The organism is Rhodothermales bacterium (assembly GCA_034439735.1).
Classification (GTDB): Bacteria; Bacteroidota; Rhodothermia; order Rhodothermales; family JAHQVL01; genus JAWKNW01.
The window spans coordinates 1-56,554 of the sequence record JAWXAX010000076.1 but is presented as its reverse complement, the minus strand read 5'-3'; the positions used below and the strand labels follow the sequence as shown (position 1 = coordinate 56,554).

Here is a 56,554-nt window from a genome sequence, read left to right as displayed (position 1 = left end):
GTCTTTTTCCATCGGGCTGGCCACATAATACCGATGTTCGATGCTGTCTACGCCGATCTGTCCAGAACTCAACGAGAGGAAGCCGGGGTCGCGCAGAAAGTCCTGGGCCAGCGACCGCACTTTGGGCGGCATCGTCGCGCTGAACATGTACGAATTACGGCTGGCCGGCAGGTAGCGACGCAGTTGCTTCATCGCGGGGTAAAACCCCATCGAAAGCATTTCGTCCGCCTCATCGAGCACGAGCACCTTGAGATCGTCCAGCGTAAACGTGCGGCGCTCGAGGTGGTCGAGGATACGACCGGGCGTACCAATGACCACCTGGGCGCCGCCTTTAAGCGACGTGTTCTGGGATTTGTACTTGACGCCGCCGTAGACCAGGGCCGATTCGAGCCGGTATTCGTCATCGACGAAGGCGCGCTGCATGGCCTCGAACTCCTCATGGATCTGGCGGGCGAGCTCGCGCGTCGGGCAGAGGAGTAGGGCCTGCGTCGTGGCCGAGCGGGAATCGAGGCGCTCGAACAACGGAAGGAGGAAGGCGCCCGTCTTGCCGCTGCCTGTTCGGGATTGGACGATCATGTCGCGGCCGGCGACGAGGTACGGTATCGACAACTCCTGCACCGGCATCAGGCTGTTCCAGCCGGCGGAGATCACGGCGCGTCGGATCGTGTCGGACAGCGTATCGATGGTGGCACGAGGCAGTGCCGGGTCGGGTTCTTGCAGGGTGGCGACAGTGCGTTCCTCACGGGCGTTCTGCTGAGCCCTGGACGTCAGGTCGATTACCTGGGTAAACGCGGGTTTATCCGATTCTTCAGAAACCATATGTCATCAAACTATTCCCCTCAGGTCGCCGGAGGGTACACGATACAAGCGTCTTACTGTCGTTTCAGACGGGCGGTCGTTCGAAATACGCGAATGGAGAAGCCCGGTAGGCGTCGAACGCGCACCGACCAGACTCGGTAAGATAGTAGAAAATCAGGGGACAGTATAGGGCAGGACCGTTCACATCGCCAGCCCGCCATCGACGAGGAGGACCTGTCCGGTAATATAGTCGGCCTGAGGAGAAGCCAGAAAGAGAACGGCGTCTGCGATTTCTTCCGGGCGCGCGGTGCGCCCCAGGGGGATCTGGTTAGTGAGCTCCTCGCGTGCTTTTTCCGATAGTTCGGCCGTCATATCGGTATCCACATAGCCGGGGGCCACCACATTGACCGTGACGCCGCGTTTGCCGAGTTCCTTGGCCAGGCTTTTCGAGAACCCGATGATGCCGGCTTTTGAGGCCGCGTAGTTGGCCTGTCCGGCATTTCCTGTAACGCCGACCACCGAAGAAATGTTGATGATCTTACCGGAGCGCTGCTTCATCATGGGCCGGTAGGCCGCTTTGGCGTAATTAAACACGCTCTTCAGGTTCGTGTCGATCACGGCATCCCAGTCCGATTCGCTCATGCGGATCATCAACCCGTCGCGTGTGATGCCGGCGTTGTTGACGAGCACGTCGATGGATCCCCACGCCGAAACGACGGCATCGACCGTTTTCTGGGCGTCGTCGAAGGAGGCGGCGTCGACCTGGAAGGCAAGGGCCTGCCCGCCGTTTTGTTCGAGCTCGGCGCGGAAGGATTCAGCCTGTTCGGCGGAAGAGCGAAAAGTGAACGCGACCCGAGCGCCGGCGGCGGCGAAGGCTCCTGCCATCGCCCGGCCGATGCCGCGCGTACCGCCCGTAACGAGAATGTTCTTGCCCTTGAAGTCGAACGACATGATCGGATCGAGTTAAGCGTTGGCGCCCGCGGCGGCGCTGGCCTCGGCGCGAACGGTCGCCCCATCGTAGGCCCATCGAACGTACGCGGCGCCCCAGGTGAAGCCGCCCCCAAAGGCGGTCAGGATGATGTTGTCACCCTTCTTGAGGTCGGCCTCCCAGTCGTACAGGCACAGTGGAATCGTGGCGGCGGTCGTATTGCCGTACCGCTCGATGTTGAGCATCACCTTCTCATTGTCCACGCCCATACGCCGCGCCGTGGCGTCGATGATGCGCTGGTTGGCCTGGTGGGGGACCAGGAAGCGGACTTCGTCGCCGGTGAGTTCATTACGTTTCATGATCTCTTCGGCTACATCGGCCATCCCCGTCACGGCATATTTAAACACCGTCTTGCCATCCTGGTAGGCGTAGTGTTGCCGGGCGTCGACGGTCTGGTGGGAGGCGGGGTGGAGGCTACCGCCGGCAACCATACACAGGGCCGACGAGTTCGAGCCATCCATGTACTCGATCGTGTCCAGGACGCCATACCCCTCGGTATCGGCTTCGAGCAGTACCGCGCCGGCGCCGTCGCCGAACAGGACACAGGTGGTGCGGTCGGTATAATCGACGATGCTGGACATTTTGTCCGCGCCGATCACCAGCACCTTTTTATGCTTGCCGGACGTGATAAAGGATGCGCCGGCGGACAGGGCGAACAAAAATCCGCTGCACGCCGCTGAAAGGTCGAAACCCCAGGCCTTCGATGCTCCGATTTGCGCCTGGACGAGACAGGCCGTCGCCGGAAACACCATGTCCGGAGTGACGGTCGCGACGATGATGAGTTCGACTTCGTCGGCCGTGATCCCGCGTTTCCGCAGCGCCTCACGCGCCGCCTCCGAAGCCATAAACGCGGTGGCCTTACCTTCTTCCTTCAGGATGCGCCGTTCACGGATACCCGTCCGCGACACGATCCACTCGTCGGTAGTATCTACCATACGTTCCAGTTCGGCGTTGGTCAACCGATACGAGGGGAGGTAATGACCGACGGCGGTAATAGCAGCCTTAAACATGGACAACACGGCTAACGAAATAGGATAACAGAGATCGAGTCAGTCGCTGAAGTTCTCGGAGAGCCGATCGGACAGATGTTGATTGACGATACGAGAAGCGGTCACGATCAGCTGCTCGATGGCGCGTGGGGTAGAGCTGCCGTGTCCGATCAACACATTGCCGGCAATGCCCAACAGGGGCGCGCCGCCGTATTCCTCGTAGTTGAATCGCTTCTGGATACTGCCCAGTAGCGTCTTGACGAGTTGGCGCTGCTCCGGCGAAAATTGAAGACGTTCCATCTCTTCAGCGACCATGGTGGATAACACGGTCGTCATGCAGCTCTCACCAAACTTCAGCACGATGTTGCCGACAAAGCCATCGAATACAACGACGTCGGCCGCATAATTGAGCAGGTCCCGCCCCTCGATGTTGCCGATGAAATTGATCGACCCATCCACTTTGAGCAGCTCGTAGGCGGCTTTGGCCTGCTCGTTGCCTTTGCCCGGCTCCTCGCCGATGTTCATCAGGGCGACGGTGGGGCGGGGGCGTTGCAGTACCTGCTCGACAAAGATGGAACCCATCTGCGCGAACTGGACGAGGTGCTCGGGCTTGCAGTCGACGTTCGTCCCCATGTCGACGCTAATCGTGTGTTTCCCTTTGGTGGTAGGGATAAACCCGAGCAATGTGGGGCGCGCCACGTTGGGAAGCCGCCCCAGGATAAACAAGGATGCGGCCATGACCGCCCCCGTATTGCCGGCACTGATGAACGCATCCGCCAGCCCCTCTTTCTGGGCCTTGAGCCCGATATGGATCGACGACTTCGGCTTGTTCTTCACAGCCGATGCCGGCTGCTCGCCCATCCCGATTACCTCCGGTGCGTCTACGATCCTGATCGGCAGCCCCTCACAATTTCCGCAGCGTTGCATCTCCTCGGCTACGATGGCTTCCGGGCCAACCAGCAGAATCTCCAACTGGCCCTCGGCCCGTTGCAATGCTTGCACGACCCCTCGAACAACCACGGATGGGGCATGATCTCCCCCCATCGCATCCACTGCAACTCGAATAGCCATGTAATGTCCGATTATCTAGCTAAACCGCACAGGGCACCGATTCATGCCTGCACGCCGTGACGGGAAGGCCTTAAGAATACTGGTTCGCTGCAAAAAGCGCAAAAAGACCAGGACTCCAGGGACGGGAGGTCACGCCGCTTCGACGCCTTCGACGATCTTGCGGCCGCGGTAGTAACCACAGCTCGGGCACGCACGATGGCGTACCTTGGTATTGCCGCAGTTGGTGCATTCGGCCATCTGTGGCTTCACAAGACTGTTGTAATAGACCGCGCGGCGCGAACGCGAGCGGGCTTTCGAGTGTTTTCGTTTTGGATTGGCCATGGTAGGTATTCCTCATTTACCGGGATCAACAGGGTAAACATAGTACGACGGCCGCCAGATCGATCCGGCGAACCGCTTCACAAGGCGCCGTCATCGGTCCGAAGATTACGGAGCGCATCCCAGCGGGGATCCACCACCTCATCATCGGCCGGCGCGCCATATTGCAGCGGTAACTCCAACGCATCCGCACCTGGCGCCACACGGCGATGCGGCAACGCCAGCAGCAACGTATCCCGGACGGCTTCCGTAAGGTCGATCTCCTCCTCTTCAGGAGCGAGTTCGATCACGTCGTCCAACGATTCATCCCGCGGCTCGGTCCCGCTGCCCAAAACATAGAGCATCGCAAAATCACCCGCCACCGGTTCGTCATAGGGAACGAGGGTCCGGTCGCAGATCAGTGTCGCCACCCCGCTGGCCGTCAGACGCACAAACACGTTCTCGGGCTGCACATCAAGGCGCACATGGAGCCGAATGTCGCTAAAGACGGCAGGATCCAGCCCGAGCGATTCCGGCTCAGGCTCCCTGTCGAACTCGTGCGGGCCGCTTTTTAACGGCTTGAGATCAATTCGAACCATGACGCTGACCCCTTTCAGTACGTCGGGTTACAAGAGGCACTACCTGTATTGTACCCCTGTCACCGGCACGCTGTCACCGGCACCCTGTCACCGGCACGGTTGACGCCGTACAAACACACGGGACGCTGTGGCACTGATACAGCTTGGCTTTAATCCCTACCCCTACAGAAGGTTTCCATATTTCGCCCAAAAAGCCCGTGAACTTTCTAAAAATGCCATCTAGCGGTTTGCAACTTCGTTACCGCTTGAAGCCAAAAAACCAGGACCACTTGCTTGACGTTACCGGCCATTATGGTTACCATAAAATCCCAGGTAGGGGAATGCATCGACGTGCCTACGCACACGATTCTGTCACACGATTTTGTCACACGATTCCAGCTCCGTTACTAACCACGCTTTTAGTTACGGCACTATACCGAGGCCCTGCCTCACGACGCCACTCACAGGCCCCGCGCAGGCGATACCGAGCATACATCCGCAGCATGTATCGACGGTCAAGCGCGAACCTGTGCACGCCTGCATCGGGTACCCTAACCGGCGACACACTGCAGCACGCCCGGTTTTGACCCGATGCCCTACGACGTTAGGCCGCTCTGTGCACAACATGTGTACACCCGGATGAATGAGGGCGCGCCAACGCCATCACCATTATGGGCGGAGGGTAGCTTCGTGCCTGCGTGTGTATACTAAATGACACACCCGGCGAATGTATCTGTGATTTTTGCGCCTGGTGGCGCATGTGCCCTTGTTGATAACTTGTCAACAAGTACAGAATTTGGGCGAACCAGTCGTACCGTGGCGCAGGGTTGTGTCCGGGCCTGTGTGAATAAGTAGTGCATATCTATGCCGCACGTCCTTGCGGCGGACGCATTCCATCTGTTGTCCTTGTGTCGGCTTCGCCGTCTTGAGGTATCTGGCCTATCCGGGAAAAGCATCATCCACCCATGAAACCGGTCGTACGCGCTCGCTCGTGTATACGCCGGTACGCTTTGATACTGCCAGTCCACGCGTATGGAACTATCGGCCAATCAAGTCTGGCAAACGTGTCTCGATATCATACGAGACAACGTCAGCCGGCAGAGCTTCAAAACCTGGTTCGAGCCGCTCAAGGCACTGAGCCTCCTGGAGGAAGATGGCCAACGGAAGCTAACTATCCAGCTTCCGAGCCGATTTTATTATGAGTGGCTCGAAGAGCACTACTATGCGCTCCTTCGCAGAACGATAGTCAAGGTCGTAGGGCCGCAGGGCCGCCTGATCTACAATGTCGTGATCGAAAAGGAAGATGCCGAGACGGGGCACGAAGGCTCGTCGATGCAGGTAGCCGCGCGGCAGGCGGACGCCGAACCCGCGCCTGTGTCGCCGAACCGCCCCCCCAGCCGGTCCTCGCCCACCGCTCCGCATCCGTCGTTTGACACGGCCGGCGTCACGAACGGGCAAACGGCAGGCCCGCGGTTCAGCCCGCCCCCGCCCGCTAAACCTGGCCCGTTCTCCAACCCCTTTATCATCCCGGGCATCAAGCCGGCGCCGGTCGAGAGTAACCTCAACCCCTCGTACACCTTTGAGCGGTTCATCGAAGGCGACTGCAACCGCCTGGCCCGCAGCGCCTCGCTCGCGATCGGCCAGCAGCCGGGCGCCACGAGCTTCAACCCGTTCATGATCTACGGAGGCGTCGGGCTTGGAAAGACGCATCTGATCCAGGCCATCGGAAACTATGCCCTCGCGAACCACAACGCCCGCTCGGTCCTCTACATCTCCAGCGAACGGTTTACGAACGAATTCGTCCAGGCCATCCAGAACAACCGGGTGAGCGAGTTCTCCCTTTTTTACCGCCAGATCGACCTGCTCATCGTGGACGACGTGCAGTTCTTCGGCGGAAAAGAGAAAACGCAGGAAGAGTTCTTCCACATATTCAACACCCTGCACCAGTCCGGCAAGCAGATCATCCTGTCCGCCGATCGCCCACCCCGCGATATCCCGGGCATTGAGGAGCGCTTGCTCTCCCGCTTCCAGTGGGGCCTCACGGCGGACGTCCAGCCGCCCGAGTTCGAAACACGCATCGCCATCCTGCAACGACGCGCCGAAGACGACGGCATCCAGGTCGCCCGCGACGTGGTCGAGTTCGTCGCGCACCATGTTAAAAGCAACATACGCGAACTGGAAGGGGCGCTCATCCGCCTCCTGGCGCATGCCACCCTGCATAACCGTGAGATCGACCTGCCCCTCGCGCGCGAGATGCTGAAAGACCTCATCAAAGACACGCGCATCAACCTGACGATCGATGAAATCCAGCGTATCTGCTGCGAGTACTTCGAGATCACGGAAGACCTCGTGCGCGGCAAAACTCGGAAACGCGAAGTCGTCCAGGCCCGCCAGGTCGCCATGTACTTCAGCAAGGAATTGACCCAGCACTCCCTCAAGACCATCGGCCTGTATTTCGGTGGGCGAGATCATTCGACGGTGATTCATGCGAATCAGAGTGTCGAGAACCAGATCGATACCAACCCGAAGTTCGCCGGCATTATGAACGAAATCCGGCAACGGCTCGACGTGCGTAGCCGATAACCCACGCAACGATCCCGGCTCGAAACCTTCTCGATCCCGGATCGTTGCCGTGCACACCGCTATATCCCTGGCGCTATTTATATAGCCTTACCCCCGGTTCGCGATTCCCGGGGATGGACAAGCCCCTCTCCAGCGCGTAGATTTGACATCGAATTCCGTCCCTTCATTAGCTACCCGGATCATGAAGTTCACCGCATCGAGTGCCGACCTGTTGAAAGCGCTCACCACCGTGGGCGGCGCTGTCCCGACGAAGAGCACGCTGCCCGTGCTGGAATGTATCCTGTTTACACAGGAAGAAGGTCGGCTGAAGCTGACCGCAACAGACCTCGAGATCTCGATCGTCCAGTCGCTTCCGGTGCATTTCGACGCCGCGTTTCCCGGTCGTAGCCGCATCGCCGTGCCGGCCAAGCGCCTGCTCGATACGCTCCGCGCCCTCCCCTCGCTGCCCATTTCCTTTACCGCCGACGAGGAATTCCACATTACATTAAAGACGGATCAGGGCGTCTATAAAATGGTCGGATTCGATGGCGCCGATTACCCGGCCCTGCCGGAGATCTCCCACAAACACACCATCGAACTCGCCGGCGCGGTCCTTCGACGCGCCATCCAGATCGCCAGCTTCGCCGTCAGCAAGGACGCCCTGCGGCCGGCCATGATGGGCATCTACTTCCAGGTCAAACCGGAAAACAGCCGCATGGTGTCCACCGATGGCCACCGCCTCGTCCGCCTCACGATGGACGATGTCACCAGCGAGCAACCTAAAAACTTTATCGTCCCCGAAAAAGCCCTGGCCCTCGCCGCCCGCGTAGTCGGCGACGAAGCCTGCACGATTGCCGTGGACGACAGTTATGCCGCGTTCGACCTGGGCACCGGACAAGTGCTCACTCGGCTCGTCGACGAAAACTACCCGAACTACGAGGCGGTCATCCCGATAGAAAACGACCGCCGCCTCGTCATCAACCGCGATGCGATGCTCGCCGCCGTCAAACGCGTCGGCCTCTATTCGTCCAGCATGACGAACCAGATCCGGCTCTCACTCGATGCGAACCGCCTGGAGATCTCGGCCGAAGACATCGAACGCTCCAGCGAAGCGCGCGAAACGGTCTTATGCGAATATAGTGGCGATCCGATGGTGATCGGCTTTAATGCCATCTACCTGACCGACGTGCTCGGACACATCGCCGCGGACGACATCGTTTTTGAGTTGAGTACACCCAATCGCGCCGGCATCGTCACCCCCCTCGAACAACGCGAAGGCGAAGATCTGCTCATGCTGATCATGCCGGTGATGCTGAATACCTACGCCTGATCGTCATCGCCGGCGTCATTGCCGAACGATACGCGCAAACACGCTTCCTTCGGGTGCTTCGATCGCACAGAAGTACAGACCGGCCGGCATACGACGTCCCGCGCCATCCTGCCCATCCCACTGCCACCTCACCCCGTCCCCGGACGATCGACCCGGGCCCAACGAAACCACGCTTCGCCCCAGGCTATCCAGGATGTGCGCATGCATCGGCTGGAGGGTCCCTCGTGCATTCTTCCCCTCATAAACAATCTCTACCGTCGTATGGAAAGGCGTGGGATACACGTCAATTGCACCGGCTACCGGTTCTGACTCGGAAGTTACGCCGGTGGTCGACTCCGGCGCGAATGCACGCATCGACGCAAGCACTTCCCCGGCGAAGTTGAATAATGCAAGGTTTTCCATCACCGAGCCAAACGAGGGCCCACTTATGGCAAGCGGCTCCCACAGGAATACCCCTATCCCGCGGTTGGCCGGCGTCGCCTTCACCCGACGGTGCAGTTCGCGAAAAAAAGCCTCCTGACCGGCGACGGTGGCGGGGTAGCCGGGCAACAACTGAGTCGGGTCGCCCACCAGGTTGTTGACGGTATCGTTCCATGCCAGGGTCCACGGGTACCCCGTCTCGACGACGACGATATCCTTGCCGTAGCGGCCGGCGAGGTCGGTCAGGTTGCGAGAGAGATCATCGAGCGATCCATGCCACCAGGGGTAATAGGACAGACCGATGAGGTCAAACGCGATGTCCTCCGCCATCAGCTGATCGAAGAACCAGCGGCTGCCAGCGTTGTCCGCCCCTCGGTCTATGTGGATCATGATGCGCAACGAATCTCCAGCCGGCACGGCCTCCAACGCGCCCTCCCGAGCGGCGGATAACAGGCTGGCGAGTTGCTCCCACTGGGTGCCTGTATTAAACGCATTACACACGCGTCCGGCATCCCAGAGCATCCCGCAAATGATTTCGTTGCCCAGCTGGACGATGTCCGGCAGGGTATTCTGTCTGGCGAGGGCGTCAACGACGGAGAATGTGTAGGCTCGTACGCTGTCGCGGAGCGCATCGAAGGACTGCCCGGCCCAGGCGGTGGGGACGAACTGTTTGCCGGGGTCGGCCCATGTGTCCGAATAATGAAGATCGAGTAAGAGATCCAGGCCTGCCTCGCGGGCACGGGCGGCCGTCGCCAGCGTCTCTTCAAGCGTATTGCGGCCATCCGGCGGTGTGTGCCAGACGCGGAGGCGAATGGCGCCAAATCCGTTCGAAGCGAGGATGTCCAGCGGATCCGCCGGCAGGGCGTCTACGGTAAACACGCCGTCGCCGGCTTCCACCTCCTCCAAAAAACTCACATCCGCGCCCAGGATAAAGGACGCCGTTTGCCCGGCCACGGGCAGAGCAAGCGAACAAAGAAGCAGGGACCAGAGAGCCGTTCGCATCGATTTGGATAGTGTTGGTGGAGGATTGGCCTGCCGTGTCGAACACCCGTGCGAGCGTGTCACCGTCGGGCTGCGATGCGTGTAAGCAACTCACGTGCGGCGGCCGCGCGGTGACTCTCACCGGCCGCCACCTCGGCCAGTTCATCCCGTGCGGCATCACGATGGTCTCCGGCCAGATACACCCGCGCCAGCGTATAACGAGCCTCATGAGACAAGAATGAGGTCGCGGGCTCGACGGCGATCACCCGTTCGAGCTCCTTTTCCGCCCGGTCTAATAACGCCGCCTCATACCGCGGAAACAGGCCGAGGCCGGCCTTGCGGGCGTGTTTGAACGAGGAGAGCGCGTGGCGATACAAGACATCGGGAGACGCCGGTTCAGTCGGCGCCGCCGCGCCGCGTTGAATAGCATCAAATCCGGGCAGGTCGAGTTCCTCGGGTTCGATATAGGCCAGTCGATCGATAGCGCGAAGCCGCGCGGAGGGGATGGCGACCGCCAGCAGCGCGAGGGCCATGCAGCCGACCGCGAGTGTCAGGCGGCGCCATGCGAAAGGGCGCGTGCCGGCTTGTGCCGGGCGATCCATTCGGAGGGGGGCTTCCTCCTTCAGGCGATACCCCGAGAGCTGTTCAAAATGCGCGACGGGGTCCATGGCCGAAGATAACCGATCCAGCCGGCCCGCCAGGGCGTCGTACCGCGAACGGAGCGCCGAAGAACTGTCGAGCGCGCGGCGTATCCGCGTGTCGTTCAGGCCCGGATGCCCCAGCTGAGTGTCAACGAGGTGGGCGAGCAGCTCTTCGTCCGTTAATCCCCCGGCATTTTCTTCGTACTCGGCGTGTATCGAATCAAAAAGGGTCCGAGCCTCAGCTAGCACCGGCGCAAGCTCCGGATGCCGTGCCACATAGGCCTCGACGCTGCGACGTTCGTCCTCGGTAAGGTAGCCGTAGCTCAGTATATGCTCGGTCGTCATGTGGTCCATAAAAAGTGATCCTCCATCTGTCTAATCAGACAAGGGTTGCTCCCTGGAAATACCCTCTCGTCCCATGTCTTCATCGAAATTAAATCGACAGAACCAGAGAAAGTCGGGGTCGGACCGGAGCCGCTGCAGCGCCTTGTTGGCATAGGAACGCACCACGACCACGTTTTTACCGGTCAACAACGCGATTTCCTCATAGGAGCGTTCGTGGATGACCCGCAGCTCGGCGATCGCGCCCAGGTAGTCCGGCAGCCGGCCTATGGCGGCGATGATCGCCTTAAAAAGCACCACCGCGTCCACGTCGGGCTCAAGGGGATCCAGGGGTGTGTCAAACGTGAGGGCGAACGGGATCGTTTCAGGGTGGTGGGCACGCAGGTAATTGATGTGTTGGTTGTGGCATACCACGCTGACCCAGCTGGCATAGCCATCCAGATTTTGAATCGTATGGCGTTTGCCCACAACCTGTTCGTAGATCTTGCCCAATTGAACGTCCAGATCCACTTCATTCAGTTCCGGATCTCGGGCAAACTTGATGAGGAGGTAGCGCCAGATGAAACAATAGGTCCACAGGTCGACGAGTCGTAAATCGTCCTGCGCACGGAGGCTTAGCCAACGGCGATACAGCGCGTTCACCTGGTCGATGGCATCCAGAGGAAACGGCAGGCGGCGTTTGAGGGCGTGGAGGGCGTGGAATACGGGCATGGGGGGGTTGGCTCTGTGCACAAAATACGTGTTGTCCGAAGCCAGCGCCAGTCGTTTATGGATCTACTAAACATCGCCGGCATGCGCGGGTCCGTGGGGGGATTCGTCAAGATTGGAGGAAGATTGTTTGAATTGAAAACATCGCGATACCCCTGGCGTGTGAGTCTTCGCATAAAAATGTCGGGATCCCGGGGAGCCCACGCCCGTTCAAGGCGGGCTCTAGCCTCATTGGAACCTGGCGTTAGCCTGCCAATTTGCCTTTATTTCCTAAAGAAACGCTGAACGAGGGGTCCCGATGGATACCAACAGCTTTAAGACCTATAGTGCCCGGCCGGTGGAAGTCGTGCGTGCGTGGCACGTAGTCGACGCGGAGAACGAGGTCGTAGGTCGTCTCGCGTCGCATGTGGCCACCCTGTTACGCGGGAAGCACAAAGCGAGCTACACCCCGCACATTGACACGGGCGACCATGTCATCATCATCAATGCGGACAAGATTCGCTTCACCGGCAAGAAAGAAACGGACAAGGAATACTTCAGCCACACCGGGTATCCCGGCGGCGTGAAGATCCGTACGCCGAAGGAATTGCGGACGAAGAAGCCGACGTTTGCGCTTGAGAACGCGGTGAAGGGGATGTTGCCGAAGGGCCCTCTGGGGCGCCAGATGATCAAGAAACTGAAGGTGTATGCGGGGCCGGAGCATCCGCATGAAGCCCAGAATCCGCAGCCCATCTCGTTCTGAGATCCTGACCTTTACACCGTAGCACGGCAACCAATCCATTATGTCTGCACTCGTACAATTCACGGCGATCGGCCGGCGTAAAACGTCTGTAGCGCGCGTGTATCTGCGCTCGGGCAACGGCACGATCACGATCAACAAGCGCACGATCGAAGATTATTTCCCCCTTTCGTGGCGACGCAAGGAGATTCTCGCCCCGTTTGACAAGACGGGAACGACCGGCAACTTCGACGTCGTGGTGAACACGAACGGCGGCGGACCGACCGGCCAGGCCGAAGCGATTCGCCTGGGCATCGCCCGTGCGCTCGTCAAGTATGACGAAACGCTCAAGAAGCAGCTCCGCGACGCGGACCTGCTCACGCGCGATCCGCGCATGGTCGAGCGCAAGAAATACGGCCAGCCCAAAGCGCGCAAACGCTTCCAGTTCTCGAAGCGCTAACGAGTGTCGTTTAGCGCTTATCACTCATACGCCCCGATACACGGCCGGGTGGCCTCGCAAGAGGTCTGGCCACGTACACGACGGGTGTAGCGGAAACACAACCCGATACCATGAGCCAGGCACAAAGCAACGGACATCGCGTCCAGATCGAAGCCCTGTTAAAAGCAGGCACGCACTTCGGCCACCTGACCCGCCGGTGGAATCCGAAGATGAAAAATTACATCTTCATGGAGCGGAACGGCATCCACATTATCGACCTGATGCAGACACAGGCGTTGCTGGATGCGGCCGCTGATGCCGCGACGCGCTTCACGAAAATGGGCCGGCGTATCCTGTTCATCGGCACGAAAAAACAGGCCAAGGACATCATCCGGCAGCACGCTGAAGCCTGCAAATCCCCCTATACGGTGGAGCGCTGGCTGGGCGGCACCCTGACGAACTTCCAGACTATCCGCAAGAGCATCCGGCGGATGGAGGACATCAAGAAGATGGAAGATGATGGGACCGTCGAACAGCTCAAGAAGAAAGAGCGGCTCATGAAGCAGCGCGAGCTCGATAAGCTCCAGCGCGTGTTGAAGGGCATTGCCGACATGCCGAAGCTCCCGGGCGCCGCGTTCGTGGTGGACATCAACCGCGAACACATCGCGGTCAAGGAGGCGCGCAAGCTGGGTATCCCCATCATCGCCATCGTGGATACCAACTGCGACCCGGACCTGGTTGACTTCCCAATTCCGGCCAACGACGACGCACTCAAGTCGATCGACCTCATCACCTCGGTCATCGCCGACGCCATCAATGAGGGCTACAGGGCGAAGGGCGTCGATTCTGCCGTGGAAGAAGCGGAGAACGAACGCCTCGCTTCGGAATACGAGGGCGACGAGTCGGAAGAGGATTTTGTCGACGAAGTGGGCGAAGGCGAGGAAGACGAAGCGTGATCGCTTCGCCCCGTCCCGCTCTGAAGGATTGCGTACAGATTAAAATCAAACGATACCATGTCGATCTCTGCCCAGGATGTAATGCGGCTCCGCGAAATCACCGGAGTCGGTATGATGGATTGCAAAAAGGCCCTTGCTGAGGCGAATGGCGACTTCGACGCCGCCATCGACTTGCTGCGTAAAAAAGGCCAGAAGGTTGCCGCCAATCGTGCGGACCGCGAAGCGAAGGAAGGGCTGGTGGTTACGGCCGTCAGTGCCGACCGCAAGAAAGGTGCGATTGCCGAAGTGAACTGCGAGACGGATTTTGTGGCCCGAAGCGACGACTTCAAGACGTTCGCCGAGGCTGTTGCCGGCATCGTCCTCGCCAGCAACCCGGCCGACGGAGACGCCCTGCTCGCGCTCCCCTTCGGTAGCGCTGAAACGGTGGGCTCCGCCGCGCTCGCGCTCACCGGGAAGGTCGGCGAAAAGGTGGATATCCGTCGCTTCAAAGTGGCCTCCTCCACAGGCGGAGTCATCGTCCCCTACGTACACCCGGGCGCTCGCCTTGGTGTACTGGTCGAAATGACCGGTGAGGGCAACACGGCCGAAGCCGGCCGCGATGTCGCCATGCAAGTGGCCGCACTGAATCCGATCGCCACGACGCCGGACGAAGTGCCGGCGGACATCAAGCAGAAGGAAATGGAGATCGCCCGCGAAGCCGCGCAGGCCGAAGGCAAGGCGGAAGCCATGCTGGATAAAATCGCCCAGGGTAAGCTGCAGCGCTTTTATAAAGACAACGTGTTGATCGAGCAGCCTTTTGTCAAGGACTCCTCGGTCTCGGTCAAAGAAATGCTCCGCAAAGCGCAGGTGGATGTTCGCGGCTTCCATCGCTTCGCGCTGGGAGATTGACCTGTTCGTACGAACGCCCTGGCATGCGCCGGCCAGGGCATTTCAGTAGTGCGTTTCATGATACCCCCGGAGTGCTCCGGGATGGCAAGGCCGGCCGGATTCATCCACCCATCCCCTCCGCCCGGCCCCCCCTGAGCGCCTGCCGCGTTCCACGCCTCTTCGTGCTGGCGCCCCTCGCTGGATCCCGTCGATCGCGCGCCAGGAAGGATCGTTTCATTGTTCGTTCACCGATGCACCCCGCGTCTCTATACTATGCCTGAGGATCAGCCCAAACGCGACGCTCCCCACTATAAACGTGTTCTGCTCAAATTAAGCGGCGAAGCGCTGCTTGGAAACAGGGAGTTCGGGATCGACGAAGAGGTACTCAACGGCTACGCCCGCGCTGTTCGGGACGCCCAGAACCTCGGCGCCGAAGTCGCCATCGTCATCGGCGGGGGCAATATATTCCGAGGGATCGAGGCGAATAAGGGGATGAAACGTGCCCATGCGGACTACATGGGCATGCTCGCTACCATGATCAATGCGATGGCCCTCCAGGACGCCCTGGAGCAGGCCGGCCTCAAAACCCGCCTCCAGTCCAGTATCCATATGGACGAGATCGCCGAACCGTTCATCCGGCGACGCGCCATCCGCCACCTCGAAAAAGGACGCGTCGTTATCTTTGGCGCCGGCACCGGGAATCCGTATTTTACGACCGATACCGCCGCCTCCCTTCGCGCCCTTGAAATCGACGCTCATGTCATCCTCAAAGGCACCCGCGTCGATGGCATCTTTACGGCCGACCCCGAAAAGGATCTTTCCGCCGAGCGTTTTATCCGGATCCATGGGAGCGAAGTGATCAAGCGGGAGTTGCGCGTTATGGATATGACGGCCTTTACGCTGTGCAAGGAAAGCCGCCTGCCCATCATCGTGTTTAATATGGACGACCCTGGCAACCTGCTGCGCGTCATCCAGGGCGAGCAGATCGGCACCCTCGTGTACTGGGGTGAAACACAGCCCCCCACGATGGCTCCACGCACGGCAGGACTCAACGCTTAACCCCCGAACCTTGACTGACAGGTTGTACGATGCTTGACGAGATGATCACCATGGTGCTCGACGACGCCGAAGACAAGATGAATCGCGCGATCGAGCACTTGCGTCACGAACTCAGCAGCATTCGCGCCGGCCGCGCCACGCCGGCCATGCTCGAAAACATCCGGGTGAACTACTACGGATCGAGCACACCACTGAACCAAATGGCCAACGTCGCTGCGCCCCAGCCGGACCTTCTCGTGATCCAGCCGTGGGATAAATCCTCGCTGGGGGATATCGAAAAAGCCATTTCAGCCGCCAATATCGGCGTAACGCCCTCCAATGACGGCATGCTGATTCGCGTTCCGGTGCCCCCGCTCTCCGAGGAGCGCCGAAAAGATCTGGCAAAGGCTGCACGCGTCCGCGGAGAAGATGCACGAATCGTCATCCGCAATATCCGCCGGCACGCTAAGGACGAAGTCAAGTCCATCCAGCTGTCCGAAAACCTGCCCGAAGACATGCGCTACGAAGCGGAAGAGCGACTGCAGGCCATGACGGATCGCCACATCGAAGGCATCGATAAACTGATGCATCGAAAGGAAGAGGAAATCATGGAGGTATGAGGCGCGAGGTTCGCAGGAACTTGTACTCGGTACTGCGATATGCTTACGCCCTGAATGCCTGCCCAGTCGGAGAGATGACCGAGTGGCTGAAGGTGCACGCCTGGAAAGCGTGTGTACTCCTAACGGGGTACCGAGGGTTCGAATCCCTCTCTCTCCGCCGCGCCCAGGAGCCGGATCGCCAGCGCGGTCCGGCTCTTTTGTAAACGGCCTGAGGCCTCCCGGCGGATCCATCCACCTGTCATCCCAAACGTTATGATAGCTAGTATGACCGGGTTCGGCAGAGGCCGCGCCCAGAACGACTCCCTGGCGCTCGTCGTGGAAATCCGCTCGGTGAACGGTCGGTACTGCGAGATGTCCGCCCGTATGCCCCGCCAACTCGCCGAGTACGAAACGGCCATTCAGAATCAGGTCAAACAATCCATCACCCGCGGCCGAATCAGCATCTCCGTGCAACCGGAAACCGCCGGCGACGTGGCGATGCCCGTCCAGGTAGACCTCGTCCAGGTGCGCGCCTACGCGCACTTACTGCGCACCATCGCCCGCGAAGCCGGCATCGACGAGCCGGTTTCTCTGGCCCATCTCTTGAACTTCCCGGATCTTATCAGTACTGTCGAAGAAACGCTCGCGCCCGGCGACTCTACCCGCGATCTGCTGGTCGCCGCGACCGCCGAGGCCATCGCCAACTTCACCGCCATGCGGTTTCAGGAGGGTGAAGCCCTGCGCCATGATCTGGAAATGCGTCTCCGCGCCATCGATGCGGGGCTCAGCGAAGTTGAAACCCGCGCTCCGGAACGCATCGCCGAGGCCCGCGATCGCATGACCGACCGCCTCGCGGAATTGTTCAGCGATGATCGCGTGGATCGAGACCGGTTGGAGATGGAAATTACCCTGCTGGCCGATCGGCTCGATGTGACGGAAGAATGTGTGCGGCTGGCCTCGCACCTGCATATGTTTCGCGACGCCATGGCGAGCGATGAGCCCGTAGGCCGCAAGCTGAATTTCATCGTACAGGAAATCAACCGCGAAGTAAACACCATCGGCTCGAAAGCCAACGACGCTCGCGTCGCTCACCTGGCCGTCGAGATGAAAGAAGAACTCGAAAAAATTCGAGAGCAAGTTCAAAATATTGAATGAACGCACAGACTCCCCGATTCGGCGTCGTTGCCCTCACGGCCCCGAGCGGCGCGGGAAAGACAACGATTGCGCGGCGGGTGCTCGCGGCATGCCCCACGCTTACGTTTTCGGTCTCCGCAACCACGCGACCTCCGCGTGATTACGAGAAGGATGGCATCCACTACTACTTCATCCAACGAGACGCCTTCATGGAACGGGTAGCCGCCGGCGACTTCCTCGAGCATGAGGAGGTCTACCCGGGCTGCTTCTATGGCACCCTTCTGTCCGAGATAGAACGTATCGGACGTGTCGGAACGGCGCTGCTGGACCTCGACGTACGAGGCGCCATGCGGGTCAAGGAACTGCTCGGCGATGAGGCGCTCGTCCTCTTCATCCGCCCGCCTTCCCTCAATTCCCTCGCCGAACGCCTATCCAACCGCGGAACCGAGTCCCCGGAGCGGCTGAAAGTTCGACTGGACCGCGCCACCATGGAGATGGAGTATGCCCCGCTCTGCGATCACATCGTACTCAACGACGACCTCGAGACGGCCGTCGAGGAAACATTGGAACTTATCCGGGAGTTTCTCGCGGAACGCAATCACGCGACGACAGGCATCTGATCCCTGAAGCGCCGGCTCCCGTTTTTGTGTACGCGATACCGAATCGCCCCTATCGATCCATTCTTCCTACCTCTGTAGCCATGGCTATCCGCACTATCGACGTTAGCGTTTTGACCGGCGAAACCGGCAGTCTCTTCGAAACCGTCGCCATCCTCGCCAAACGCGCCCGTCAGATATCAGCGAAAGGCAAAGCCGAGTTGGACGAGAAGCTTTCCTACTTCGAAGGCTTTGGCAGTGAGATCGAAGATACGCGCATGACGGAAGAGCAGGTGCGTACTTCGGTCGACTACGAGAAGCGCGCGAAGCCGCCGGAAGTCGCGATCAACGAAATGATGAATCGCGAGATCTACTTCCGTAATCCGAACGAGGAAGAAACGCTCTGAGCGTACACCCCTCTCTTTCAGGCCGCCGGCTATGAGCCTGCCGCTCCCTCTTACCGGTCGCAAGCTCCTGCTCGGCGTCTGCGGCAGCATCGCCGCCTACAAAGCCGCGGAGTTGCTGCGTCTGCTCAAAACATCGGGCGCGGACGTTCAGCCCATCATGACGCCCGGCGCCACCCGGTTTATCTCGCCGCTGACCCTCGGCACACTCTCGGGCCGCGATGTCCCGATCGAGATCTTCCCCGATACGCCGGCCATGGGGTGGACACGCCACGTCGAGCTTGGGCTGTGGGCGGACCTCTTCATCATCGCCCCCGCCACCGCCGATACGCTCGCCAAACTGGCGCACGGACGGTGCGACTCCATGCTGACGGCCACCGCGCTCTCCGCGCGCTGCCCGATTCTCGTGTGCCCGGCGATGGACCACGACATGTTTCTTCACCCGGCCACCCGCGCCAACCTGGCCACGCTGGCTTCCTACGGATACCAGATCATGCCGCCCGAACATGGCCCTCTGGCCAGTGGGTTGATCGGGCAGGGCCGGCTGCCGGAACCCGAGCATATCCTGGAGCGCGTCGTGCTGGCGTTTGGCGCCTCGCCCAATCCCGCGCTTGTCGGACGCCGCGTCCTCGTTACCGCCGGGCCGACCCGCGAAGCCATCGACCCCGTCCGTTTCATCAGCAACCGTTCGACCGGGACGATGGGGTATGCCCTCGCCGCCGCCGCGGCCGCCGCCGGCGCCGAGGTCACGCTCATCAGCGGCCCGACGTCGCTTACCCCACCTGCCGGCGTCACCACCCACTTCACTGAATCTGCCGCGGAAATGGCTGAAGCCGTTTTCACCTATGCCGATGCCGACATCGTCATTATGGCCGCCGCCGTGGCCGATTACACACCGGCAGAACGCTCAGAGACCAAAGTAAAGAAGCAGGATGGGGACCTCACCCTCGTATTCAAGCGGACGACGGACATCCTCGCCTCGCTGGGTGCTCGGAAACGCGCCGGCCAGGTCCTGGTCGGCTTTGCCCTCGAAACCGATCAGGGCGAAGCTCACGCGAAGGACAAGCTGCACAGGAAGAACCTGGACTGGATCGTGCTGAACGATATGACCGAGCCCGGCGCAGGCTTCGGCACGCAAACCAACCGGGTGACGATGCTGGCTCGAGACGGCCGGCGTGAAGACCTGCCGCTCATGAGCAAACCCGAGGTGGCCGCCGCCATTCTGGCGCGCATCCTGTAACCCCGGAACGGTTCAGGCAGAGCCCCCTTCGCTCCGCGGCACCGCCTGAAACGGCGTCTTGATCATCCCGCGCACCGTCTGGAATCGGTCGTCATCCATCTCATCCAGCCCCATCTTCAGCGTAGAGAGGTCTTCCCGAAGCCGAAACGATCGCCCGAGGCGGTCCCAGAAGGAGAACAGCGAGCCGTAGTTGGAATCCGTCTCCAAACGCCAGCGGGAGTGGTGTACTTTATGCATGGCCGGCGTCGCGATCACCGTGCGCAACACCCGATCCAGGCGCTCCGGAAAGGCCATGTTAGCATGTTGGGCCTGGACGACGGCGAACATGAGCGTTTCGTAGACGAGTAACTCCCACAGATGCGCTCCGGCGAGCGTAAGGACGGGAGCGCGCAGCAGCGACGAAAGAACGATCTCACCCAGATGAAACCGGCTGGCGGTGGTCACATCCATGAATGGATCCGCGTGGTGCACCCGGTGAAAGCGCCAGAGAAAGGGGACTACGTGGTTGATGCGATGCCAGAAATACATCCACCCGTCGAGCAACACCATCACACCGACAGCATGCACCCACGCCGGCAAGCCGAATGCATCCTGGAGCATGTTCATGACGCCAAACCGCTGCGTATCGGCCCAGACGGTGACGATGAACCAGAGCCAGACAAAACCGAACGAGACGACAATGCCGTTCAGACCACCCAGCATCAGGTTGCGGAGAGCATGCCGACCTCGAGCGCCGGGCTGGCGACTAAAAAAATCAAAGAGCGGGTGCGTGTGTTCGAACAGCGAGAGCAGCACCAGGCCGGCTATCATAACCGCCGTCTGGGTCTGTTGTAGCGCGAGGATGATGGGGTCCATAGACAATCGCAGGGAAGGATGGCAGAGTGAACCCGACGAGTAAGCTGAACGTTTCCTATCTTCAACCCGCTGCCCTCGCCGGCGGTCTGTATCCCGCATTCCGCAACCCCGCCCTGATACGACGCCATGGATGATCCCCGTACCCTGCTTCGCCAGGCACTGTCCTTTCAGATCGACCTGCTTGGCCCGATCGTTCCCATCGAATCGGGCGACGATCCGGCCGGCGCAGTGGTTTCCGCAACGGAGCCGGATCTGTATTCCCATCCTCCCGCATTCCCAACACCGACGACCGCATCCGACGCCGTTTCGGCGCCCTCGTCCGATAAATCCCCATACGAGCGTATTGAAGCGCTCATTTCCCCGTCGTCGCCTCTCCATGCCCTACATACGCTGGACGCCGTGCGCGACTATGTGGCGAACACGATCCTCATTCCGCTGGACGAGACCCGTATCCAGCCCGTTTTTGGTGTAGGCAATCCGGAGGCGGACCTCATGGTCATTGGCGAAGCGCCGGGCGCCGACGAGGACGAGCAGGGCGAGCCGTTTGTCGGACGCGCCGGCCAGTTGCTGACGAAAATCCTGGATGCGATAGGCTTTTCGCGGGACCACGTGTACATCGCGAATATCCTCAAGAGCCGGCCACCGAACAACCGCGAACCTCAGCCAGATGAGGTGGCCGCGCACATCCCCATCCTCTACAAACAGATTGCGCTCATCCGGCCGCGTCTTATCCTGTGCGTGGGGAGGACGGCCGGCAACAATCTGCTGAAGAAGCAGGCTTCCCTGGCCGCTCTTCGCGGCACGTTTAACGATTTTTACGGTATCCCGACGATGGTCACCTACCACCCCGCCGCGCTGCTCCGCAACCCGGAGTGGAAGCGCCCGACGTGGGAGGACGTCCAGAAACTCCGCGCTCGGTACGACGAACTTACAGCCGGCTGACGGCGTAGGAACCCGGCCAGCCGGCGCGTCCCCATCACCTTCCGTGCGCCCCTCTGAACCTGGCATGTTAACCCTGGAACCCGGCATCCGCCCGCGCCATGTCCGACTTCGACGACTCCACCCCTCCCTATCATTTCGCGGACGACGACGCCGACTATTCGCACGATCCGCCGCCTTTGCGAGAGCGTGAGCACGCGCCAAAAGCCGAGGTCAAACGATCGAACAATAAGGCCGGGCGGACGCCGCCCCAGGCCACCGACGTGGAGCGTTCGGTGCTCGGCGCGATGCTCATCGAGCGTGACGCGATCCCGCGGGCCATTGAAATCTTGCCGGCGGATACCTTTTATCTCTCCAAACACCATCTCATCTATCAGGGCATTCTTGCGCTGTTCGAACGCGGCAACCCGGTCGATCACATCACGCTTTCCGAGGAGTTACGCCGCCGCGGCCAGCTCGACGACATCGGGGGCTCGTATTATCTAACCGAGTTATCCACCGCCGTCGACACCGCTGCGAATGTCGAGTATCACGCGCGCATCATCGCCGAGAAGTCGTTACTGCGCAAATTGATCGAAACGATGACCGGGATCATCGGAACGGCGTACGATCCAGGCACGGACGCCTTCGAGTTGCTGGATTCGAGCGAACGGGAGATCTTCAAAATTTCGGACAACCAGCTGCGCCGCTCGGCCACGTCGATGAACGATGTGCTGAAAGGTACCCTGGCCGCGCTTGAGGCCGTACATGGCCGTGAAGGTGGGATTACCGGGATACCCAGCGGGTTTTCACGGCTGGATGACATGACCGGCGGATGGCAGAAAACCGACCTCATCATCATCGCCGCGCGTCCTTCTATGGGAAAAACCGCCTTCAGCCTGGCGGTGGCGCGTAATGCGGCGTTGCACGCGGAAAAACCGACCGGCGTCGCCTACTTTTCGCTCGAAATGGGTGCACAGCAGTTGGCGCAGCGCCTGCTGACCTCCGAGGCCCGCGTTGATGCCCAGGCGGCGCGAACGGGCCGGCTGCGGGATGAGGAATGGCCCAAGCTGGCGCGCGCCGCTGGCAAGCTCTCCGCCGCCCCCATCTTTATCGACGACACGCCCGGCCTAAGCGTGCTGGAGTTACGCGCCAAGAGCCGCAGGCTCAAGGCCGAGCACGACATCGGCCTGGTCATCGTGGATTATCTCCAACTCATGCACGGAAGCGGTAATTCGAAGAACTCGAATCGAGAACAAGAAATCGCCCAGATCTCGCGGTCGTTAAAATCCCTCGCCAAGGAAATTGATGTGCCGGTGATCGCTCTATCCCAGCTCAGCCGTGCGGTCGAAACCCGCGGCGGCGATAAACGGCCGCAGTTGTCCGACCTCCGCGAGTCCGGCTCCATCGAGCAGGACGCCGACCTCGTCGCCTTTATCTACCGGGCCGAGCGGTACGGGATTACCGTGGACGAAAACGGTAACTCGACCGAAGGCATCGGGGAGATTATCATCGGGAAGCAACGTAACGGCCCCATCGGCGAGGTACAACTGGCCTTCGTCAACCAGTTTGCCCGCTTCGAGAACCTCACTACGTACATCCAGGAACAGGGCGCCGGCGCGTACGCGTACGGTGGGGATCGAGGCGAAAGTCGGGGAGGCGCCCCTTCCATTCCCCTGCCTCCGGGCGCCGAAGCGCCCTTCTAACACGCCATGCGTCCGGACCGCCGGCCGCGGGTCTCCGGAATTCGATTCTCGAAGACCCGCGACCGATTATCACGGACCGGGCGGTTACTGGTTGCGGGTTATTGACCCGGGGTTATTGGATGATCGAAACCGGGAAGTCGATGTCGATATCCGTTTCGTCACTCCGGTCGGTACCCTCTTTTTCACCTTCTTCGTAGTGGTTAAGCACTACGTTCATTGTCCCTGTGGTATCTGCGCCGACAGAAACCGAAACAGTGAAGGCCAGCCCGACGGGCAGGTCGTTGGCATCCGTATCCGTGATGGCCACCGTTACACGATCGGCGATACCACCTTCCGCCGTGTACCAGAACTGGTGCTCCTCTTCTTCATCTTCCACCTCGGCCGTGATGTCCTCGTTATTGACTCCATCAAACAGGGTTATTTCACCCTGATAGATCGCACCGGATGTGAGTTGGAGTGAGTCGATGGTGAGGTTGGCACCGTCTCCATCCGGGTCTTCGGCCTCGGCAATGATGAGGTCACCGCCCGCCACAGGCGTGAGGATGAGTGTGACGCGGGTGATGAGTTCGTTTTCGCCGGCGTCATCGTCGGGCTCCCCGGAGTCACACCCCGACATCACGGCCAGCAAAGCCAGCGAGCAGAAGAGAAAAACGCGTATGGGTAACTTATGAAAGAGGTTCATAGCTTCTAGGTAGGTTTGTTTATTGATGCAAAACCAGGTCCCCAGCGTTGGCGGCCGAGCACCCGGGGCTTCCGAGCGTGTTCATCAGACGCCTCACACGCGTGGGGCGCCAATTGGCACGCTCAGTCGCAGGACAAAGCTTCTTCCGGGGTCGTCGATAAAATACCGGAAGCGGCTCAGGTAATCCCGATAGACCGTGTCGAGTGCATTTTGCACCGACAGATGGACGTGTACGGGAGTGTGGTTGACCAACAGGTCCGTCGCGAACGACGCGTTGATAAGGTGGTATCCCGGAGGCGGCTCGGCATAGTCCACGCCGGGGGTGAACCTCGATTGCCGGGCGACATGGGCGGACTCGACCTCGAAATGAGGTGCTTGCACGGTCGCACTGCCTGGCAGGTTGACATGCGCGACCATGCGCAGCCGATCCCCCGGCATCTGGTACAGCGGCTCGTCGTCGTCCAGGTTCTGGCCCCGAACGACGGACGTGACCATTCCGAGTGTAAGGATCCGGTTCAGGTCGTACTCGACGGAAGCATCGAAACCGTTCAACCGGGCATCAGCCTGCGCATACCGGAACGTGGGGAACGTGCCGCGGATCGTGACGCGGGGTGATGGATCGGGATAGAGATAGATAAACCGCTGAAACTGCGTTGAGTAGGCGCTGACTTCGAGGCGCGCGCCCGCGATATCGTGGCGCAGGGTGGCGTCGAGGCCCAGGCTTCGCTCGGCCTCGAGGTCGGGATCCCCGATTTCGAACTGGGCCGTGCCGTGGTGGACGCCAAAGTTATAATGCTCGTTCACACTCGGAGGCCGCCAGGCCGTGCCCACATTGGTAGCGAGCGACCACGCCGGCGCAAACTGCCAGATGGCGCCGAACACGGCGGATAGGCTTCCGTAGTCGTTTACGCGTCGAACGAATTCGCCGCTCGCCCCGTTTTCGCGGGGCCAGGCGCGCACCCAGCGATAGTCGTAGCGGGCGCCGGCTTCCACCTGCCAGTCGCCGTTTACCCACGTCTCCCGCGCAAATACCCCGCTGCTGAACGAGCGGAAGTTGGGGATAAGAAAGCCGCTGCGTCCGTTTAGATTAAGCTGATTCATACCGCTCACCCCCATTACGCCGAAGAAACGACCGACGGGGCGGTGGTGAAATCGCGCTTCGACGCTTTGCGAGAAGAGGCTCAGCTCAAAGGCCGGCCGATCCAGCGCCGCGAGTGAATCGCTGTATGGTCGGTGGGCATCGAACTCCTGACGGTGATTCCGCTGAATCCCGTACTGTATTTCGAAGCGTGCTCCCGAATCCAGCGTATACCGGCTCCGCAACGAGGCCAGATCGTGCGAGATGAGCTGTTTGGGCGGAGCGATATCGAACCCGAACGTCCCGTTGGTAGAAGGCTGGCCGCGTTCGATCGCGCGGAGCAGATCGTCCAGATTACCGATATGGGCGCCGCTGAAGATGCCCAGTTCCGTTCCGAAGTGGCTGATATGACCCAGGAGATTCCAGGGACCTCGACGAAACCCGAGGGTCAGGGCGCCATTCTGTTCCTGAAAAGCCGAATTGGGGATGATATACCGGGGGGCCTGGGCATCGCCGGCTTTGCGAAAACTGCCCTGCACACGCCATCCAAAGCCCGGCAGCCGGTTGGCGACGCCCTCCAGATACAGGGCGGTGGCGCCCTGGCGGTTGTTGGAAAATCCGTTGCCGGCGAACTGTCCTCGGAGCGACGTGCCGGGGACGTAGGGCAGTTCGAGGGGTTCGAGCCGGATCACCCCGCCGATCGCCCCGACACCGTATTCTACGCCGGCTACCCCTTTGATCACCTCGATCCGCACCGGCGCGAACGGGTCGATTTCCGGTGCGTGTTCACCCCCCCATTGTTGCCCTTCCTGCGACACGCCGGCGTTCAGTACCAGCACACGCTGGCTGTGGAGGCCACGTACAACCGGCTTAGAGATCGACGGGCCGGTTTGAAGCGCTGTCATCCCAGGTAGGTGTTCGAGGGTTTCGCCAAGGGTCTGTCCGCGCACCTCATCCAGCGCGGCAGCATCCAGTATGGCTACCGATCGCGTATCGAGGGTCAACCGGCCTTCCTGTTCAGCGGCGACGAGCACTTCATCCGTCCACACTATGTCCGACTGTAGCGTCACCTCGATGCGATTCCGACCGGCGCCGACTGTTACCGTCCGCGTCTCCGAGCGAAAACCAATGAAGCTGAAGACCACCTCGTACGTGCCCACGGCCAGATTATCGATCTCGTACCGGCCCGACGGATCGGTTACCGCGCCGCGCTGGAGGGCGGGCAGATAGACATTGGCGCCCGGCAGGGGGTCGGCGTCCGCCGCACGAACGATGCCGTGGAGCGTTTGTGCGTGGAGGCCCCCACCATAGGCAGCCCAGGCGAGAAGGATCACGACGGGTATAAACATCCGTCCTAAAAACAAAGGATATGGCATAGGGGCGCTGCATGACCACGGAGACCACCCGCGAATACCGGGCGATTTCCAGAATAGATGGGGTCGTTCACCGCCTGCTAGCCACTCGGGGCGGCAAGACGGGAGAGGTCAGGCGTAGGCGGGAGGGCCGCGAATACCCTCGCCGAGGGACGCAGAGGCCAGGTGGACGAGGCCGGCCGGCACCGTCAGCGTCCCGACCGGCAGCCATACGGAAGGCGGATCGGAGAGGACGCCGGCATAGATGGAGATCTGCGTACAGAAGATACACGGCCGTTCAGGCGCGTGGGGCCGGCTGCATTCATTCCCAACAGTAACGGACTCCACGTCGGCGTGCGGGTCCCATTCTCCGTGGGCGTTCGCGACATCGTGCAGGAGAATATGCACCGTAGGCGAAAGCACGCCCCCCCCGATCAATACGAGGAGCATCAGAACGCCAATATGTCGTCTCTTGATGCGCAATTCGGGGTACAGTGGGTGTGTGGGAGCCTCATTTTAGAACTATGAACGTCCTTCTCGGTTTCACCACGAGCCTATCGCCTGGCCGGCGGGCCGCTTGTTGATGAAGGAGGAGCCCTTTTCTTCGCATGATGGATGAGATGAGGTCGCGCCTCATACTCCCGGGGCGAGACCTTAAGCGGCACAGTGATTGCGCCGGCCGAGGCGTCGCCTCCAGCCGTACCTTCTCCCACATCTCTTCCATACGCCTGAAGACCACCGTGCTGACCCCGCTTACCCTCGCCTCGCTACTCATTTATCTGGCCGTTCATATGGCCAAGGCGGTGGAGGATGCCGAGCTGGCACGCCGTATCAAGCGGGGAGACCATGGCGCGTTCAAGCATTTTTTCGATCGGTATCATGGGGCACTGTTCGGCTACCTGCGCCGGCGCGGCATCGACGAAGAGACGACGGCCGATATCGTCCAGAATGCCTTCGTGATGATATGGGACAAACGCGACCAGATCGATGAGAATAAGTCGCTGCGCGCCTTTCTCTTCCGCATCGGTTATACCCGCGCACTCAACTATTTCCGCGACAACGCCAAGTTCGACCATCACGCCGACTTGGACAGTCGGTCGACCACCGATCCGATCGGACACGATTACAGCGCCATGCAGGACGCGCTCCTCCGGGCGATCGCCTCACTCCCCGAGCGCCGGCGGGCGGTATTCGAACTGTGTTTCATGGAAGATCTCTCGTACCGCGAGGCGGCCGACATGCTGAACATCAGCATCAAAACAGTGGAAAATCAGATGGCGTTTGCGCTAAAGAACATCCGGGGCGCGATGGCCCATTTCCGCTAGGCCGGTAGACACGCCACTTGGGGGTGATGCCGAAATCAGGTGTACCGTTGTTGTCTGTATGACATGCTATCGCCTATCTCTTGATAAACTTCAACCGACATCCTATCATGAAACGCATAGATCTTATCCCCAACCTGAAGCGCGTCACGGTGCTCTCCGCGCTCTTCGCCTTCACACTGACGGGCTGCGACATTCTCAACAACGACGAGCCCGAAGTGGCGGCGATGACCGCTGAAGACCTGGAGCTGGCCTCCGAACTCATGGCCGAGTCGCTGGCTGATCAAAGCGAAGGCCTCATGGCCGATCTGAACGACATGACCGCCCGGGTGGATAACCAGCGCCTCCTGTACAGCGGCCGGCAATTCTGGAACAACCCGGGCCTGCGCCCGTGCCGCGGTATCAACCGGGACTACGACCGGACGTACGACCCCGCCACCGGGACCTTCACGATCGCCTATAGCCGCCAGCACGAAGCGGAGAATTGCACGAAGTCCGTCGATGTGACGCTCCAGTATGTGTTCACCGATAGCCTGGGTGGATTTGTCGCCGAGCCAATCGACCAGCGCGAAGAGATCGCAGCCATCGCTTTCGCCGGCAACCGTACGGGTACAGCCGCCTACACCTACGATTCGGGCGACACCCGTTCAGCGACCATCGACCAGGACGCCCAGTGGAACCTGGCCGGCCTGAACGGCACCGATACCGTTGCCACGCTTACCGGCTCGCAGATCAAGGAAGGGACCTTCTCGCGTACAATGGGAGACTCTCTCGATGTCGAAGGGTCTTACACGCTGACGATGGAAACCGTAGATGTGACGATCTCGCAGATGGCGCTGGCCGACGATACCACAGGAGGTGACGAAGACCTCGAAACAAACGTGACGGGCACCATCAGCTACCACATGTCGCTGACGGAGACCATCAACGGCGAAACGACGTTGAAGGAGACGGAGGGCACGATTGACCTCACTGGCGACGGCCATGCCCTGCTCCGCTTCCTCGGGTTGAACCCGATCTACCGCGTCAACCTGCGCGATGGACAGCGGGAGCGCCAGAACGGTGAAGACCGCGGAGGTAATAAAAACGACGACTCTGGCCGCAACGCCGGCTGATCCTGTTCCTACGCCCTCCTTCGCCGCCAGACCGGGTGGGCGAAGGAGGGCGCCCCGCCCCGCCCCTACTTTCACGCTTTATCCCTCGGTGCGTGCCATGCACGACGATTCCTCCCTGCCTGATAGCGACCGCGAGCTAATCGCAGCGCGCCTCCTGGGGAAACGTCTCGAAGAAGGCACGACGGCCGGCTCCTCGGATCCTCTCGTAGTGTTATTGGACCGATTCAGGACCGCCACCGAGACCCACCGCGCCGCACATCTGCCGTCGCCTGACCAGTCTGCCCGCCTTTGGCAAGCCATCGTACAGCAGGTGACGACGCCGGCAGAAGCCGGCGCCCGCCCACCGGTCCGAAGGCAACGGACGCGGAGCCGTTTCATTCGGCTCTCCATTGCCGCCAGCCTTGTGGGGGTCCTGGCGCTAGTCTGGCTCATCACCCAACGCGCCGAGGCGCCCGAGCTGCTGGCCGAGGCCGCCGAGGCCGCCGTCATCTACACGACGGAAGAAGGCTCGATCATCACCATGCGCCCTCACTCCCGCCTCTATCGATTCGGTAGTGTGGAATCCACACGTCAATTCCGCCTCGACGGCGAAGCTTACTTCGACGTTGTCCACGACCAATCGCGTTTGTTCACGGTCCATTCCGCCGACGCCGTCGTGGCCGTGCTGGGCACACAGTTTGTCGTCAGAACCTGGGGCGAATCGGTCGAGGTATTTCTCAAATCAGGGAGTGTTTCGTTGCAGCACGCGCCCTCCGGCAGCGCCGTTGTGTTGAAACCGGGGGACCTCGGGCGCGTCAATAGCCTGGGCGCGGAGGTAGCAGGCACTGGCGGTTCGGAGGAAGACGCGCTGGACTGGATCGACGACGAGTTGCGCTTTGCACAGCAGCCTATTGCTCGGGTAGTGGATGAGCTTGCATTCCATTTCGGTGTTGTCATTGAATTTCCTTCGGAAAGGCTGGCTGAGACGATATCGGGGACGATCATTCTCGATTCTCCACGAAGTGCGCTGGATCAATTGGGGGCCGCGACGAACAGCGTCGGAATTCAGGCCGGCGCCCAGGTCTACCGGTTTGAAACGCGTCCCTGAACTTCGCTGCGTTTCTTTTCTTTATGCCCTGCTGTTGCTCGTGGGCACCACCGGCACCGCATCGGCCCAGACGTTCTCCTACACCAACGCCCCGCTCAACGAGGTCATCGCGGACATCCAACTCCGTGGGGGATACCGATTCCTGTTTCGCGACGCGCTGATCGTCAGTAAGCTCATCACCCTGAATTGTCAGGCCATCGACCTCGTGCCGTCGCTCGAAGCCGCCCTGGCCACGCAGCGCATCGACATGCGCTTCGACGCCGCCCATCGTCAGATTCTGCTGTTCGAGCCGGCGGCGGACGCCAGCCCGGCGCCCGGGGTCGTCTCGGGCCAGGTGATCGACGCGGAGAGCGGGGGTCGGCTGCCCTTCGCCAGCGTTTCCTGGGTACAGGACGGCCGCATTCGCGGCGTTACGACGAATGATGCCGGCGTATTTACCTTGCGGATCGACAACGCATTTGCCGCACAGCCGACCGTCGACCTGCACATCTCCTACATCGGATACCAGACCACGGTATGGCGCATGGTGGCCGGCGCCTACCCGGAAGAACTCTCGATCCGACTTGTGCCGGAGCCCATTCGGGGACAGGAAGTGCTCGTGAGTAGCTCGATATTGCAGACGGATCTGGATACGACCTGGCTCTACCTGTTGCACACAGACCGGTTTTCTTCGCTTAGCGAGAGCAGCGTACTGCGCGGCCTGCAGCCTTTGCCCATGGTAGCCGTCTCACCGGCCATGACCGACGGGCTAAACGTGCGCGGCAGCAAGGCCGATGGGTTTCAAGTGCTGCTGGATGGCGCCTCGATCTACAACCAGAACCACTTCTTCGGCTTCTTCGACGTCTTTAATAGCGATGCGCTGCAGACGGTCGGGTTTTATTACGACATCGCTCCGGCCAGTTACTTCGCCCCACCAGGGGGTACTATGTCGTTTATCACCCGCACGGGTTCGTTGAACCGGCTGCGCGGAGCACTTGGGGCAAGCAGCACCGCCGTCCGCGGGACGCTTGAAGGCCCTATCGGGGTCGGCCGATCGAGTTGGCTGGTTTCGGGCCGGCATTCGTACATCGACGCCATAGACTGGTTGAATAACGAGAACCTCGTCCTGATGGGGTTGGACGTAAGTCGGTCGAAAAGCGCCCTGCCGCCAGAATACGCCGGCGTTGAAAACCGCCTTGTAACCCCCCGCGCCGGCGCGGCTCGCTTCTATGACCTCCACGCCAAGATCTACACGGAGGCCCCGGATGGACGCCGGCGCATGGCGACGTTGTACCTCGGCGGGAATCACACCCTGCTCAATGCAGAGCGTGTCTACGCCGAGCGGGACTCCGTGACCAATGTCCTTGGGGCGGTCACTCGCGATGTCGAGACACGCAACCGGTGGGGGAATGAGGCCTTGAGCCTTCAATTTTATCGGCCGATCGGCCGGCGCGCATATCTGCAGTCCCTACTTGCCGGCAGCCACTATCGCAGCTTCTTCGGGAAAGATGACTTTGTATTCACGCGCATCAACAATCAGACGGGGCAGCCGAGAAATTTCATCTTCCCATTCGAGTACGAAAATGAGTTGTTCGATCTACAATGGGCCGAGTTTCTCAATCTGACGCCGGCGTATTCGGGTCAATGGACGATGGGGATGGCCGCGAACTATTACGCCCTGTTTTACCATGAGCGTTCGGCGAGCCGGCCGGAGTTTCAGGAAGATTATTTTGCCATCCAGGGTGATGCTTTTGTGCAGTATGAAACAACGGATCTGGAATATGTCGATCTTCACCTCGGCCTCCGGAGTCACTATTTCACGCAGGGGAACACCTTCAAACTGTCGCCTCGCGCGCAAGTGACGGTGTTACCGGGCAAACCGATTTCGTTTAAGCTCGGGTTTAGCAAGAATTACCAGTTTTTACACCACCTCTATCTTCAGAACACGAACAGCGCGAGCGTGTGGATCATGACCACGGGGGCATCGAAGCCCAGCGAGGTCAACAACCTCACGGCCGGCGTATACATCAAACCGCACCGTTCCGCCTCGCTGCAAGTCGAGGCCTACTCGCGAAATCACGCGAACATCCGGCGTCACGAAATCAACGCGCCTGCGGGCATCACCACCGCCAACGACAACCGTTTTGTGCCCTGGTTTTCGGATAACAGGGCGTATGCGACAGGTATCGAGGCGATGTACCGTCAGCTGATCGGTACGATCAGCTGGACGTCCAGTTATACCCTGTCTCGGGTAGAGTTGCAGAACGGGCGTGTCAATCAGGGAGAGCGGTTTCCGGCGGAGTGGGATCGGAGGCACCAGTTTTCATCGCATATCGCCATCCCCTTGCTTCGCACGTTCACGGCGTACGCCACCTGGTACTACGCCACGGGCACCCCCAACATTCTGGCGTACGACGATCCCATCGAGCGGGACTATTTGCCCGACTACCACCGGCTCGACGGGGGGGTACGGTTCAGCCGGCCATTCGGGGGTATCCGCGTCGATGCGCGAGTATCGGTTTACAACCTCTACGGCCGGGCGAATACCTGGTACAGGGACCCGGTGCAGGTGTACAATCCGGACCGGCCGGCGCTTGGCTTTTCGTTCGTCAATGTAGACGTATACGACCTGGGTTTACAGCCTTCGTTCGACCTGTCGGTCTCCTGGTAACGTTCATCGTTTGGCCGGCGCCTCGGGCGCAATGCGATAGAAGCGCCCGGAGAAGCTATTCTCCCACTCCTCCTTCATCTTTCGGTGGTGGTAGTTTTTGATCCATTCGGTGGTGAGCAAGAAGGCACAGTGCGGGCACTCGAAATAGGTCTGGTCCGGCGCGTCGAACCGAAGGTTGCAGTTCGGACAGGGGACATCGAGTCGCAGTTCGTCTTTGTTTTGCTTCCAGTATCGATCCAGGGCCTCCTGGGCCGCCGTGCGGTAACGGCGTTCCGCGGCGCGCCCGATCAGTTCCACCACGCCATAAAGCGCAGCAAAAAAGACGAGCACGATCAGCGTGATGCTCACAAAACCCAGGGCTGTCATGGAATTTCCTTTTAACCTAGCGTGCGAAAGCAGAATAACAGCGGCGTGGGCCAACCTGCCAGATGGAATACGTTAGCAGGGTACGCCCGGGAAACCAAGCCGTTTCGCTTTTTATATTCTTCTCTTACCAACGAGCCGCTTTCGCGGCTATTCGACAAACAAATCGATGCCTCCCGCCCCTCTCAGGCCGGCCCTCCCGATTCCAGGACCGACAGAGCGTACGTCCACGGCACTGTGACTGGCTCGCTGGGCTCGTTAAGCATCGGTTGTATGGAGAAAGCCGTCAGATCGATCACGAGATCAAACAACCGACCGGGGTAGGCCACCGGCGCCGGGTACGTCGAGCGGACCCGGTGGATCCCATCGGGCACGGCCGTGGCGATCTGCCATCCTTCATGGAGTGCAAACCACCCCACGACCTGGTCTGACAGGCCGGCCAGCAGCTGATCGAAAGCGGATTTTCCTTCGTGGCGATCCGCGCGGGCGACCTCTGCATGCGCCGGCCATGCGGCGACGGCCAGTTCAAGCCTGGCGCGTTGCGGATCAATGCGTCCGACCACGAAGAAGGGCTGCCGGGTGGGTTCTGTGACCGGAGTGAAGAGAGCTCCCAGGGATGACAGGTTCCACTCCACCGCAAACCGGCTGACACCGGACCGGGCGGCGATCCACGGCAGCACGTCCTCCGCCAACATACGACCCGAGGCTTCCGGAGGAACGATCGCAAGTGGCATCCAGTGGGTGTCGGGAGGGGCGGAGAACGCCACGGGGTGGTGGAGGACCCGAGGGAAGAAGCCGATACGGCGTAGGGTGAGTGCGACGGGTTCGTTGGGAGCGCAGGTGCCTGGTGCGAGGACACAGATCGATTCGCGGAGGCGTATCCATTCGACGAGGGCGGCGAAGGCCGCTACGCCGGCGGGCTCCACGGCAATAAGCGGCGAAAGATCGAAGCTGAAGCGGTCCGCCCGCAGTGCATTGGTTTCGCTCAGTACCTGGCCGATCACACTGTAGATAGTTCGCGCGCTGAGGTAGGGAGGTAAAAAGATCCGCATGAGGTGGGCCGGTTGCGTTGAGGGCATATATCCTTCAAGACGCAACGCGAGGCCGCCGCATACCCTCCCGGCAAATAAAAAAGGGGCGCCCTTAAACGGGAACCCCTGGAGGTGACGGGCGGATTCGAACCGCCGTAGAAGGTTTTGCAGACCTTTGCCTAGCCACTCGGCCACGTCACCGGCTTAAAGCACGTTTCAGACAGAGCCGCCGGGCGAACATGGCGCGCCCGGCAGGGCTCGAACCTGCAACCTGCGGATTAGAAGTCCGCTGCTCTATCCAGTTGAGCTACGGGCGCAACAGAACACTGATCCAACACGATGTCGGGGCGGCAGGATTCGAACCTGCGACCCTCTGGTCCCAAACCAGATGCGCTACCGGGCTGCGCCACGCCCCGAACGGCGGTCTCGCGAACTAGATGTTCGCCTTCGCCGCGGCCAACTCGCTCTGCAAGTCGTCCGCATTGACCATCTTATGAACGAAGCGGTACTGCCCGTTCTCCTTCTTGTCCGCGGTGATAATCTTGGCCATCTTGATGGTGACCTTGTTCTTACCGCGGTCCGTACGCTGGTTCTTACTAACTTTCTTAGCCATAGCTTCACCTCGTGATGCTGGTATAACGCAAGATCCGACTTAAGCGATACGCCCGCCGGATGCCACCTGATTATTCTACCGAGTGCCGAGCCGGCGACCGCCGGCCAGGCATACCTGACTTCGCTTACTTGATCTCCTTATGGAGCGTCATCTTGCGAAGCACCGGGTTGTACTTCTTCAACTCCATGCGGGCCGGCGTATTACGCCGGTTCTTGATCGTGGAGTAGCGGGAGGTGCCGGGAGCTTCGGTGCACTCCAGAATCACCTTGATCCGAGTTTCTTTTCCTTTTGCCATTGCCGTATAGCCGAGCTAACAGAGTGGATGGGGGCGTGGAGGGTCCGCGATCAGACGCGAACGCCCTGGGCGCGCGCTTCTTTCAGAACAGCCGCGATGCCGTTCTTGTTGATCGTCTTGATCGTCTGCGCGGAAACCCGCAACGTGATCCACCGCTTCTCTTCCGGAATATAGAACCGCTTCTTCTGCAGATTCACGTTGAAACGCCGGCGAACCTTGTTATTCGCATGCGAAACGTGATTCCCCGACATAGGGCCCTTACCGGTGATCTGGTCTTTCCGTGCCATGATATGGCCTTTCAGCACTGAGTGATTGTATCGGACAGAAGGGCTTAAAATAAGCACCCTGTGGAAAAGTTTCGGCTTTACCGAACGTTCGTTATTAATCTCCGATTCGGACGGCGTCCGCCGGCTCGATCGCGGCGGCGCGGAGCGAGGGATAGATGGCGGCAGCGATACAGAGCCCGAGCGCGACCACCACGATGAGTCCGACATCGAAGCCGCGGATGGCGATCGGGTACGCGTCCAGGATGAAGGACTCCGCCTCGGCCATCGGCACCAGGTGCAGATGGTGTTGCGCAAGCGACAGGCCGAGGCCAAAAAAGAGGCCGACCCCGGTGCCGATCGCGCCGATCAGGGCGCCTTCCGTCAGGAAGATCGTCAGCACATTGCGCCTGGACACCCCCATTGCTTTCAGGACCCCAATGTCGTGGCGTTTCTCGATCACCACCATCGTCAGCGACCCGACGATATTAAACGCGGCGACGACTACGATGAGGAAGAGAACGAGCGAGGCACCCCATTTCTCGAGTTCCATCACCTCGTAGAGGGACTTCTTGAGATCGTACCACGTAAAGATCTCCACGCGCGCGGTATCCAGGCGAGCGGTCAGGAGCTCCTTGACCTCGGCGGCGCGGTTGAGGTCGTCCAGGCGGAGTTCGATGCCCGAGACGCGGTCGTTCATCCGGTACAGGCGTTGTGCTTCGGCGAGGTCGATAAACACGTGCGTCTCGTCGTATACCGGCTCCATTTCATATAAGCCGCGGACCTCGTACGGGCTGGAGGGCATGGCGCCAAGCAGCTGGGTCATCATGCGCTCGATACCCGGCGCCGTCAGCAGATAGACGCTGCTGCCCCGTTCCTCTCCGGTAGACGGGAGACCCTCGGCCGTCGCGGGCGGAAACAGCCCCAGGCTCTGCCCCAGATTCCGGCCAACGACCACGCCGGCCCGGCCGGCGCGCCGATCCAGATCGAATGCGCCCATAGTCGTCTTCTCCACCACATCGCTCACCTTGCCCGCCGACGCCGTTTCTACGCCGCGCACGATCACCACCCGGTTCATGTCGCTCATCCCCTCCATGACCAGGAGCGCCTTGCCCTGCACATAGGGCGCAGCGGAAATCACATGAGGGAGGGCCGCCGCGATAGCGAGCAACGAATCCGATGGCACCGGCTCGCGGTTGTCCACAGCGACGATGCGGACATGGGGATCAAGCCCGACCAGCAGCCCGCGCACCACCTCCGAGAAGCCATTCATCACGGACAAAACGACGATGAGCGACGCCACGCCCAGCGCGACACCGAACACCGAAATACCCGTGATGATCGAGATCAGCGTGACGCGTCGGGGACTGAACAGGTAGCGGCGCGCGATGAGCAGGCGGTAATCCACGTAGGCAAACTGGGATGGTGCGGGAGGGGCGCCTCGGCCGGCATGGCTACAGAACAAAGCTTTCCGGCTCAAGTTCTCACCAGACTGTTCAGCGACGCCTCCGCCATGAATCGTCTCTTCCTCATCCTCCTCATTCTACCCGCGGCAACAGGCGCCTACGCACAGGAGGCCGGCGAGGCAGACTCCCTGGCCACCGCATATGGCACGGGCGCCGGCCTGGAGGTGGTCATCACCAACAGCGGGTTTGGGCTGGGGGCGTACGTCAACGGGGCCATTGGCACACGCACATCCCTCGCGGTGGACCTCAACATCGGCTCCGAAAAAAGTGAGCGTGAGGTCAAGTTCATCGGCATCGGCCAGAACTTCATTCCGGACAAAGCGAACTATTTCCTGCGTATCCCCGTGCGTCTGGGTATCCAGCGCCGGCTGTGGAAAGAGCATATCGAGGACAATTTCAGGCCCTACACCCAGTTCACGTTTGGCCCCACACTCGGCTGGGTCTACCCGTATTTCGACGACGACAACGACAATGGGTCCTACGACTCCGGCGAGCGGCGCTACGAAGGGTTTGGGTCGCTGCTGAAAGGAGAATTACGTTTCGGCATTGGCGGGATGGTTGGGTTGGGGGCTCATTTCGGCGAGAGCACCCGTGTCGCCCAGGGTATGCGGGTGGGCTATAGCTTCAATTACTTTTTCGACCCGATCCAACTCCTGGAGATCGATGAAGCCACCACGCCGGCCCGATTCTTCGGCACCCCATCGATCAGCATTACGTTTGGACGGTTGTTCTAGCTGATGTTAATGGTCGATAGTTAATGATCGATGCCTAACCATCGACCATCGATCAGACATTAAACCGAAACAGCATCACATCGCCGTCTAGCACCACGTATTCCTTGCCTTCGGAGCGCATGAGGCCGGCATCTCGGGCGGCGGCTTCCGTGCCGAGGGTGATATAATCCGAGTATTTGATGGTCTCGGCTCGGATGAAGCCGCGTTCGAAATCGCTATGGATCACGCCGGCGGCCTGTGGGGCTTTGGTGCCAATCGGAATGGTCCAGGCGCGGGCCTCCTTCGGGCCGGCGGTGAAGTAGGTGATGAGGCCGAGGAGTGAGTAGGCCGTGTGTACCAGTCGGTCCAGGCCGGCTTCATCGAGCCCCATATCATTCAGGAACGCCGCGCGTTCGGAGGGCTCGATCTCGCCCAGTTGGGCTTCGAGTTCGGCGCAGACGACGATGACGGCGGCGTTTTCCGCTGCCGCGATCTGGCGCAGTGTCTCGACATACGCATTGCCGTCCGGCAGATCCGATTCCCTGACGTTGGCGGCGAACAGTACGGGCTTCTGAGTGAGGAGGAACAGCGACTTCATCCACTCCAACTCCTCTTTTTTTACCTCCATCGCGCGGGCCAGCAGCGGCGTCTCGAGGTGGGCCATCACCCGTTCGTAAAATGCCAGCTCCGTCTGCACCTTTTTGTCGCCCGTCTTGAGCAGTTTGCGCGTCCGGTCGATGCGTTTCTCTGCCGTCTCCATGTCCTTCAGCAGGAGCTCCGTGTGGATGATCTCCACGTCGCGCGCGGGGTCCACCGATCCTTCGACGTGGGTGACATTTTCGTCGTCGAAGCAGCGAACGACGTGTATGATCGCGTCTACTTCGCGGATATGCGCCAGGAACTGGTTGCCCAGGCCTTCTCCCTTTGAGGCGCCGGCGACCAGGCCGGCGATGTCCACAAACTCGATGGTTGCCGGCACCAGCTTGGCCGATCTGGCCGTCTCCGCCAGACGGGTGAGGCGGGGATCGGGCACGGCGACCACCCCGACATTGGGTTCGATGGTGCAGAACGGGTAGTTGGCGGACTCGGCGCCAGCATTGCTCAGCGCATTAAAAAGCGTGGATTTACCGACATTCGGAAGACCGACGATGCCGCAACGGAGAGACATGAACGTTCAGATTGCGTGAGTGATGGCGGATGGGGCGCAGAAAGCAAGCGCAAGGAATAACAGCGTCGCGCGAATGTTCCGTTACGCCGGCGTCAGCCTATGTAGTTTACCATCACGAACTCCCGCTCCGGCAAGCGGACACCACAGAGGCGCCCCATGCCCGGATACATGTAATACACGCAACCGGTATCGATGCTGATCAACTGGCGGTGGTTGATCGGCTCAGGGTGGGGTGTGTGCCCGCAGACGACCGTTTTCTCCCATACCAGGAAGCGCGCCGAGAAGTGCGAGCGATCCCACAGGAAGGTCTTCTCAGACGGGTGGCGGAGGTTTTCGGCGACGCTTATATGGGGTTGGAGGCCGGCGTGTACAAAAAAGAACTCCCCAGTGTCCAGATAAAGCTTTGTATCGCGGATGAACTGCAGATGGGATTCGGGAAGAGACTCGCGACCGGATCCATCCGCGTAGCTTTTCATGGTTTGCCGGCCGCCGTTGAGGTACCACACCTCGTCGTCGTGCCGGTTGCCGTCAAAGTGATTGAGGAGAAATACTTCGTGATTGCCTCGCAAAAACGTACAGGGAACGGTTTCGGCGAGCGTGATCAACCGATCGATCACTCCCTTCGAATCGGGCCCGCGATCGATATAATCCCCGATAAACACGAGGTGATCGTCTTCTCGGGGGGAGAGTTGTTCCAGAAGGGCATCGAGCGTTTTTACACACCCATGTATATCCCCGATCGCAATGAGGCCCATTTATCCGATCACAAGATGGCTTAAAGATGGCGCCAGAAAACACGCCGGCGCCTTTTTACGTGACGATTCGGCTTTGAATCGTATCCATGCCGACCAGCCCACGCCCTGATTTTTTCAGCTTTCCCTCTTTCTGCAGATCGAGAAGCACGGCATCCAGGATGCCATTGATGAACTTACCGCTTCGCGACGTACTGTACTTCTTGGCCACCTCGATCGCTTCGTTGATGGATACCTTGGGCGGGATGTCCTCGAAGGATAAGAACTCGCAGATCGCCATGACCAGGAGGAGGCGGTCGATCAATGCAATACGCGAGACCTCCCAGTTCTGCGTATGATTGGCGATGATTTCGTCGGCCACATCAAAGAAATCGAGCGAACGGAGAAAAAGGGCCGTAGCAAACTTCAGATTAGCTTCGCTCTCCTCCAAATCGGGCTTCAGCACTGTGTTGATGCAGTGTTGAGGGTCCCCGCCGGCCAGCTTGTAGGCATACAGCGCCTGCATGACCCGCTCTCTCACAATGCGTCGGCTGCTCATACCGCGTCACATCATCGTTGAAAATTGTGATGGATGCTTACCTGCACCGTGCATGATGCACGACTCAACCGGGAGGTGGAGGCCGCAAACTAAACCGGTGGTTACAATTCATCAATACACGAATGGTTCTCATCAGTGGGGGGGATTTCACCCCATGTTCTAAAAAAATCCAGCTTCCGGTATGCGCCATCGGGCCGGTCGAGGGTATGCCGGCCCCCAAAAAAGCGTCTTGAAGGGAAAAGGAGATCCCCACCATGACGCCTCGCCTCCATCGATATCCCGCCCTCTACCTCGCCCTGGGGCTGGCTACGGGCGTTGTGGTGGGTCGTCTCGTGCCGGCGAGCGTGATGCCCCTGTGCCTTGGCGCCGGTGTGGCATGCGCCGGGACGGCCCTGGCCGTGTTCACGTTCTTCCGCAAGACCTTCATTTCCCCGGCGCCATTACTCGCCACCGCGCTGGTCGTGATCGCGGCCGTCTGGCTTGGAGCGGCTGGTTATATGGCGCGATATGGCTATGCGTCGTCGGATGAGGTAGCCCGCCGGATAGGCCTTCTCTCCCCCGAGACGCTGCTTCACGGCCACGTGGTGAGTGCACCGCGGCGGGATTCGGTGCGGACGGGGTTTACCTTGGAGTTGGAGGCGGTCGGGCCGGAAAAAGACCCGGTTCGAGGCCGCGTCCGCCTTACGCTACGAGAGGCTATGCCGGAGTTGGGGGCCGGCCAGCGCATCGAAGTGAAAGCCCGGCTGGCCGTCCCTTCCGAACGCCGCAACCCGGCTGACTTTTCGTATCGGGAGTACCTGCTGCGCCAGGGTGTGCGGAGTGTCGGGACGGTGCCCTCCCGGTCCGATATCCACATCGTCGATCAGCCTCGCCCGGTCGCCCGGTTTCTGGGTCGGCTCAGGCGCTTCATGCTCACCGCTCTCGGGCTCCATGTGGTGCATCCGGAAGCTCGCGCCATTCTGGAGGCGCTGCTGACGGGCAGCCGGGACAACATGGACGAGGAGCGTCGCGGACAGCTCGCGCGGACGGGTCTGGCTCACTTGCTGGCTGTATCCGGATTACACGTGTTGCTGGTGGGCATGCTCTTGTACCGTCATCTGGGGCCATTTGCCATTCGGGCCGGTCTGGGATGGCGGGGTATGGAGTGGTTGCGCAGTGTGCTGACCTTGCTGGTACTCACGTGCTACGCCCTGCTGGTGGGGGCGGCCCCTTCGGTTGTGCGGGCCGTCACGATGGCCGGCGCCTTTCTGGGCGGCCACGTCCTCCAGCGGCCGAGTTACCCGATCAACGCACTGAGTGTGGCGGGGGCGGTATTGCTGATCGTAAATCCCGGGGTCCTGTTTGATGCCGGCTTCCAGCTTTCGTTTGCCGCCGTCGCCGCGATTGTGCTGTTTGTGCCGGCGTGGCAGGAGGCACTGCCCGAGGCCTGGCGCGCCGGGAAGGTGCGGACCTGGTTGGTGGATATGGTGTTGGTGTCCGCCGCCGCGACACTCGGGACGGCCCCGGTGATGATGCATCAGTTCGGGCAGGTCGCCCTGGCTGGCATCCTCCTTAACATCCCATCGATTCCCGCCGCATCGCTCGCTCTGGCGTGTGGTATTCTGACCCTGCTCGCTAGCCCGATGAGTTTGGGTGTGGCTTCCGCCTTTGGCGCCGTGGCAGAGACCGCCTCCCTGTTTGTGTTATCCGTTGCCGCCTGGGGGGATCGCTGGATGCCGCTGCTCAATGTATCACTGGCGCTCATCCATCCGCTGCCGGCTGCGGCGCTGGTTGCCGGTGTGGTGGCGCTGTATACAGCGATGGCCGCCCGCTGGCGCTGGCGGGCAGCCATCGCGGCCCTCGCGTTGTTCGCCAGCCATCAATTCGGCTCCGTCCTGCGCGCCCCTGAACTGTCCGTTGTATACCTCGACGTCGGCCAGGGCGACGCCGCGCTGGTACGGATGCCCGGAGGACGGACGCTACTCGTCGACGCCGGCCCCGCCGACCCGTATATCGATCAGGGCGAGCGGACGTTGTTGCCCCATTTCCGTCGGTATGGCCTCCGTCGGATCGATGACGTGGTCATCACCCATCCGCACAACGACCACATGGGGGGGCTCCCAACGTTGCTACGGGGGGTGCGGATCGGCCGGCTGCTCGTCAGCGGCGCCGCGTATACCAGCGACCTCATGGAGGAGGTGGACCGCCTGGCCGATAGCCTGGGCGTTTCGGTACAGGTGTTGAGTGCCGGCGACACCCTGGCGCTGGATCCCACAGTCCACGTGTTCGTGGCGGGCCCGGCGCCGGCGTTGCGCGCGCATGAGAATGTAAACGAGTCCTCGGTCGTGCTGCGCCTCCAGTATGGCGAATCGCGATTCCTGTTCACCGGCGACGCAGAGGAAGAGGGGGAGCGGGCCCTCGTTGCCCGATACCCTCATCTGCTAGCCTCCGATGTGGTCAAAGTGGGCCATCATGGTTCCTCCACCAGCAGCGCGGCGTGGTTTGTCCCCTACGTGGCCACGGAAGCCGGGGTGGCCATTGTAAGCGTGGCGAAGCGCAACCGGTACGGATTACCGGACGAAGAGGTGATCGCGCGCTGGCCGGCCCACGGGATGCTCCTGTTCCAGACCTCGGAGGAAGGGGCCATCTGGCTCGTGAGCGATGGGAAACACATCGTCCGCCGGGACTGGCGCGCCGATTGACCTGACAATCATTCCCCGCCCTCCCTCAACTCTCCAGGAACAGCGGAATCGGGCTGTCTTCGAGGAGCGATTCCGTGGTGGATCCGAACGCCAGCTTCTGGAGCATGTGTTGCGAATGGGCGCCGGCGACCACGAGATCGGCCTTAAAAGCGACCGCATAATCCAGGATCTCTTTTTTAGGCTCGTCGCCAACGATACTCAGCCCCTTTGCGCGGAAGCCGTGAGCTCCCAGATAGCCGGTCGCCAGGGTGAGGAGGAGTTCGGATTCCGTATGTTCTCGCTCTCGGGAGACGTGCACCACCTGGATCTCCAGGTCCTTGCCGAACGGGTTAAACTGGGCAAATCGCTGCATGGCGCGGGCGGAGGCCACGCTGCGATCGTAGGCGATCACAACCCGCGTGATGGGCAGGTGGACGTTGCCGACGATGAACACCGGCGCGGAGGTCCCTTTCACGATCCTGACCAGCGTTTCCGTACGTACGTTCGGGTGGCCATAGAAAAAATGAGGGTCTCGACCGATGATGAGTAGGTCGTGGTATTTCATATCCTCCAGAATCCGATCGAAGGGTACGCCTTCCTGGACTTCCTCCCGATGGCGTACGCCGGCGTCTGAAAGGGCGGCGTTGAACTGTCCGATCAGTTCCAGCGCACGAGCCCGGGTTTCTTTTGTGAGCCGTTCCCGCAGCCGCTCCGCGTAGTACATGCTGCCGATTCCGCCACCGGCGGTACTCGAACCGATAGCTTCCAGGTCGATACAGGCAATTCCTGTAACTTCGGCATCGTGGAGTTGAGCGATTTCGATCGCGTATCGACTGGCGATCGGGGTATCGGCGTCCGGGTCCAGGGCAACGAGGATGCGTTTGATCATGGTTCGGCGAGGCGAGGTGGTAGAAAGTGCCAGAAGGCGGGAAAGTCTTGCTTATCCACACATCCGGAGATCCCTATTAGTAGATAAGTTAATATATAAGGGTAATAGGGATAGTAGTAGGGAATGTGGAAAAGTGGACAAACAGGTTGTGCACGTTCCCGTTCTGGGGATGTTGGAAAGTACGACCTCTATCCCCCGAATCTCCACAGGTATTGACCGTTGTGGTGTATCGGTTTTCCCCCTACGCCGGGCCGATGTGTGAAAGCTTTCCACGTATCCACAGCTTTCCACATGAGGGCAGGCGTTTGGGGGGCGTTGGTTGTACACATGCGAGGTGGTTGTGGATTGGTCGGGACATGTTGTTGGCCGGCGGCACTTTTTTCCACCGGTTCACACATCGTCCGTCGCCGTCTTCGCGGCGAGGCGGTTTGGCACCACTTATCCACAGGGTTGTACACCAATCCACACGTTGTTTTGGAACGTTCCTGGCGAAATTCTCTTGAGCCGGGGCGGTGAGGAAACACCGCGCTCCTCCGGGCATGTTGTAGGCGCCGTCGTGCGCCTTTATTCCTTTTCACGCGAGCTTGCATGCAACCCAGCGTCCCCTTTCTACCTTCCGCGGAGTCCGACGAGGGCAAGAAGTTTGGCACCTTCCAGGGCGTGTTTCTGCCTACCCTGCTTTCGATCCTGGGCGCCGTGATGTATCTGCGTGTCGGCTGGGTGGTGGGAAATGCCGGGCTGTTGGGCGGGTTGCTCATCGTCCTGATGGCCAATACTATCACGTTCTGCACGGGGCTGTCCATATCGACGGTGGCGACCAACATCCGAGTGGGAGCCGGCGGGTCGTTCTCGATCATCTCGCAGGCTCTGGGGCTTGAAGTTGGCGGAAGCGTCAACATCCCCCTGTACATCGCGCAATCGATCTCGGTGGCTTTTTATATTTTTGCCTTTACCGAGGGGTGGTTAACGATTTTCCCGGCTCACCCACCCGTGATCGTGCTTTTTGCGGCCTATGCGGCGTGTTTCATGGTGGCGTATATCAGCATGGGATTCGTGGCGAGGCTTCGCTACACGATCGTGTTTGTGATCGCCCTCTCGCTTGTTGCCGCCTTTATGGGGACGTTTGCTCCGTTCCGGGAAACCCCGCTCGAGCGGCCCGAACTGTGGGGCAGCTTCTCCCAAGGGTCGTTCTGGGTGGTGTTCGCCGTTTTTTTTCCGGCCGTTACCGGCATTCTCACGGGGGTTAATCTCTCGGGAACGCTTAAGAATCCGCGCATCAGCATACCCGCCGGCACGATGGGCGCGATCATCCTTTCGCTGATCATCTACCTTTCCCTGGCCTACTGGGTATCCATCGTGGCCACGCCGGAGGAGTTGGTGGGCAATCTGGCCGTAATGGTGGAGAAGGCGGCGTTTGGATGGGCGATCCAGGCCGGTATTCTGGCGGCCACCTTTTCGGCGGCGCTCAACTCACTTGTCGGAGCGCCGCGGGTATTACAGGCCATGGCGGCGCACGACGTGGTGCCGTTCGGGAAGAAGCTGGCGAACGTGCCGCGTACGGGGGAACCCCGTCCGGCACTTTATCTGACCGGCTTGATCGGTGTGGCTACGATCCTGTTTGGCCTATCGGGAGATGGCTTAAACCGAATTGCCCCGCTGATGACGATGTTCAACCTGATCACCTATGCCGTCTTAAACGCGGTCGTGTTGATCGAACAGTCGCTTCGTCTGACCAGTTTTCGGCCTTTGTTCGTCATCCCACGGCTGGTTCCGTTGGTCGGGCTGGCCGGCTCGGTGTCGGCGATGTACCTCATCAACCCGATCTTCAGCCTGGTGGCGACGGTCGTGATCTTTTTTGTATACCAGTTTATCTCGAAGCGGCGTCTGACCACTCCCTGGAGCGATGTACGGAGCGGCATGTTCGTGACGGTGGCGGAATGGGCGGCGAAGCAGACGTTGAGTCTCCCTTCGGGTCAGGACCGCGCCTGGAAGCCGAGCCTGCTCGTGCCCGTCCAGTCCGCCGCGGCCATCCGGTATAGCTACCGGTTTCTGGGGGCGATCACCAAGCCGAATGGTTCAGTCCACATCGTGGGCATTTATTCGGACGAGACGAAGGAGCACCTCGCCGGCCTCCACAGTTATCGGCAGGCGTTCGCAAACGACGGCATTTTCACCCGCATCGCGCTGCTCCAGTCCAGGGGTTTCCGCTACACGTTGCAGACGGCGATGGAGATGTCGACCAGCTCTTTTTTCCGGCCCAATACCCTGTTTCTACCGATCGTGCCGGAGATGACGCGAGGCAAGCTTCAGTTCATCGCCGAGCAGGCGGCGCTGAACCAACTCGGATTGATCCTGTATGTCGATCGCCCGGACACGGCGCTGGGTCAGGAGCAGACGATCAACGTGTGGATGCGCGAGCAGAGCCCGGAGTGGCAGATCGGCCTGCGGTTGCCCAACCTCGACCTGTCGCTCCTGCTGGCCTATCAGCTGGCGCGGAACTGGAACGGGCGGATCAACCTGATCACCGTCGTTGCCGACGCTTCGGAGAAAGCCAACGCCGAACACTATTTGCGTTCGCTGATGGATCTGGGGCGGATGCCGGCGTCCACCGTACCCATCGTAGGCGTAGGGGTCTTCGACGCCTTTCTCAAGCAGGTCCCCCAGGCCGATATCACCATCTTCGGCGTGCAGGAACACGTCGACCTGGCGTTTATCTCCCGGATGCCCGAGCGCACCGAGTCGTCCTGCATTTTTGTCCGGGACTCGGGGTATGAGAGTGCGCTGGTGTGAGGGGTGTGGGAGTATGGGGTGTGTGAGTTGGGGGTATGCTACTTCAAGAGCGTCTACCCACACCCCCATCCTCCCATACCCGATCACGGCTTCCCGAGCAGACTGAACATCTCCTTTTTATAGGCTTCGACGCCGGGCTGATCGAACGGGTTGACGCCCAGGAGGTAGCCGCTGACGGCGACGGCGTGTTCGAAGAAGTAGTAGGCGGCGCCGATCGTGTTCGGCGAGATGTCTTTCAGCCAGAGCGTCATGTTCGGGACGCCGCCATCCGTATGGGCTTTGGCGGTGCCTTCGTAGGCCTTTCGGTTGATTTCCGAGTAGGTCTTGCCGGCGAGGTAGTTGAGTTTGTCGAGATTCCCCTCGAGCGCCGGCACCACCACATCCCCCTCGTCGTCTTCGGCCATGAGGAAGGTTTCGATGAGTTTGCGCTGGCCTTCCTGGACGTATTGCCCGACCGAGTGGAGGTCCGTAGAATACTGGAGGGACACCGGGAAGAGGCCTTTATGCTCCTTGCCCTCGCTTTCGCCGAATAGCTGCTGCCACCAGCCGCCGATGCCGCTAAGGCGCGGCTCGAAGGTCGCGAGCACCTCGGTGGCGTAGCCGCGCTGGGCGAGCAGGTACCGGTAGCCGGCGTACTGCAGGGCAATGTTGTCCTCCGTGGCCTCCGAGTAGGTCTTACAGGCCGAAACGGCCCCATAGAACAGCGAGCGGATATCCACGCCGGCCACGGCGATAGGCAACAGCCCGACGGGCGTGAGGACCGAGAAGCGCCCCCCTACATCCGGCGGGATGACGTATTTCTTGTAACCGCGTTCTTTCTGGAGCTGATTCAGCACCCCGCTGTCGGGGTCGGTAGTGACGATGATGCGCTCGTTGACGTCCGTATACCGCTCTTCCATCCAGGCCCGCAGGAAGCGGAAGGCGAGCGCCGGTTCGAGCGTGGTACCGCTTTTGGAGATGACGTTCAGGTAGACCGATTTGCCTTCCAGGTGCGCGAGGAGCTGGCGGATATACGCGCCGCTCATGTGGTGGCCGGCGAAGAGGAGTTCGGGGCTCTCCTCGCGATCATCCGCCAGGGCGCCGCCGGTTGTGGAGGCCATGGCCGGCCTGGCGTTGAAGTAGGGCGTGAGGGCCTGGATCGTGGCCATCGAGCCGAGGTACGAGCCCCCGATGCCGATAGTGACGAGGACGTCGGCTTTCCGGCGAATCTCGTCGGCCTTGGTCGCGATATCCTCCAGGAGCGCGTCGTTAGGCTGCAAGAGCAGGTCTCTCCAGCCGAGGAATTCGCTACCTGCGCCGCGCTTCTCGAGCAGGGTGCGGTGTGCGGCCACGATGCGCGGGCGCAGGGCGGCCAGGGCATCTTTTTCTAGAAATGCTGCGGCTGAAGCGGTCTGGAGACGAATCATGGACGTTCCTCAGGGGATACAGGGGTGTAAGTAGTACATTGGGGATGAACTTACGTCGATAATCGCCAGAATCAGCCGGCACTTTATGCAAACGCTTATCTCCGTCGAAAATGCCCGATTAATTGTACTCGATGCCGTGCGCGTGCAGCCCGTGGAAACGATTGATTTTGACGCGAGCCCGGGGCGGACGCTGGCGGAGGACATCGTGAGCCAGGACGACATCCCGCCCTTTGCGAACTCGGCGATGGACGGGTTTGCGCTGCTCGCGGAAGACGTGGCCGGCGGCGTGGCGAGTCTGGAGGTGATCGACGACATTCCCGCCGGCGCGGTTCCATCGCGCGAGGTAACCCGCGGGACGTGTGCCCGGATCATGACTGGCGCCCCGGTCCCCGCCGGCGCCAACGCCATCGCGCCCGTGGAATGGACGGAGGCGTTGCCGGATGGGCGCGTACGGATCAAGCGGGCCCCCGCGCCGGGTATGCATGTGCGGCCGGCCGGTCAGGACGCGCGCCGAGGTCAACGGATGATGGCCTCCGGCGAGGTCGTCACCCCGCCCGGCATCGGGATGCTGGCGACCCTCGGATACGCCCGAGTGGCCGTGCGCAAGGCGCCGGTCGTGGCCGTCATCGCGACAGGCGACGAGCTACTCCATCCATCCGAGCCGCTGACGCCGGGCAGGATTCGGAACTCAAGCGGCTACGCGCTTTGCGCGCAGGTCGCGGCCGCCGGCGGGGAGCCACTTCCGCCGCTGCTGGCGCGGGACACCGCAGACAGTATCCGCTTGGTGATTCAACAGGCGCTCGTGGCGGATGTGCTTGTGTTTTCGGGCGGAGTCTCCGTCGGCGACTACGACCTCGTCAAGCAACAACTCGACGAGGCCGGCATGGAGTTGCTGTTCTGGAAGGTGAAGCAGCGCCCGGGCAATCCCCTGGCATTCGGGTTGCTGCAGGGGAAGCCCGTGTTCGGCCTACCGGGCAACCCCGTGTCCTCGGCGATGTGTTTCGAGCAGTACGTACGTCCGGCGCTGGCTCGGATGCTGGGGCGAACGACCCTCACCCGGCCGCGCCACCCGGCGATACTGGCCGCGGATACGGCCAAGGTGCCGGGCCTGCACTTCTTCAGCCGGGGCGTCGCTCGATACGAAGCCGATGGCCGTCTCACGGTGCGTGATACAGGCTCCCAGGCATCGAATCTGTACTCGTCGGTGTTGGCCGCCAACTGCATCATTCATCTGCCCGAGTCGTGGGCCGAGGCGAAGGCCGGGACGCAGGTGGAGATCGAATGGCTGACGTGGTAGGCAGGTAGTTATTCGCCGACCTCGTAGTCGACCACAAACGCCCCTTCGAAGATACCCGATCCGCGAAGCAGAGCGCCGAACAGGTCATGCTCCGGATGGGGCAGATAGGCGTCGCGAGCGGCAGCATCGGTGAAGGTGAGCACGTAGACGTGCGTGAAGCCCTGGTTCAGGCCTTCGGGGCTGTTGTTGATCCCGTGTTCAAACGCGGTGATGCCGGGGATCTTCCCTTTCAGCGCGCGGAACGCGGTCGTGATTTCGGCGATCTGGGCTTCGGTGGCATCGGCTTTGTACTTGAAGACGACCACGTGGCGAACGGGGCCTTTCTGATTGGGCTGCATGAAGGCGGCGACGGAGAAGGTGAATGCGGCAAGGAGGAGGACGACAAGCAGTTTCATAGTGGGATGGGATGATGAATGGTCGTGAAGTGGAGCCAATATCGGCAACACAGGGCTTGGAAAAAAGGGGCGCGCCTCTGTTTTGCGTCGTGCGCCGAGAGGCCTCAGCGTGGACTTCCCGCAAAACCTTGTACGGAGGGCTTTCGAGAAGCAGGTTCATGCCCTAGATTGAAAGGAATTCGATCTAAGAACGCTTCGCCAGAGGCCCGCCGGGTCTGCCCCGAACATCGCTCATGCTTTACTTTTTTTGCGCTCGTAAGGACGACCTGTCGCATATTGCCCGTGAGGGGATTGTGGGGCCCGTGAACCTGCTTACCAGTCTTGAGGACGCCGTTGCGGCCTGCGTGGAGCGTATTCTCGTGGTTAACGCGTATGCCCTGGCGGCGCCGGGTGAGGGATTTCCCAACCAGGGCGAGGTCGAATCCAATTTTATTCCCCCCTCGGCGATAGTCAACATCGAACCCTATTACCCACCTCGGGCGATTGTAGCTGCCGGCGGGATTGTCACGCGCCAGGAGGGATCGGGCGAGCCCGAGGTGCTGATGATTTACCGTAACGGGCTGTGGGATCTGCCCAAAGGGAAGCTCGAGGCGGGCGAGTCGATCCCCCAGTGCGCGATGCGCGAAGTGCGAGAAGAAGTAGGGATCAAGGACCTTGTTGTGATTCAGGGACTGGGTGCGACGGTTCATGGGTACGTGCGTAACGAACGATATAGCGTCAAAACGACGTACTGGTACCAGATGACCACGCGGCAGGAGACCTTTACGGCACAGGCCGAAGAAGGCATCGAGCAGGTGGCCTGGAAACCGTGGGGAGAAGCGGTCGACCGGGTAGGGTTCGAGTCCGCTCGCCGGCATCTCGTATGGAGCCGGCCGCTCCTGCGCTTCTGAGGGAGGCCCGGGAAGGTCGGAGGTCAGTTGTAAACGAGGTCGATAACATCGTCCTCGTCCTCAAACTCGTCGTCCGCCAGGTCGTCCTCGTCGAAGAAGTCGTCGTCCAGGTCGTCTTCGTCGAAGAAGTCATCCTCTTCGGCGGCGTCCTCTTCCTTCAGGTCTTCTTCGTCGAAGAAGTTGTCCTTGAGGTCTTCTTCCTCAAAATAATCGTCTTCTTCGAATTCGATGTCCTTGAGGTCCTCTTCGTCGAAGTAGTCGTCATCGGCGAGGAGCCGAGGTTCGGAGGGCCTTGAGGGGGGCAGGGGGGTGTCAAAATGGGCGTGCATAGGGATCCTACAGAGAAACTGGCGTGTGGTGTGGAAGTTGTCCCCGGGAGAGTAAAGGTACGCACGGATCCAATTTTGATCCAAACACGGTCGGGGAGCGTCCTGTCCTATCGAGAGGTTGGAACGTTGCCCGTTGGCGGCGGGTTAGGTTGATTTTTTATGCCGGCGTCTGCGCCGCTGGCCCCATGAGTCTGCTTGCTGATCGTCCATCATGAAAACCGGGTATGCGCCCCCTCCCGAGCCCAAACGCCCACCCAAGAAATTATTGGAAGCGTTGGGCCGGATTTTTCGGCTGAGCCGCCCTTACCGCGGCCGGCTACTGGCGGCGCTGGCGCTCACGCTCGTGTCTGCGGGCGTATGGCTGCTGTTCCCGCTCGGGATGCGAGCCATGGTGGACGCTGTTTTCGAGCAGGCGGACCGCAGCCTGCTCAACCGGATGACGCTGGGGTTGATGGCGTTTTTTCTGGTCCAATCGGCGATCGGATTCGCCGGCTCGTATCTCCTGGAGTGGACCGGCGAGCGCCTGGTGACCGACCTCCGCAAGCAGCTGTACGCGCATCTCCTGAACCTCGATCTGCGGTTCTTTTCAAATCAGCGCACGGGGGATCTGACGTCGCGCCTTACCAATGACGTAGGCACGGTCCGCACCGCCGTGACGTCGTCGTTCGTCGATGCCGTGCGGCAGACGATGATGCTCATCGGGTCCGCGGTGCTGATGGTGGTGTTGGACTGGCAGATGAGTCTTTTCATCTTCATGACTGTTCCGCCCGTGATGTTGCTCGCGCGGTTCTTCGGGGCCAAAATCCGCGTCCTTGCGCGCGACGTGCAGGATCGGCTGGCGGATTCGACCGCCGTCGCCGAGGAGTCGCTCTCGGCCGTGCGCGTCGTCAAGGCGTTCGCCAGGGAGCCGTACGAGGTCAACCGCTTCAACGGGTCGGTGGACGTGCTCTTCAAGACGGCGATCCGGAAGGTGGTGATCACAAACGCGTTCTGGTCGGCCGTAGGCCTGCTGTTCATGCTGGCACTTATCGGCCTGTTCTGGTACGGCGGCGTGTCGGTGCTCAACGGCCGGCTTACCTCGGGCGGTCTGGTGGCGTTTGTCTTCTACGCCTTCAATATCGCGCGGACCGTCGGCGGGATGTCGCAATTGTATACGACGTTCAACAACGCAGCCGGTGCATCGGAGCGATTGTTTGAGCTGTTGGATACGGCTCCCGAGACGACCGATTCGCCGGACGCCCGGCCGTTGCCGGCGGTGCGGGGCGAGGTACGGTTTGCCCATGTACGGTTTGGCTACCGCGAAGACTTCCCCGTGCTGGAGGCAATCGATCGGGTGATCCATCCCGGCGAGAAGGTAGCGTTGGTGGGGCCGAGCGGTGCCGGCAAAACGACGCTAATGAATCTCATCCCCCGATTCTACGACCCCGATGCGGGGCAGGTGATGGTGGACGGGCACGACCTCCGCGACGTCACGCTGGCTTCGCTGCGCGAGCAGATCGCCGTCGTTTCGCAGGATGTGCATTTGTTTAATGCCTCCGTGCGGGAGAACATACGCTACGGCCGGCTCGACGCCGATGACGCGGCCATCGAAGCGGCGGCCGAAGCGGCGAACGCGCGCGCCTTTATTGTCGGGCTGCCTGAGGGGTACGACACGGTGGTGGGCGAGCGGGGTACCAAACTGAGCGGCGGGCAGAAACAGCGCATCGCCATCGCCCGGGCCATCCTGCGCGATGCGCGGATCCTGCTGCTGGATGAGGCCACTTCCTCGCTCGACTCCACCTCCGAGGCGCTCGTCCAGGAAGCGCTGGATCATCTGATGAAAGGCCGGACGACGTTCATCATCGCGCACCGGCTGTCGACCGTTCAGGATGCGGACCGGATCCTGGTGCTGGATCAGGGGCGGATCGTGCAGGAGGGCACGCACGAGGCGCTGTTCGTGCAAGAAGGGGTGTATCGGGAGCTGGCGTCGCGCCAGTTTCGGGACACGCTGGCGCCGGTGGCGCCGGCAGCTGTTTAGCCTAGTTTTCCGCGCGCAGGACTTCCTTCAGCCACTCCCGGGCCATATACCACTCGTTGCGCACCTTTTTGAGCGAGATGCCCAACATCTCCGCGATTTCCTCCTGGGTGTAGCCTCCGAAGTAGCGCATCTCCACGATCTGGCTCTGAAGCGGCTCTTCCTGCGCGAGGCGTTCGAGGGCTTCGTCGAGCGCCAGGATTTCATCGACCCGATCCTGGGTGAGCTGGTAGAGCTCGTCCTCGAAGGGCTCGTGCGCGGCGCCTTTGTTTCGTTTGACTGCGTTGCGCCGGCGGGCGTAGTCGACCAGGTAGTGGCGCATCTTCGTCGCCACGATGGCGAAGAAGTGGGCGCGATTTTTTGCATCGACATGTTCGTCGTCGAGCATCCGTAGGCAGGCCTGATTGACGAGGCCAGTGGGCGTGAGGGTATGGTCCTGCCGTTCGCGCGCGATGTAGCCGCGGGCCATGCGCCGGAGTTCCTGGTAGACCTGGTGGAAGAGCGCGTCGGCCGCGCCGGCCTTGCCCGCCTGCCAGTCGGCGATGAGTCGGGTGACGTTGGCGGAATCGCGAGGCGTGGACATGAGTGTACCTTGTGTGTATCTCACCGAAGATGCGCGAGGATGACATCGTGCACGGCGGTGGCGGCGATGGAGGTCTCGGGGACGAGATGGGCGTGTCGGGTGAGGAGGAAAGGGCGTTCGGCCGGCCCGTCCGGGAGGTGGCCGTGGGAGCCACGGACGACGGAGGCGTCGAGCGGGATCACGTCCATCAAGTAGCGGAAGCCGAGTTTTTTCTGGAGGAGCCGCCGGCCGGCGCGGAGTTTGGGAAGGCGCAGGGCCGGGTCGAAAAACAGCTCGGCGGGGTCGTAGCCAGGTTTACGGTGGATATCCACCGTCCGCCCGAAGTCGGGCGCGCGGTCGTTGTCCAGCCAGTAGTAGTAGGTGAACCACGCGTCGGGATCGGCGATGGCGACGAGTTCGCCGGAGCGCTCGTGGAGGAGCCCGTGTTCACGCTTCCCGTCGGCATCGAGCACCCGGGCGACACCCGGAGTAGCTTCGAGGAGGGCGCGGACATCGTCCAGCAGGGCGGGATTGTTGACGTAGACGTGGGCCAGCTGGTGGTCGGCAACGGCGAAGACCTGGCTGGCGCCGGCGTCGAGCAGTTCTCGTCCCAGTTCGACACGGACGTTGAGCCACTCCTGTTTCCGGAACAGGCGGTTGAGGTGAACCGGGTGTTCGACATCGTGGATGCCGTACTCCGACAGGGCGATCACCCGGATGCCGCGTTTTTCGTAGAACGTGATCAGTTCTTCGCAGAGTGCGTCGATCTCGCGGAGGTCGGTGGCGATGGCCGGGTCCGAGGGGCCGAGGCGCTGGAGGTTGTAATCCAGGTGCGGCAGATACACCAGCGAGAGGGTCGGGGCATGGCGTTCCTCCACCTCCATGGCGGCGCGGGCAATCCACTGGCTGGATCGGATCGTGGTGGCCGGCCCCCAGAACTCGAATAGGGGGAAGACGCCCAGTTTTTCCTGGAGGCTATCGCGCAGGCCGGCGGGTTGCGTGTAGATGTCCGGCAGCTTGAGCCCGTTCGCCGGGTACATGGGCCGCGGCGTCACGCTGAAGTCGGCCGACGAGTACATGTTGTACCACCAGAACAGGTTCGCGCAGGTGAAGTCGGGGTTCGAGGCGCGGGCTGTTTCCCAGATCTTGGGCGCCTGGACGAGTTTATTGGACTGGCGCCAGAACTTGACCTCGCATTCGTCGCGGAAGTACCAGCCATTCGCCACGATGCCATGCCGGGTAGGCCGTACGCCGGTGAGGTAGGTGGCCTGGGCGGAGCAGGTGACGGCGGGCAGGACCGGATCGATGGAGGCCTGCGCGGCCTCGCTGGCCCATGTCGACAAAAACGGTGTATGCTCGCCCAGGAGCGAGGGGGTGAGGCCGACGATGTTGAGGACGACAGTACGGTGCATGGGGGATGGATCAGGGGCGGTTCCAGCGGCCGAGCGTCCACTGGAGTTCGCGTTCGATGGAGGCGCCCAGGTCTACTTTGAGTTCAGCCGGCAACACCTCCCAGGTGTAGGTTTCCACCTCCAGGTGATTACAGAGCTGCTGCTCGTACATCATGCGCAAGGTGGGCTCGATATTATCCCGTGTCGAGGCGAGCGGGCCAAAGCGGTCGGCGAATAGCGGGACGTGGAAGTGGATCCGCCATTCCCGGGCTTCCGGTGAGTGGATGTGCGGCAGCGCGTAGATCAGGTCGTCGAAATGGCGCAGCGATCCGTCGGCGCGGCGTTCGATGACCTGGTGGAGATAGGTTGATTCAGCGTAGGCGGTCAGGTAGTCGGCGATGCGCGTGCGTGCGGTGGCGTCGTCCGGGAGGCCGACCCGGATGGCGGCGCTGACCTGGATCTTACCGATACCGATGCCGTGGTCGACGAACGTCTGGAGCGAGGCGCCGGGTTCTTCGTATTCGACGGCGAAGTGGCAGGTATCGTAGCAGACGCGGATGTGGTGACGGAGGAGCTTTTCGGCTTCGGCGGTGGCCAGGCCGTACGCGCCGGCCAGGAAGGCGGCGCCCTCCGTCCACAGCCAGTCGGTAAAAAAAAGTACGGTTTCGGCCGTATTTTCGATGAGGCAGTCGGGCTCGGGTTCGATATCGAGATGGATCGGCCGGCCGGTACGCGCTTCGATTTCGGCCAGCGCATAGGCGACGCTGGCGTAATGTCGTGTGGACGTGCGGAAGGCGTCCTTGCGGGCGGCGTCGTCGGGCAGCCAGGGCTTGTAGGAGAGCGGGGAGGTCGATATCCCCCCTTCGATCCCCTCTGGCAGCAGGCCGGCAAGGATGTGGGCAAGGCGGACCGTGTAGCCGACGCGGTCCGGCGTGCGCCAGTCGGGCATGTAGACCGTGTCTTTTACCACCTGGCGGTGGAAGCCGCCGAACGGGAAGCCATTTAGGGTGAAGACATACAGGTTTTCCGCCTGGAGCCAGTCGTAAAATGCCATCAGGACGGAGGGCTCGATGAGCGAGCGCGAGGCGTCGTCGGAGAGGCGGAGGCCGAGGCCGAAGGGGGCGTTGGGCGCGAGCCGGCCTGCGAGGGCCGGCACGTAGCGGCGCAGCGTTTCATCGACCTGTGCCCAGGATTCACCGGGGTGGATGTTGCTGCAGTACGACAGGTGGAAGTAGGACTCGGGGCCGGCGCGCATGGGTAGGGATCTAGTTCACGGCAGTTCACGGCAGTTCTCGGCAGTTCTCGGCGATCAGACCGGCATCGTGCGTACGCTAAAGCGCTCTTCCAGGACGCCGATGGCGTCGCGGTATGTAGCGAGATCCACCTCGTGCACTTCGCACGTCGATCCGATGCCTTCGAGCAGCAAGATCGTCAATTGTCCGCCGAGATGCTCTCGGAATTCGGCAAGTCCTTTGAAGAGCGAGCGCGGATGAGCGGCATCGTCCAGGTGGTCCGACAGGGCCGGGTGATAGAGGGCGAAGCCGAGGTCGGTGAACAACGTCAGGATGCGTTCGAGCGGGGCCTTGGCGAGGAGGCCGATGCGGTTGGCGTAGAGGCAATCCAGCGCGATGCCAATGGCCACGGCCTCGCCGTGGCGGAGGCCGAAACGGGAGAGGGATTCGAGGCGGTGGGCGGCCCAGTGGCCGAAGTCGAGCGGGCGGGAGCTGCCTTTTTCGAACGGGTCGCCGCTGGTGGCGATGTGGGTGGCGTGGAGCCGGGCGCAGTGGTAGACGAGCTGTGCCATGGCGTCCGGGTTGCGGGCGGGCGGGGCGAGCCGGCCGGCCTCCTGCTCCAGGAAGGCAAAAAACGCGGGATCTTTGATGAGCGCCACCTTCACCGCCTCCGCCATGCCGGCGCGCCAGTCGCGATCGTCGAGGTCATCCAGAAAATCCAGGTCGTTGAGGACAGCCCAGGGCGGGTTGAATGTGCCCAGGAAGTTCTTCGACGCGAAGGCGTTGATGCCGTTTTTAACGCCGACGCCGGAGTCGTTCTGGGCGAGTACGGTGGTCGGGACGCGGATGTGGCGGATCCCGCGGTGAGCGGTGGAGGCGGCGTAGCCGGCCATGTCGAGCACGGCGCCTCCGCCCACGATGACCACGAACGAGTGCCGGCAGATGCCGCGTTCGGCGATGGCGCGCTGGATGCGTTCGGAGTGGGCGGGGTCGTTTTTAGACGGCTCCCCGCCGGGCACCACGATGGGCTCGCCGG

The 56,554-nt window shown here is 61.1% G+C and carries 54 protein-coding genes and 4 tRNA genes (1 of these 58 cut by a window edge); 25 read left to right on the top strand and 33 right to left on the bottom strand.

What is annotated here, in order from left to right; all coding sequences use genetic code 11:
* From SH809_06190 to SH809_06165, 6 genes are all read right to left on the bottom strand, one after another.
* A protein-coding gene (locus SH809_06190) for a DEAD/DEAH box helicase (protein ID MDZ4699273.1) crosses the window boundary here: on the bottom strand, nucleotides 1-819 show its 5' end (the start). Its footprint begins 963 nt before the window's first position; 819 of the gene's 1,782 nt are visible here — the first part of the coding sequence; its start codon is at nucleotides 817-819; the stop codon falls past the left edge of the window.
* A gap of 180 nt (nucleotides 820-999) precedes the next feature.
* Nucleotides 1,000-1,749 carry a 3-oxoacyl-[acyl-carrier-protein] reductase gene (gene fabG, locus SH809_06185; protein MDZ4699272.1) on the bottom strand — a complete coding sequence of 250 codons (750 nt, stop codon included), beginning with the start codon at nucleotides 1,747-1,749 and terminating at the stop codon, nucleotides 1,000-1,002.
* 12 nt (nucleotides 1,750-1,761) lie between these two features.
* On the bottom strand, nucleotides 1,762-2,796 hold the full coding sequence (locus SH809_06180; protein ID MDZ4699271.1) for a beta-ketoacyl-ACP synthase III: 1,035 nt from the start codon (nucleotides 2,794-2,796) through the stop codon (nucleotides 1,762-1,764).
* 39 nt (nucleotides 2,797-2,835) lie between these two features.
* On the bottom strand, nucleotides 2,836-3,846 hold the full coding sequence (gene plsX, locus SH809_06175) for a phosphate acyltransferase PlsX (protein MDZ4699270.1): 1,011 nt from the start codon (nucleotides 3,844-3,846) through the stop codon (nucleotides 2,836-2,838).
* Nucleotides 3,847-3,975: 129 nt separating this feature from the next.
* Nucleotides 3,976-4,167 (bottom strand): 50S ribosomal protein L32, encoded by a 192-nt coding sequence (gene rpmF, locus SH809_06170; GenBank protein ID MDZ4699269.1) that lies wholly within the window; start codon nucleotides 4,165-4,167, stop codon nucleotides 3,976-3,978.
* 77 nt (nucleotides 4,168-4,244) lie between these two features.
* Nucleotides 4,245-4,742: a DUF177 domain-containing protein gene (locus tag SH809_06165; protein ID MDZ4699268.1), complete on the bottom strand. Its 498-nt coding sequence runs from the start codon at nucleotides 4,740-4,742 to the stop codon at nucleotides 4,245-4,247.
* Nucleotides 4,743-5,753: 1,011 nt separating this feature from the next.
* Between SH809_06165 and dnaA the strand changes: the two genes are divergently transcribed.
* Both dnaA and dnaN read left to right on the top strand, forming a co-directional pair.
* Nucleotides 5,754-7,304, top strand: coding sequence for a chromosomal replication initiator protein DnaA (gene dnaA / locus SH809_06160; GenBank protein ID MDZ4699267.1), 1,551 nt, complete (start codon nucleotides 5,754-5,756; stop codon nucleotides 7,302-7,304).
* Between the two features lie 181 nt (nucleotides 7,305-7,485).
* On the top strand, nucleotides 7,486-8,613 hold the full coding sequence (gene dnaN, locus SH809_06155) for a DNA polymerase III subunit beta (protein ID MDZ4699266.1): 1,128 nt from the start codon (nucleotides 7,486-7,488) through the stop codon (nucleotides 8,611-8,613).
* A 15-nt stretch (nucleotides 8,614-8,628) separates the two neighbouring features.
* Here the strand turns inward: dnaN and SH809_06150 are convergent, their stop codons facing one another.
* From SH809_06150 to SH809_06140, 3 genes are read right to left on the bottom strand one after another with little or no spacing between them, the layout of a single operon-like run.
* Nucleotides 8,629-10,035, bottom strand: coding sequence for a glycosyl hydrolase 53 family protein (locus tag SH809_06150; protein MDZ4699265.1), 1,407 nt, complete (start codon nucleotides 10,033-10,035; stop codon nucleotides 8,629-8,631).
* A gap of 59 nt (nucleotides 10,036-10,094) precedes the next feature.
* Nucleotides 10,095-11,000 carry a hypothetical protein gene (locus SH809_06145; protein ID MDZ4699264.1) on the bottom strand — a complete coding sequence of 302 codons (906 nt, stop codon included), beginning with the start codon at nucleotides 10,998-11,000 and terminating at the stop codon, nucleotides 10,095-10,097.
* A 30-nt stretch (nucleotides 11,001-11,030) separates the two neighbouring features.
* Nucleotides 11,031-11,708 (bottom strand): sigma-70 family RNA polymerase sigma factor, encoded by a 678-nt coding sequence (locus SH809_06140; protein MDZ4699263.1) that lies wholly within the window; start codon nucleotides 11,706-11,708, stop codon nucleotides 11,031-11,033.
* Nucleotides 11,709-12,003: 295 nt separating this feature from the next.
* Between SH809_06140 and rplM the strand changes: the two genes are divergently transcribed.
* The 11 genes from rplM (at nucleotide 12,004) to coaBC (ending at nucleotide 19,696) form a co-directional block, all read left to right on the top strand.
* Entirely contained in the window at nucleotides 12,004-12,447 is a 444-nt protein-coding gene (rplM, locus tag SH809_06135) for a 50S ribosomal protein L13 (GenBank protein MDZ4699262.1), read from the top strand.
* A 40-nt stretch (nucleotides 12,448-12,487) separates the two neighbouring features.
* Nucleotides 12,488-12,883 (top strand): 30S ribosomal protein S9, encoded by a 396-nt coding sequence (gene rpsI, locus SH809_06130; GenBank protein MDZ4699261.1) that lies wholly within the window; start codon nucleotides 12,488-12,490, stop codon nucleotides 12,881-12,883.
* A gap of 110 nt (nucleotides 12,884-12,993) precedes the next feature.
* Nucleotides 12,994-13,818: a 30S ribosomal protein S2 gene (rpsB, locus tag SH809_06125; GenBank protein MDZ4699260.1), complete on the top strand. Its 825-nt coding sequence runs from the start codon at nucleotides 12,994-12,996 to the stop codon at nucleotides 13,816-13,818.
* A 57-nt stretch (nucleotides 13,819-13,875) separates the two neighbouring features.
* Entirely contained in the window at nucleotides 13,876-14,706 is an 831-nt protein-coding gene (gene tsf, locus SH809_06120) for a translation elongation factor Ts (GenBank protein MDZ4699259.1), read from the top strand.
* Between the two features lie 252 nt (nucleotides 14,707-14,958).
* The gene (pyrH, locus tag SH809_06115; protein ID MDZ4699258.1) at nucleotides 14,959-15,744 is read left to right on the top strand and encodes a UMP kinase; all 786 of its coding nucleotides are present in this window, start codon (nucleotides 14,959-14,961) and stop codon (nucleotides 15,742-15,744) included.
* Nucleotides 15,745-15,773: 29 nt separating this feature from the next.
* Nucleotides 15,774-16,343, top strand: coding sequence for a ribosome recycling factor (frr, locus tag SH809_06110; protein MDZ4699257.1), 570 nt, complete (start codon nucleotides 15,774-15,776; stop codon nucleotides 16,341-16,343).
* Nucleotides 16,344-16,411: 68 nt separating this feature from the next.
* Nucleotides 16,412-16,500 (top strand) — tRNA-Ser (locus tag SH809_06105).
* A gap of 95 nt (nucleotides 16,501-16,595) precedes the next feature.
* Nucleotides 16,596-17,477, top strand: a complete 882-nt coding sequence (locus SH809_06100) for a YicC/YloC family endoribonuclease (GenBank protein MDZ4699256.1) — start codon at nucleotides 16,596-16,598, stop codon at nucleotides 17,475-17,477.
* Entirely contained in the window at nucleotides 17,474-18,076 is a 603-nt protein-coding gene (gene gmk / locus SH809_06095; GenBank protein MDZ4699255.1) for a guanylate kinase, read from the top strand. Before SH809_06100 ends, gmk begins: the two co-directional genes overlap by 4 nt.
* Nucleotides 18,077-18,156: 80 nt before the next feature.
* A complete protein-coding gene (locus tag SH809_06090) occupies nucleotides 18,157-18,459 on the top strand; it encodes a DNA-directed RNA polymerase subunit omega (GenBank protein ID MDZ4699254.1) in 303 nt (100 codons plus the stop codon).
* 31 nt (nucleotides 18,460-18,490) lie between these two features.
* Complete coding sequence (gene coaBC / locus SH809_06085; protein MDZ4699253.1) at nucleotides 18,491-19,696, top strand: bifunctional phosphopantothenoylcysteine decarboxylase/phosphopantothenate--cysteine ligase CoaBC; 1,206 nt, start codon at nucleotides 18,491-18,493, stop codon at nucleotides 19,694-19,696.
* 12 nt (nucleotides 19,697-19,708) lie between these two features.
* Here coaBC and SH809_06080 read toward each other — a convergent pair whose 3' ends face one another.
* A complete protein-coding gene (locus tag SH809_06080) occupies nucleotides 19,709-20,551 on the bottom strand; it encodes a sterol desaturase family protein (protein ID MDZ4699252.1) in 843 nt (280 codons plus the stop codon).
* Between the two features lie 126 nt (nucleotides 20,552-20,677).
* On the opposite strand from SH809_06080, the gene SH809_06075 reads away from it, so the two are divergent.
* On the top strand, nucleotides 20,678-21,493 hold the full coding sequence (locus SH809_06075; GenBank protein MDZ4699251.1) for a uracil-DNA glycosylase: 816 nt from the start codon (nucleotides 20,678-20,680) through the stop codon (nucleotides 21,491-21,493).
* 98 nt (nucleotides 21,494-21,591) lie between these two features.
* Entirely contained in the window at nucleotides 21,592-23,175 is a 1,584-nt protein-coding gene (gene dnaB / locus SH809_06070; protein MDZ4699250.1) for a replicative DNA helicase, read from the top strand.
* 112 nt (nucleotides 23,176-23,287) lie between these two features.
* On the opposite strand, the gene SH809_06065 is transcribed toward dnaB, so the two are convergent.
* From SH809_06065 to SH809_06055, 3 genes are all read right to left on the bottom strand, one after another.
* Entirely contained in the window at nucleotides 23,288-23,857 is a 570-nt protein-coding gene (locus tag SH809_06065) for a hypothetical protein (protein ID MDZ4699249.1), read from the bottom strand.
* A gap of 93 nt (nucleotides 23,858-23,950) precedes the next feature.
* Nucleotides 23,951-26,284 carry a TonB-dependent receptor gene (locus SH809_06060; GenBank protein ID MDZ4699248.1) on the bottom strand — a complete coding sequence of 778 codons (2,334 nt, stop codon included), beginning with the start codon at nucleotides 26,282-26,284 and terminating at the stop codon, nucleotides 23,951-23,953.
* A gap of 135 nt (nucleotides 26,285-26,419) precedes the next feature.
* Nucleotides 26,420-26,737 (bottom strand): hypothetical protein, encoded by a 318-nt coding sequence (locus SH809_06055; protein ID MDZ4699247.1) that lies wholly within the window; start codon nucleotides 26,735-26,737, stop codon nucleotides 26,420-26,422.
* A gap of 290 nt (nucleotides 26,738-27,027) precedes the next feature.
* Here SH809_06055 and SH809_06050 point away from each other — a divergent pair, with 290 nt between their 5' ends.
* The 4 genes from SH809_06050 to SH809_06035 all read left to right on the top strand — a co-directional run bounded on the left by SH809_06050 (nucleotide 27,028) and on the right by SH809_06035 (nucleotide 32,461).
* The gene (locus SH809_06050) at nucleotides 27,028-27,612 is read left to right on the top strand and encodes a sigma-70 family RNA polymerase sigma factor (GenBank protein ID MDZ4699246.1); all 585 of its coding nucleotides are present in this window, start codon (nucleotides 27,028-27,030) and stop codon (nucleotides 27,610-27,612) included.
* A gap of 107 nt (nucleotides 27,613-27,719) precedes the next feature.
* Nucleotides 27,720-28,724: a hypothetical protein gene (locus SH809_06045; GenBank protein MDZ4699245.1), complete on the top strand. Its 1,005-nt coding sequence runs from the start codon at nucleotides 27,720-27,722 to the stop codon at nucleotides 28,722-28,724.
* A 97-nt stretch (nucleotides 28,725-28,821) separates the two neighbouring features.
* Nucleotides 28,822-29,811, top strand: a complete 990-nt coding sequence (locus SH809_06040) for a FecR domain-containing protein (protein ID MDZ4699244.1) — start codon at nucleotides 28,822-28,824, stop codon at nucleotides 29,809-29,811.
* Nucleotides 29,795-32,461, top strand: coding sequence for a TonB-dependent receptor (locus SH809_06035; GenBank protein ID MDZ4699243.1), 2,667 nt, complete (start codon nucleotides 29,795-29,797; stop codon nucleotides 32,459-32,461). The genes SH809_06040 and SH809_06035 overlap by 17 nt, the downstream gene beginning before the upstream one ends.
* Nucleotides 32,462-32,464: 3 nt before the next feature.
* Here SH809_06035 and SH809_06030 read toward each other — a convergent pair whose 3' ends face one another.
* The 9 genes from SH809_06030 to SH809_05990 form a co-directional block, all read right to left on the bottom strand.
* Entirely contained in the window at nucleotides 32,465-32,827 is a 363-nt protein-coding gene (locus SH809_06030) for a hypothetical protein (GenBank protein MDZ4699242.1), read from the bottom strand.
* 182 nt (nucleotides 32,828-33,009) lie between these two features.
* Entirely contained in the window at nucleotides 33,010-33,876 is an 867-nt protein-coding gene (locus SH809_06025) for a hypothetical protein (GenBank protein ID MDZ4699241.1), read from the bottom strand.
* A 106-nt stretch (nucleotides 33,877-33,982) separates the two neighbouring features.
* A tRNA-Cys gene (locus SH809_06020) sits at nucleotides 33,983-34,056 on the bottom strand.
* A gap of 39 nt (nucleotides 34,057-34,095) precedes the next feature.
* Nucleotides 34,096-34,172, bottom strand: a tRNA-Arg gene (locus tag SH809_06015).
* Nucleotides 34,173-34,197: 25 nt separating this feature from the next.
* Nucleotides 34,198-34,271: transfer RNA gene (locus tag SH809_06010), tRNA-Pro, on the bottom strand.
* Nucleotides 34,272-34,288: 17 nt separating this feature from the next.
* Nucleotides 34,289-34,468, bottom strand: a complete 180-nt coding sequence (locus tag SH809_06005; protein MDZ4699240.1) for a hypothetical protein — start codon at nucleotides 34,466-34,468, stop codon at nucleotides 34,289-34,291.
* A gap of 124 nt (nucleotides 34,469-34,592) precedes the next feature.
* Complete coding sequence (gene rpmG / locus SH809_06000) at nucleotides 34,593-34,763, bottom strand: 50S ribosomal protein L33 (protein MDZ4699239.1); 171 nt, start codon at nucleotides 34,761-34,763, stop codon at nucleotides 34,593-34,595.
* A 50-nt stretch (nucleotides 34,764-34,813) separates the two neighbouring features.
* Complete coding sequence (gene rpmB / locus SH809_05995; GenBank protein MDZ4699238.1) at nucleotides 34,814-35,050, bottom strand: 50S ribosomal protein L28; 237 nt, start codon at nucleotides 35,048-35,050, stop codon at nucleotides 34,814-34,816.
* Between the two features lie 94 nt (nucleotides 35,051-35,144).
* A complete protein-coding gene (locus tag SH809_05990; protein ID MDZ4699237.1) occupies nucleotides 35,145-36,434 on the bottom strand; it encodes an FtsX-like permease family protein in 1,290 nt (429 codons plus the stop codon).
* A gap of 105 nt (nucleotides 36,435-36,539) precedes the next feature.
* On the opposite strand from SH809_05990, the gene SH809_05985 reads away from it, so the two are divergent.
* On the top strand, nucleotides 36,540-37,226 hold the full coding sequence (locus SH809_05985) for a hypothetical protein (GenBank protein ID MDZ4699236.1): 687 nt from the start codon (nucleotides 36,540-36,542) through the stop codon (nucleotides 37,224-37,226).
* Between the two features lie 52 nt (nucleotides 37,227-37,278).
* Here SH809_05985 and ychF read toward each other — a convergent pair whose 3' ends face one another.
* The 3 genes from ychF to nusB form a co-directional block, all read right to left on the bottom strand.
* Nucleotides 37,279-38,373 (bottom strand): redox-regulated ATPase YchF, encoded by a 1,095-nt coding sequence (ychF, locus tag SH809_05980; protein ID MDZ4699235.1) that lies wholly within the window; start codon nucleotides 38,371-38,373, stop codon nucleotides 37,279-37,281.
* Between the two features lie 92 nt (nucleotides 38,374-38,465).
* Nucleotides 38,466-39,128 (bottom strand): metallophosphoesterase family protein, encoded by a 663-nt coding sequence (locus tag SH809_05975; protein MDZ4699234.1) that lies wholly within the window; start codon nucleotides 39,126-39,128, stop codon nucleotides 38,466-38,468.
* A gap of 55 nt (nucleotides 39,129-39,183) precedes the next feature.
* Entirely contained in the window at nucleotides 39,184-39,663 is a 480-nt protein-coding gene (gene nusB / locus SH809_05970) for a transcription antitermination factor NusB (GenBank protein ID MDZ4699233.1), read from the bottom strand.
* A gap of 254 nt (nucleotides 39,664-39,917) precedes the next feature.
* On the opposite strand from nusB, the gene SH809_05965 reads away from it, so the two are divergent.
* Complete coding sequence (locus tag SH809_05965; GenBank protein ID MDZ4699232.1) at nucleotides 39,918-42,344, top strand: DNA internalization-related competence protein ComEC/Rec2; 2,427 nt, start codon at nucleotides 39,918-39,920, stop codon at nucleotides 42,342-42,344.
* A 25-nt stretch (nucleotides 42,345-42,369) separates the two neighbouring features.
* On the opposite strand, the gene SH809_05960 is transcribed toward SH809_05965, so the two are convergent.
* Nucleotides 42,370-43,212 (bottom strand): universal stress protein, encoded by an 843-nt coding sequence (locus tag SH809_05960; GenBank protein MDZ4699231.1) that lies wholly within the window; start codon nucleotides 43,210-43,212, stop codon nucleotides 42,370-42,372.
* 588 nt (nucleotides 43,213-43,800) lie between these two features.
* On the opposite strand from SH809_05960, the gene SH809_05955 reads away from it, so the two are divergent.
* Nucleotides 43,801-46,002, top strand: coding sequence for an amino acid permease (locus SH809_05955; protein ID MDZ4699230.1), 2,202 nt, complete (start codon nucleotides 43,801-43,803; stop codon nucleotides 46,000-46,002).
* Between the two features lie 83 nt (nucleotides 46,003-46,085).
* Here the strand turns inward: SH809_05955 and SH809_05950 are convergent, their stop codons facing one another.
* Nucleotides 46,086-47,408 (bottom strand): glucose-6-phosphate isomerase, encoded by a 1,323-nt coding sequence (locus SH809_05950; GenBank protein ID MDZ4699229.1) that lies wholly within the window; start codon nucleotides 47,406-47,408, stop codon nucleotides 46,086-46,088.
* Nucleotides 47,409-47,493: 85 nt separating this feature from the next.
* On the opposite strand from SH809_05950, the gene SH809_05945 reads away from it, so the two are divergent.
* A complete protein-coding gene (locus tag SH809_05945) occupies nucleotides 47,494-48,705 on the top strand; it encodes a molybdopterin molybdotransferase MoeA (GenBank protein MDZ4699228.1) in 1,212 nt (403 codons plus the stop codon).
* 8 nt (nucleotides 48,706-48,713) lie between these two features.
* Here the strand turns inward: SH809_05945 and SH809_05940 are convergent, their stop codons facing one another.
* Complete coding sequence (locus SH809_05940) at nucleotides 48,714-49,100, bottom strand: Dabb family protein (protein MDZ4699227.1); 387 nt, start codon at nucleotides 49,098-49,100, stop codon at nucleotides 48,714-48,716.
* Between the two features lie 233 nt (nucleotides 49,101-49,333).
* On the opposite strand from SH809_05940, the gene SH809_05935 reads away from it, so the two are divergent.
* A complete protein-coding gene (locus SH809_05935) occupies nucleotides 49,334-49,990 on the top strand; it encodes an NUDIX hydrolase (GenBank protein MDZ4699226.1) in 657 nt (218 codons plus the stop codon).
* Nucleotides 49,991-50,013: 23 nt separating this feature from the next.
* On the opposite strand, the gene SH809_05930 is transcribed toward SH809_05935, so the two are convergent.
* Nucleotides 50,014-50,319: a hypothetical protein gene (locus SH809_05930; GenBank protein MDZ4699225.1), complete on the bottom strand. Its 306-nt coding sequence runs from the start codon at nucleotides 50,317-50,319 to the stop codon at nucleotides 50,014-50,016.
* 211 nt (nucleotides 50,320-50,530) lie between these two features.
* Here SH809_05930 and SH809_05925 point away from each other — a divergent pair, with 211 nt between their 5' ends.
* Nucleotides 50,531-52,336 carry an ABC transporter transmembrane domain-containing protein gene (locus SH809_05925; GenBank protein ID MDZ4699224.1) on the top strand — a complete coding sequence of 602 codons (1,806 nt, stop codon included), beginning with the start codon at nucleotides 50,531-50,533 and terminating at the stop codon, nucleotides 52,334-52,336.
* 1 nt (nucleotide 52,337) lies between these two features.
* On the opposite strand, the gene SH809_05920 is transcribed toward SH809_05925, so the two are convergent.
* The 4 genes from SH809_05920 to SH809_05905 all read right to left on the bottom strand — a co-directional run.
* Nucleotides 52,338-52,916 (bottom strand): sigma-70 family RNA polymerase sigma factor, encoded by a 579-nt coding sequence (locus SH809_05920; protein ID MDZ4699223.1) that lies wholly within the window; start codon nucleotides 52,914-52,916, stop codon nucleotides 52,338-52,340.
* A 20-nt stretch (nucleotides 52,917-52,936) separates the two neighbouring features.
* Nucleotides 52,937-54,307 carry an alkaline phosphatase family protein gene (locus SH809_05915; GenBank protein MDZ4699222.1) on the bottom strand — a complete coding sequence of 457 codons (1,371 nt, stop codon included), beginning with the start codon at nucleotides 54,305-54,307 and terminating at the stop codon, nucleotides 52,937-52,939.
* A gap of 10 nt (nucleotides 54,308-54,317) precedes the next feature.
* Nucleotides 54,318-55,541 (bottom strand): metabolite traffic protein EboE, encoded by a 1,224-nt coding sequence (gene eboE / locus SH809_05910; GenBank protein MDZ4699221.1) that lies wholly within the window; start codon nucleotides 55,539-55,541, stop codon nucleotides 54,318-54,320.
* A 54-nt stretch (nucleotides 55,542-55,595) separates the two neighbouring features.
* A partial coding sequence (locus SH809_05905; GenBank protein MDZ4699220.1) for a 3-dehydroquinate synthase occupies nucleotides 55,596-56,554 on the bottom strand: 959 nt, incomplete at its 5' end.

Coding starts and splice junctions, on each gene's coding strand:
- fabG (MDZ4699272.1), bottom strand. CDS start 1,749: ATGTCGTTCGACTTCAAGGGCAAGAACATTCTCGTTACGGGCGGTACG.
- SH809_06180 (MDZ4699271.1), bottom strand. CDS start 2,796: ATGTTTAAGGCTGCTATTACCGCCGTCGGTCATTACCTCCCCTCGTAT.
- plsX (MDZ4699270.1), bottom strand. CDS start 3,846: ATGGCTATTCGAGTTGCAGTGGATGCGATGGGGGGAGATCATGCCCCA.
- rpmF (MDZ4699269.1), bottom strand. CDS start 4,167: ATGGCCAATCCAAAACGAAAACACTCGAAAGCCCGCTCGCGTTCGCGC.
- SH809_06165 (MDZ4699268.1), bottom strand. CDS start 4,742: ATGGTTCGAATTGATCTCAAGCCGTTAAAAAGCGGCCCGCACGAGTTC.
- dnaA (MDZ4699267.1), top strand. CDS start 5,754: ATGGAACTATCGGCCAATCAAGTCTGGCAAACGTGTCTCGATATCATA.
- dnaN (MDZ4699266.1), top strand. CDS start 7,486: ATGAAGTTCACCGCATCGAGTGCCGACCTGTTGAAAGCGCTCACCACC.
- SH809_06150 (MDZ4699265.1), bottom strand. CDS start 10,035: ATGCGAACGGCTCTCTGGTCCCTGCTTCTTTGTTCGCTTGCTCTGCCC.
- SH809_06145 (MDZ4699264.1), bottom strand. CDS start 11,000: ATGACGACCGAGCATATACTGAGCTACGGCTACCTTACCGAGGACGAA.
- SH809_06140 (MDZ4699263.1), bottom strand. CDS start 11,708: ATGCCCGTATTCCACGCCCTCCACGCCCTCAAACGCCGCCTGCCGTTT.
- rplM (MDZ4699262.1), top strand. CDS start 12,004: ATGGATACCAACAGCTTTAAGACCTATAGTGCCCGGCCGGTGGAAGTC.
- rpsI (MDZ4699261.1), top strand. CDS start 12,488: ATGTCTGCACTCGTACAATTCACGGCGATCGGCCGGCGTAAAACGTCT.
- rpsB (MDZ4699260.1), top strand. CDS start 12,994: ATGAGCCAGGCACAAAGCAACGGACATCGCGTCCAGATCGAAGCCCTG.
- tsf (MDZ4699259.1), top strand. CDS start 13,876: ATGTCGATCTCTGCCCAGGATGTAATGCGGCTCCGCGAAATCACCGGA.
- pyrH (MDZ4699258.1), top strand. CDS start 14,959: ATGCCTGAGGATCAGCCCAAACGCGACGCTCCCCACTATAAACGTGTT.
- frr (MDZ4699257.1), top strand. CDS start 15,774: ATGCTTGACGAGATGATCACCATGGTGCTCGACGACGCCGAAGACAAG.
- SH809_06100 (MDZ4699256.1), top strand. CDS start 16,596: ATGATAGCTAGTATGACCGGGTTCGGCAGAGGCCGCGCCCAGAACGAC.
- gmk (MDZ4699255.1), top strand. CDS start 17,474: ATGAACGCACAGACTCCCCGATTCGGCGTCGTTGCCCTCACGGCCCCG.
- SH809_06090 (MDZ4699254.1), top strand. CDS start 18,157: ATGGCTATCCGCACTATCGACGTTAGCGTTTTGACCGGCGAAACCGGC.
- coaBC (MDZ4699253.1), top strand. CDS start 18,491: ATGAGCCTGCCGCTCCCTCTTACCGGTCGCAAGCTCCTGCTCGGCGTC.
- SH809_06080 (MDZ4699252.1), bottom strand. CDS start 20,551: ATGGACCCCATCATCCTCGCGCTACAACAGACCCAGACGGCGGTTATG.
- SH809_06075 (MDZ4699251.1), top strand. CDS start 20,678: ATGGATGATCCCCGTACCCTGCTTCGCCAGGCACTGTCCTTTCAGATC.
- dnaB (MDZ4699250.1), top strand. CDS start 21,592: ATGTCCGACTTCGACGACTCCACCCCTCCCTATCATTTCGCGGACGAC.
- SH809_06065 (MDZ4699249.1), bottom strand. CDS start 23,857: ATGAACCTCTTTCATAAGTTACCCATACGCGTTTTTCTCTTCTGCTCG.
- SH809_06060 (MDZ4699248.1), bottom strand. CDS start 26,284: ATGTTTATACCCGTCGTGATCCTTCTCGCCTGGGCTGCCTATGGTGGG.
- SH809_06055 (MDZ4699247.1), bottom strand. CDS start 26,737: ATGCTCCTCGTATTGATCGGGGGGGGCGTGCTTTCGCCTACGGTGCAT.
- SH809_06045 (MDZ4699245.1), top strand. CDS start 27,720: ATGAAACGCATAGATCTTATCCCCAACCTGAAGCGCGTCACGGTGCTC.
- SH809_06040 (MDZ4699244.1), top strand. CDS start 28,822: ATGCACGACGATTCCTCCCTGCCTGATAGCGACCGCGAGCTAATCGCA.
- SH809_06030 (MDZ4699242.1), bottom strand. CDS start 32,827: ATGACAGCCCTGGGTTTTGTGAGCATCACGCTGATCGTGCTCGTCTTT.
- SH809_06025 (MDZ4699241.1), bottom strand. CDS start 33,876: ATGCGGATCTTTTTACCTCCCTACCTCAGCGCGCGAACTATCTACAGT.
- SH809_06005 (MDZ4699240.1), bottom strand. CDS start 34,468: ATGGCTAAGAAAGTTAGTAAGAACCAGCGTACGGACCGCGGTAAGAAC.
- rpmG (MDZ4699239.1), bottom strand. CDS start 34,763: ATGGCAAAAGGAAAAGAAACTCGGATCAAGGTGATTCTGGAGTGCACC.
- rpmB (MDZ4699238.1), bottom strand. CDS start 35,050: ATGGCACGGAAAGACCAGATCACCGGTAAGGGCCCTATGTCGGGGAAT.
- SH809_05985 (MDZ4699236.1), top strand. CDS start 36,540: ATGAATCGTCTCTTCCTCATCCTCCTCATTCTACCCGCGGCAACAGGC.
- ychF (MDZ4699235.1), bottom strand. CDS start 38,373: ATGTCTCTCCGTTGCGGCATCGTCGGTCTTCCGAATGTCGGTAAATCC.
- SH809_05975 (MDZ4699234.1), bottom strand. CDS start 39,128: ATGGGCCTCATTGCGATCGGGGATATACATGGGTGTGTAAAAACGCTC.
- nusB (MDZ4699233.1), bottom strand. CDS start 39,663: ATGAGCAGCCGACGCATTGTGAGAGAGCGGGTCATGCAGGCGCTGTAT.
- SH809_05965 (MDZ4699232.1), top strand. CDS start 39,918: ATGACGCCTCGCCTCCATCGATATCCCGCCCTCTACCTCGCCCTGGGG.
- SH809_05960 (MDZ4699231.1), bottom strand. CDS start 43,212: ATGATCAAACGCATCCTCGTTGCCCTGGACCCGGACGCCGATACCCCG.
- SH809_05955 (MDZ4699230.1), top strand. CDS start 43,801: ATGCAACCCAGCGTCCCCTTTCTACCTTCCGCGGAGTCCGACGAGGGC.
- SH809_05950 (MDZ4699229.1), bottom strand. CDS start 47,408: ATGATTCGTCTCCAGACCGCTTCAGCCGCAGCATTTCTAGAAAAAGAT.
- SH809_05945 (MDZ4699228.1), top strand. CDS start 47,494: ATGCAAACGCTTATCTCCGTCGAAAATGCCCGATTAATTGTACTCGAT.
- SH809_05940 (MDZ4699227.1), bottom strand. CDS start 49,100: ATGAAACTGCTTGTCGTCCTCCTCCTTGCCGCATTCACCTTCTCCGTC.
- SH809_05935 (MDZ4699226.1), top strand. CDS start 49,334: ATGCTTTACTTTTTTTGCGCTCGTAAGGACGACCTGTCGCATATTGCC.
- SH809_05930 (MDZ4699225.1), bottom strand. CDS start 50,319: ATGCACGCCCATTTTGACACCCCCCTGCCCCCCTCAAGGCCCTCCGAA.
- SH809_05925 (MDZ4699224.1), top strand. CDS start 50,531: ATGAAAACCGGGTATGCGCCCCCTCCCGAGCCCAAACGCCCACCCAAG.
- SH809_05920 (MDZ4699223.1), bottom strand. CDS start 52,916: ATGTCCACGCCTCGCGATTCCGCCAACGTCACCCGACTCATCGCCGAC.
- SH809_05915 (MDZ4699222.1), bottom strand. CDS start 54,307: ATGCACCGTACTGTCGTCCTCAACATCGTCGGCCTCACCCCCTCGCTC.
- eboE (MDZ4699221.1), bottom strand. CDS start 55,541: ATGCGCGCCGGCCCCGAGTCCTACTTCCACCTGTCGTACTGCAGCAAC.